This is a genomic window from Arthrobacter sp. M2012083 (genome assembly GCF_000281065.1).
Taxonomy (GTDB): domain Bacteria; phylum Actinomycetota; class Actinomycetes; order Actinomycetales; family Micrococcaceae; genus Arthrobacter.
Map to the genome: position 1 here is coordinate 1 of NZ_AKKK01000030.1, position 55612 is coordinate 55612.

A 55612-nucleotide genomic window follows, 5' to 3' on the forward strand; every position below is an offset into this window, starting at 1 on the left:
GAAGCGCCCCGCCATGACCGTTACCACGGCCGTGGCGGGTGCTCCCGCACCTGCAGCGCCGACTGGACGAGATGTCCGCCCGCGCTCCGGACCGGTCCTGGTGGCTGGCGCCGGGGTTGTCATCCTGGCTCTGTTTTCGATGATCCACCTCACGCAAGGAACGGCCGACGTCGGCCCTTTCCAGTTGCTGGGGCTGCTCACCGGAGACGCAACGGACCAGGAAACCGCAGTGTTGGTTGCCTCGCGGGTACCGCGACTGTTGGCCGGCTTGTTGGTCGGCGTGGCGTTGGGGGTGGCCGGCGCAGCTTTGCAGTCGGCCACCCGCAACGTCCTTGCTTCCCCTGACACGCTGGCTGTGAACGCCGGCGCGCATTTCGCGATCGTGGCGGTGGCTGCATTCGGCCTGACGCTTCCGGCACTCCTGTCCGGTGGCATCGCCTTCCTCGGCGGCCTCGCAGCGGCGGTGCTTGTTCTGGCGCTGTCAGGCGGTGGTGCCAATGGCAACGGAGGCCCCATCCGCTTGGTGCTCGCCGGCACGGCGTTGGCGTTGGGCCTGCATTCGGCCACCAGCGCGCTTCTTCTTTTGTTTAGCCAGGAAACAACGGGTCTGTATGCATGGGGCCAGGGAAGTCTCGCCCAGTCCAGCACCGACGAGCTGATCCAGTTCACACCCATCGTTCTCGTGGCTATCACCGCACTCTTCCTTCTCGCTCGTCGGATGGACCTGCTCGGGTTGGGTGACGACGCCTCCAGGCTGGCGGGTGCGGACCCCCGCCTGGCCCGGGTGGGCGCCGTCGTGCTTGCCGTTGTCCTGTCAGCAGCGGCGGTGACGATCGCCGGCCCGATCGGATTTGTTGGACTCTGTGCTCCTGCAATCGTTCGTCTTCTGGCGTCACGTCTTCGCGGCCTTGGCCGGCATAGGGCGCTGCTGCCCATCTCCGGCCTGGCCGGTGCAGTGGTGGTCATCGGAGCGGATGTCCTTGTCCGTGGTCTTTTCGGTGCCCAAGCCGGCGTTGAAGTCCCCACCGGCGCGGTCACTACGGTTTTCGGTGCCGTTTTCCTGGTGATCCTGGCCATGCGGATGTCCGATGCCGGGTTGAGTGTTGCAGGTGATGCCCTGGCAAGGCTTCGCACGCGCAGGTTCTTCCTCACTGTATTGATCGGGCTCATTGTCCTGCTCACTGGCTTGCTGGTGGCGGGTGCGCTACTGGGAGACGCGAAGCTCCTGCTCGGGGATCTCATGAATTGGATCACTGGACAGTCGGGAAACCGTGTCAGCGCCGTCCTTGGTACCCGTTTGCCTCGTGTCCTGGCGGCGGTCCTCGCAGGAGCGGCCCTTGCCCTCGCAGGTGCACTTATCCAAGCGGTATCCCGCAATTCCCTGGCCGAACCCGGCATTCTGGGCGTTTCCGGCGGTGGTGGCCTCGCGGCAATCATCGTCATCACCACTGTCCCGACGGCGGGCTCGTGGGTGGTCACCGGTTCCGCGCTTGGGGGAGCGGCCCTTTCTGCCCTGCTGGTCTTCGGATTGGCCTTCCGCGGCGGGCTTCAACAGAACAAGCTGGTGCTGATCGGCATCGGCATCTCCGCCGGGCTGGCGGCCGCTATCACCGTCCTTCTGGTGACGACAGACCCGTTCAACCAGACCAAGGCCCTTACCTGGCTGTCAGGCTCTACCTATGGACGCAACTTTGCCTCCGTCCTGCCACCGCTGCTGGCCTTGGTGCTTGCACTGCCTGTACTGGCGGGTATGAGGCGCGATCTCGACCTGATTGCCGTGGACGACGATTCTCCGCGCGTGCTGGGTATTGGGCTATCCGGATCCCGGGTGCTCCTTCTTACGGTGGCTGTGCTTTTAACCGCCGGTGCGGTCTCTTCGGTGGGCGTGATCGCCTTCGTGGGACTTGTGGCGCCGCACGCCGCCCGCACGCTTGTAGGCGCACGACACTCAAGGGTCCTGCCCGTTGCCGCATTGATCGGCGCGTGCACCGTGGTGCTCGCCGATGTCATGGGCCGCACGCTCATAGCGCCGGCCCAGATACCTGCCGGAATCATGACGGCGCTGGTCGGCGCCCCCTACTTTGTCTATCTGCTCTGGCGTTCACGGGTGGACCGCACTGTGTAACCTGTCCGATATGTCGTCCGCCGACGAGCGGCTTCTACACATAGGATCGACTCATGGCCGGTTCCCTGGATGTCCTTGGCCCCATCCTGGAAATGATGACGTGGGTGGGGTTTGTCCCCGGCGTGCCGCTGCTTTTGTGGGCGTGGGTCATTGCCAAGCGCCGATGCGTTTGGACCACCGCCGAGGGAGAACAGTTTGCCGCAGGCGGATTTCTGGGGGTGCGCTGGGTAGATCGGTCGAACGAGGAACAAAAGGTCCTGCTTGACATCCCTGCCCGTGACGGGAGCGTTGATTCAGGCGCTGTGCTTGTCCACTACGACCTCTGCCACCCGTCCCGATGCTCGCTGCATCCGCCGCGCCACGACAACACTGTTCTGATTCTCGGCTGGATCCTCACTGGTGTTGGGATACTGAGCACCCTCGGCGGGTTCGTCCTTCTCCTCCTCTAGCGCGAACCCCTTGAACGTCTGATTGCTCCAGGGCTAGCATTTCCGCGCACGGTCATCGCGCACCGTAAACCTAGGAGACTGCTATGAGTGAGACGACCGCAACCCTGATGGTGGACCTGATCATTTCCCTGGACGGCTATGCTTCTGCCGACGGTTGGCCTGGTTGGTGGGGATTGGAAGGTCCGGAGTACCTGGCCTGGTTGGCTGAAGAAGGAAAAAAAGACTTCACCACTCTGATGGGCGCGAAGACGTACCGGGTGATGTCCAGCATGTCGGAGGAAGCATCCGAAGACAGTTCAGGGTTCTCAGAGGAAGAGGGCGCCAGCCTGAGTGGACTGGCTGCCATGCCAAAGATTATCTTCTCTTCCACTCTGAAGGAGCCCTTGGCGTGGCCCAACTCGGAACTCATTTCGGGTGACGCTGTGGAAGCCGTCCGGGAACTCAAGCGGACCCGAACCGGCACGTTGAGCACTCTGGGCAGCTTGAGTCTTTGCCGTTCCCTGCTGACGGCCGGTCTGGTGGACAGGTATCGCTTGGTGATCTTTCCCGTAATCACCGGGAAGACCGGTAGTGAGCGAATTTATGACGGCTACCCGGATGTCGCCCTGGAATTGGTGGACAGCCGGACATTCGATGGCCGCTCGCAGCTACTGGAGTACATACCCACTGTCATCGAGGGCCCGCCACCAGCCAGGCGGGAGTGAATTCATCAGCGGGTACCCTACCTAACGTTCAGTGCTTGATCTTCACTGACGTAGTCGAAGAGTGGAGCGAGGCAATCAGCGTAATGGGTCATGGCTTCGGCGAAAGTAAGCAACTTTGGTCCATCGACGGCGTCGGCTGCCGAACCCTTCTCGACTGCCAGGTCCACGTGGCAGAGAAGTGGCTCGCGGCTGATGCCCTTGGCGGTCAAGGTGGCAATTCCCCAAGGATGGCTTGGGTCGCTCACTGAGATGCCCGCTGTATCGAAAGTGTCCCTCAGGACATAGTGGGTGACCGTTCGCCAGGACTGGATAAAGGGCTGGTGCAGTTGCTCAATCAGGTCGTCGTCGCGGCTGTTGTAGGCGTCCGAGAGAGCGGCGGAAAGAGCATCCCATTCCCGGGCATCGCGGACCATAAGATGCGCGGCCCGAAGGCGGGCAATGGTTTCATTCAACGTCATGGTAGTCCCCAAACTTCCCGTCGTTTTGCCTGGCCCGAATGGGCAGGCCTGACCGCCGTCGGCATGTCACTATCAAACAGAACGGATGAAGCCGCAGCATGATTCCCCGAATAGCGGTCCTCTTGTTTGGCGCCGGCATTCCTTGGGCGCCTAGCAAATCAGTAGCCTTACTAATAGGGTGGTTGTGGGGAAAGCCCCCGGACGCGATGAGAAGTGAGGCCCGCATGACTGAAGAGCAACCCATCAGTAAAGTCACGGACATCATCAACGATTCCAAGATCGGAATGCTGACCACCGTCAATGAAGAAGGTGCGCTGGTCAGCCGGCCGCTGGCTGTCCAGGAAGTCAAGGACGACGGCGACATGTGGTTCTTTACGGGACTGGGGACCTCACAGGTTGCCCATGTGAGACAGGATCCGCGAGTCAATGTTTCCTTCGGCAAGAACACCGAGTGGGTGTCTGTAGCCGGGACTGCCCACGTGGTCACGGACCGGCAGAAGATCCACGAGATGTGGAACCAGGTTGTAGAGGCGTGGTTCCCTGACGGTCCGGACACCCCGGAAGTTTGCCTGATCCACGTAGATTCCGACTCGGCAGAGTATTGGACGAGCCCGGGCGGAACGGCCGCAACGGTACTTCAATGGGTCAAGTCCAAGGTCACCCACTCCCGCTTCAGCGTGGGCGAAAGCGGCACAGTGGAACTATGAACCACCATGGTTGACGCCGAGCGGTTCCGGGTCCTTTTAGAGGAGGAGCGGGGTCGCAAACTCGAACTGCTCAAGGCGCTGCGAAACGACATCAGCTCGGTGAGCCTCGCCCGGCAAGACTCCAATGTGGACGACGAACACGATCCCGAGGGCAGCACCATAGCCTTCGAGCTCTCCCAAGCATCCGCCCTTATGGGCCAGAGCCGGGTTGGTTTGGAACAGATCGACGAGGCATTGGCGAGGATAGCGGCGGGCACCTACGGACGATGTGCGGTTTGCGGCGTGGCCATTCCCGAAGGCAGGCTGGAGGCCAGGCCGTGGACGCCGTTCTGCGTCAACCATGCTTCAGGAAGAAGCTGAGTCAGCTGGACATTCCCGGCGAAACCGGCACGAACTCAATGCCCTGCTGGACCTTCTTCCTGGGGCCCCGGTTGAATCCTTTGGCGTCCAGATGATTGCCGGCGCGGTAGGCTGCCAGCGCTTCGTCATAGATTTCGTTGAGCCGCCGCCCGGTGAAGACTTCCGAGGTTCCGTCGGCGAAAACCACGCTCACCGACACGCTTCCCGGGAAGTGCCTGTTCATTCGGATAAAGCCTTGCGCGTCCTGCTGCAGGGAAATCAAGAAGTCCGCCCTTTCGACGATTGATACCTACAGTCTCCCAGCAGTGGCCGAAACACGGTGACACGGCCGGCTCGGCGCAGGAACCCTGGTGATGGCCGCCCGCCGCCCTTGCCATGACAGGTCTCCGCTCGCTGAGGCGATGTATCCGTCCGAGCTGGCTGCCACGCCCCCGAACACCTTACTCATGGCAAGGATTCCGTGTCCGGGGACGTTTCAGTTGTGCTGGCCCGATCGGCTGCTGCGCCCTGCTTCCGGCTGGCCAGCAGGAACGGCAGCGCGATGAGCTCGATGAATCCTGCCATAGCCAGGGATGCCGGATAGCCGTAGAGGTCGGCTCCCCGGCCCAGGACGGGCTGGATGACTACTCCGCCGCTGGAACCCATCAGCGAATCGAAGCTCAGGACCGTGGCGCGCTGCTTCGAAGGGATCATGTCGTTGACATAGGCCTGCCGGACGGGTGTGGCGGCAGAACCGACCACCGCCCAGAGTGCGAGCAATATCAACGCCACCCAGAAGATACGGGTGAATCCGAGGACCAGTAGGATGACGCCACCCACCGCCGCTCCAACGATGAGCACGGAGGTCCGCTTGTGGAACAGCCGCCGGGCGTGCGGCGCGAGCCAGCCCCCCAGGATCTGCGAACCCGCAACGATCGCGGCGGCCAAGCCCGCGATCGAGTAGGCCCTGGGATCGCCAAAGAGGTCAAGCAGGTACGGCTGCAGTGCGTAGAAGACGTAAATCCCGACGCCGGCGCTGAAGGGGGCGGCCAGCATGACGTACCGCACTGGCGGGTTTTTCAAGCCGTTCTCGATCGACGCGGACAGCACGGCCTTGGTCGCGCGGAGGGGATGTGTCGAACGCTCAGGCGTGAAGCCGACGTCGTGCATGAGTCCAAAGGCCACAGCAAACATGGCCAGCAGAACCAGCACCCGAAGGAGGAAGGGCACGCCAAGATTGGTGGCCTGGGCAATCACCCCTCCTGCTACTGAGCCCACGAGCATCGCAACACCCTGCACCATCTGGCCTCGGCCAAGCACAGATTCCAGCCCGCCTTCGTAGCCCGAGAAACGCAGGGCATCCACGAGCCATGCTTCAACAGCACCGGAGAAGAACGTAAAGCCGAGGCCCAGGAGAACCGAGACCACAGCCCACATCCAGAACGGCGCGGAGATCTGCCACATCACGAAGTACAGATAAGTGGACACGGCCAGCGTCACCGTTCCCAGCAGGAATGACGCCCGCCGGCCCCATCCGTCGGCGATCACTCCCGTAGGGACCTCAAACAGCACCATGCCCACGGTGAAGAAGGCGTTGGCGGCAAACGCCTCCAGGTTACTTAAACCGGCATCCAGCAGGAACAGGGTATTGATTCCCCAGATGAAGGAGGCCGCAACGGTATTGCCCAGCGTCAATGTCAGATAAACGCGTTGGATCTTTCGGGCGGCGTCATTCATGGTGTCGCCGCCCTCGCCGGTGCGAGGAGGGGCCACCAGCTAATTCTCGTCCCGTTGCCCGTTATCCACCAGAGCCCGGAGGATGGCGACCTACGGCTCATGAGCCGTGGTACGTCCTGGGGGTACCGTCCAGCGTTCTATGCCTGGTTGCTCACCAGGCCCGGCTTCTTCGCCGTGACTTCAGTACGTCCCGCTGACAGCAGCGGCGCAAAGAAGTCGCCGAGTTCAGCCGTCGCTGTCAGCGGCAGCACAGTGGCGACGTATTGGTCCGGGCGGACCACTACAACCACGCCATCGCGACTGAGGCCGCGGAGCTCGAAGATGTCGTTGTTGGGGTCTGCTCCGAAGACCTTCTCAAGGTAGGTGAGCTTGAACGGCCCAACGGTTGGTTTGAACGCCGCCGGTACCGCATTGATATCAATGTTCGTGTGGTCCTGCTGGTAGATCACCTTCACGTCGAACCAGGCATCGCGGTCAGCGTCCGACGGCGTCGCGGCCAGCGGCGAGTCCGGCGAGTTCGCGATCCACTCGGCGAAGTCCGCCACAGGTCCCTGGGATCCAGCCTGCGCCGCGTCAGCGAAGACATAGATGCGCCAGCGGCCGTCCGCTTTGGCGTGGTGGCCGAGGTGCATGGGGTTGGTGTCGCAGACCCGCTGGACCGGGGCGGACTTGAAGCGCTTGCCCACAGGGAAGCCGGTGGCGAGGTCCTGGTGCTGCGCTTCGGCGATGACCAGGGATGGGGTGTATTGGGTCATGAAGCCGGCGGGGAACTCGGCAGTGCTGGTGTAGAAAGTCTCCAGTTCTGCGGGGTCTTCGAACTCTTCGGGCTTCTTGGCCATCAGCGTGGACCACTGCTTGTCGAAGTCGATGAGGTTCTTCGCCACTACCTGCCGTTCGGCCGAGTAGGTGTCCAGCAGGGACTCAGGGCTGCGGCCCTCGAGGACGTGGCCGAGTTTCCAGCCGATGTTGAAGCCGTCCTGCATGGAGACGTTCATTCCCTGCCCGGCTTTGGCGCTGTGGGTGTGGCAGGCGTCGCCGGTGATGAAAACCCGCGGGGTGCGCTTGCCGCGCTCCTCCGGCAGAACGTCGTCGAACCTGTCCGTGAGCCGGTGGCCTACCTCGTACACGCTGTGCCAGGCCACGTTGCGCACGTCCAGCGTGTAGGGGTGAAGGATGTCGTTGGCTTTCTGGATGATCTGTTCGATGGTGGTTTTGCGCACGGCGCCTTTGTCATTGGGGTTAACCTCGCCCAGGTCCACGTACATGCGGAACAGGTGGCCGCCTTCGCGGGGGATCAGCAGGATACTGCCACCGGCGCCGGACTGGATGGCGCACTTGGTGCGGATGTCAGGGAAGTCGGTGACGGCAAGGACGTCCATGACGCCCCAAGCGTGGTTGGCTTGGTCGCCGGCGAGGTGACATCCGATGGACTCACGGACCTTGCTGCGCGCTCCGTCTGCGCCCACCACATATTTGGCACGGATAACCCGTTCCCGGCCTTCGTTGGGCCCGGATGTGTGGCCAAGGGTCACCTCCACCGGGTAGTCGCCCTCGCCTGTGACGTTGAGGCTGTGGAACTCGTAGCCGTAGTCCGGTGTCATGCGTGTGGGGGAGTTGGCCATGAATTCTGCGAAGTAGTCCAGGACCCGGGCCTGATTAACGATCAGGTGTGGGAACTCACTGATCCCAGCGGGATCATCCACGGCGCGTGCGGCCCGGACGATTCGCGAATGATCGGCCGGATCCGGCTTCCAAAACGCCATCTCGGTAATCCGGTACGCCTCGGCCGTGATGCGCTCCGCAAATCCAAAGGCTTGGAAAGTCTCGACGCTGCGGGCCTGGATGCCATCGGCCTGGCCTATGGCCAAACGCCCGGGGCGGCGCTCAATGATGCGTGTGGTGACGTCCGGGAACTGGGAAAGCTGTGCCGCGGTCAACATACCCGCGGGGCCAGTGCCCACGATGAGGACATCCACTTCGTCGGGAAGCTCGGCCGGGCGGTTGATTCCGACGCCAGCGGCCGGTTCGACTCGGGGGTCACCGGATACGTAACCGTGGTGGTGGAACTGCACGGGCTTTCCTCACTTCTTTGTGGGCTATTTTATAAGTTGTTCGATAATAGAACACAGTGTTCAATTATCGCTCATGCAATCGTAATGCAGCTCACAGTGGTGTTCAAGTCCCTGAAGAGTCTTATGACGGAACCTTGTGTAGCCTCCGGCGGATTGAACCAAGGGCATGTCAGGATCAGGTATGCCGAGACTTATGCTTTTGGACACTGCCTCCTTGTATTTCCGCGCCTTCTACGGTGTGCCCGATTCCATTCGTCGGGCCGACGGAACGCCTGTGAACGCGGTGCGGGGACTGATGGATATGATCGCCCGCCTCACCACCGACTACGACGCGACGCATTTGGTGGCCTGCTGGGACAACGATTGGCGCCCGCAATGGCGTGTTGACCTGATTCCCAGCTATAAGTCGCACAGGGTCGCAGAGATCGTTCCGAATGGCCCGGACGTAGAGGTTGTCCCGGACCCACTTGAGGCGCAGATTCCCATGATCCGCCGAGTGTTGGACCTCGCCGGGATCGCTGTGGTGGGAGTTGACGAGCATGAGGCTGATGACGTCATCGGGACCTATGCGAGCCAAGCGACCTTTCCCACGGACGTGGTAACTGGTGACCGCGACCTCTTCCAGCTCGTGGATGACGACCGTGGGATCCGCGTCATTTACACGGCCCGCGGCATGAAGAACCTGGAAGTCCTCACCGACGTCGTTGTGGTGGGCAAGTACCGTGTCCTTCCCCAGCAATACGCCGACTACGCAACACTCCGGGGCGATGCCTCCGACGGGCTGCCCGGAGTCGCCGGCATCGGCGAAAAGACTGCGGCATCGTTGCTTGGCACCTACGGTTCATTGGGAGGGCTTCTTGAGGCGGCGGAAGCCCCCGACGGCGGGTTGTCGGCCTCCGTCCGGGCCAAGCTGTCGGCGGCGGCTGACTATCTCAAGGTGGCGCCCGCCGTCGTGAATGTCGTGCGCGACTTGAAGGTGCCGACGCTGGAAGAAGCAGGCGCTGAACTGCGCCCCGTCACAGGAGAGGCTCGCACTGAACTTGAGCAACTGGCCCATGACTGGAATCTGGGTGGATCGGTTAAGAGGTTGCTGGACGCGCTGGACCGCGGCCGCTGAGGACGCGCATCTCAGAAACCGGTTCACTTTCACAGCCCAATGACAGGTTCGAAACAGCGAGGGCTGGGGTGGGTCTCTCATCGTGTTAAGAGGACGGAAACACCGACCGTCCCTCACACACCAGCCGTACTAACGGCTCATTGAGGAGAGGCATATGTCGAAAATCAAGAGAATCACCTTGAGCATGGCAGCCGGAGCTCTGGCACTAGGCGCAGGACTTGGTGCAACCAGCATCGCGACGGCGGCCACCACACCGTCGCCGAGCGCTACGTCGACCCCTGGCTCCACGTCGTCCGGGGATGCAATTACCCCGTCAGATCGTGGCGGAAAGCCTGGCGGACACGGACACGAACGGGGACAAATAGCAGCTGAATTGGCCACCAAGCTCGGTGTCGACGAGGCCAAGGTCACCGAAGCCTTGAAGGCGTTCCGTGAGGCAAACAAACCCTCTACGCCGCCCGCCGAAGGAACGAAGCCGGACCGTACGGCGCAGGACGCTGCTCTGGCAAAGTCGCTCGCGGAAGCCTTGGGCGTCGACGAAGCCAAGGTCACCGCTGCGCTGGAAGAAATCCGAGCCGCGGGCCAAGCGGAACGTTCCGCCGCCCTGAAGGCCAAGCTGGACAAGGCCGTCACGGATGGCAAGCTCACACAAGCCGAAGCTGATGCCGTGACCAAAGCTGTTGAAGCCGGGGTCATCGGAGGAGGCGGGCGCTAAGACCACTGCGCGAAAGCCGTCCGCATAGGGATCCCCCGGACGTATCCGGGGGATCCTTATGCGGCGCCCCGGGAAGCCCTTATCGCGGCCGGAACTGGTCCATGACCGGGCACTCGAAAGGTTCACCCGCGAAGAGTCCGACGTCATCCAAGTACTTCACAACCGCAATGTAAGACGCCACCAAACTGGTTTCGGTATAAGGAATGCCCAGTTCGCCGCAGCACTCCTTCACGATGCCGGAGGCGCGGTGCAGGTAGGGGCGAGGCATGTCCGGGAAGAGATGGTGTTCAATCTGCCGGTTTAGCCCGCCCATCAGCGTGTCCATGAACCGGCCGCCGGAGATGTTTCGGGCAGTGAGCACCTGACGGTTGAGGAAGTCTGTTCTGGATGAGCTGGGCAGTACCGGCATGCCCTTGTGGTTAGGAGCAAAAGACGCACCCATATAGAAACCGAAAACGCCCAGCTGCACTCCGAGGAAAGCGAACGCCATACCTAACGGCAGGAATGAGAAAACCAGGAACGGAACCACGAGGAGTCGAAGCATGATGACAGGGATCTCCACCCAGCGGTGATCCACTTGTCTCTGGTGCAGCAGATACTTCAGGGAATCAATGTGCAGGCTGATACCCAGGAAGAACAATAAGGGAAACAACAACCAGCCTTGCTTCCTTGTGACATGAACCATCACGCCCCGGCGCGAGCTTGCCGCTTCAGGGTGAAACGCGATTGCGCCGGTATGGATGTCAGGGTCCTTGTCGATGACATTGGGAAAGTTGTGGTGGCGGGTGTGCTTCTGCGCCCACATTGAATAGCTGATACCCACCAGTCCCGTACCAACGAGCCGCGCGGACCACTCATTCATGCCCTTGGACTTGAACACCTGCCGATGCGCGGCTTCATGGGCCAGGAAGGCGAACTGGGTGAGGACCACGCCCATTCCCGCCGCTATAAGTAGCTGGAACCACGTGTCCCGCAGTAAAAGGAACCCGCCCCAAGTCCCCGCCCAGGCCACCATCAGGATCACAAAGACCGTGATGTAAAACCCTCTGCGGCGCTTCAGCAATCCGGCATTGCGCACGGACTTCAGCAGTGTGGAGTAAGTATGCACCGTCCGGGCGGCACCCCGGTCCGGGTGAATTCCATCGGACGAACGTTCCGGTGCCATGATGCCTCGAACCACTTACCGGCGGACTCAACAGAATCGTTTCCCACCGTCCCTTCAGAGTACGCCGGGGGCGCAATAAAGAGCCAGGAATTTGTTTTCGACGAGATTGCTGAACTGGCAGGCAAGCCGAACTGACGGGTCACCCTCCGAGCGACGATGCTCGTGGGCTGACCGCTCGTGGATGTGGGCTCAGCTGAGGCATCCGCACGACGACTGCGCACCTTTATGTTCTCTGGGGTGTGTGGTGGTGGTTGCGTCGGGGTGTTTGTTGGGGGTCGAGGTGGGGTGGGGGGATGAACCAGGGGACACCGGTTGTGATGTCGATGCGCCATTGTTCTTTGTGGATGAGGTGGTGGTGGTGGCTGCAGAGGAGGGTGCCGTTGTTGGTTGATGTGGTGCCGCCGTTTGACCAGTAGGTGGTGTGGTGGGCTTCGCACCAGGGTGCGGGGATGGTGCAGTCGGGGAAGGCGCAGCCGCCGTCGCGGGCGGTGATGGCTTTGCGGATGTGGGGTGGGAAGATCCGGGTGGTGCGGCCGATGTCCAGGACGCGGGAGTCGGTTCCGAGGAGGACGGGGATGATGTCGGCGTCGCAGGCGATTTTGCGGATGGTGTTCGGGTGGATCGGGCCGGTGAAGGTTGCGGTGCCGGTGCTGAGCCGGTTTGGGGCCGGTCCGGTGTTGTGGTGTTTGGTGTGGTTGTTGAGTTGTTTGAAGAGGTCGCGTTCGTCGATGGTGACGGTGAGTTGGGGGCGGAGTCCGCCGTTGGAGGGCAGTTTCCCGGTGGTCATCGCGAGGGCGCAGGCGCCGACGAGGCCGTTGAGGAGTTTCTGGGCCCGGCTGCGGCGGTCCAGGTCAGGGCCGGGGATATTCTCGTCACGGTTGCTGCCGCTGCTGGCTCCGGCGGCGCCTGTGTTGGACTCCGGTTTTGTGCCTTCCTCCGGGCTGTTGCCGGTGCTGGGGTCGGTTGCGATGCCGGGCTCGTGGTTGCCGGTGAGCCTGGGGTTGGTGGCGGTGTTCATGGCGGTGGTGAGGGTTTCGTATTGTTCGGCGGTGGCGAAGATTTCGATGTGGTGGAGTCCGTGGCGGCGTCGGCGGCGCAGGAACGCGCCTTGGAGTTGGCGGAGAACTTCTTCGGAGGGTTCGGTGCCGTCCTGGTCGATCATGTCGGTCCAGCGTTTGGTCATTTTGGTGACGAAGTCCGGGTCGGATTCGACTGCGGTGGCGGTCAGGGCGTGTTCCATCCGGGTGATGGTGTCCTCATCGGTGAGTTGCCGGACTTGGTCCAGGGCGGTGCTGATGATGCTCGCGGACCGGGACGGCAGGTCCCCGGAGGCCAGGGCGTCGGCCAGCACTTCGCGCCGGGCGGGGATCTGTTGCCCGGCTATTCCCGTCTGGGGGAGGACCTCGGGGGCGAGGGCGAGCCTGCGCCGGGCCTCGCCGATGCTGATCCGCAACCGGGCCCGAAGGAACTCCGCGGCGTTCCGGTAGCCATCATCCACGAAACCAGCATTGGCTGCGGCGGCCCCGGTTACTGGCCCCGGACCGGTCACTGGCCCTGGACCGGTCACAGTGCTTGCGCCGCTCACGGAAGCACTTGCGCTTGCGGAGCGCGCCTCAGCGGTGCAGGCTGATGCCACACCGGATCCTGGCCCCACACCGGATTCTGGCCTCACACCGGATCCTGGCCCCGGTTCAGTCCACCCGGTCCGCCACTCCGGCACTGACCCCGAAGATCCCGAAGATCCCGACGACCCCGAAGATCCTGAAGATCCCGACGACCCCTGCGGCGCTTGCCGTGCTTCCTTCCGGGTCCGTTCCACCGCCTGCGCCGCGACGACCTGCAAGTACTCCAAGGACCGCGAGATCTCCTCGACCCTGCCCGCAAAATCAGCAGCCTCAACAAAACCAAACAACCGCGCCTCACCGGCCGCGGATTCGCGAAGGGATCTCAAGGTTTCGCCCACATGTGCAAGCGGCCCGCCTACTTCACCGGCTGTGCTGAACTCCGGTAAGCCGCTCAATGACTCAAATCCGGGAAGCAGCCCAGCGCTTGGAGAGTCACCCGCGAGTGTGTCGGCCGCCGTCGCATCCCCTGAAGTGGCCGTCCGGACTGGGACACCCGTGGACCTCAGGGACCGCTGACGCAGCAGGGCATCGGCACGGGGCGAACGCGCCCGCCTCGCCAACATCTGCCCGATTGCTCCCATAAACCAACCCTGTCACGGGCCTCTGACATTATTAGCCCCTCCTCACGATGACCCTCGCATCCTGGGGCAAGGAAGCCGGCAGTCCGGCTGTAGTCAACGGAAATGCTGGCAGCGGATGCCTACAGCGTCGGCAGCAAAGATGCAGCTTCAGGTCGATGCACTCCGCGGGGTGTGGCATCCCGGTGCTTCGGCACTGCCCGAAACCTCAGGAAGCGACTCATGGCGTGGTTCGGTTGAATAGGATTGACGTGTTGTTTGCGCCCCTCCCACCCCGGTCAAACCTTTATCAGCACACGATCAACTCCGGATGATACCCATGGTGCCTCTTGACGTTGATGACTCAGTCACTTGTTGTGGATGGTCCGGAGGTTCCCGGAATCTTCAGGAATTGTGAGGGTGGTTGCGGCCCAGCTTGCCAGCAGCTGCAGGGCATCCGCCGTACCGGTGCCGGGTTCCGCGTTGTAGACCGTCAAGGTCAAACCGGCGTCGGCCGAAAGCTCAAGGGCTTCGTACAAAAGGTGCAGATCGCCAACCATCCGATGCCGGAAGTGCTTTTTCCCGGTGTAATGCTGGCGCACGTTATGGGATGCCCAACGAACCCGGAATTCCTCGCTGCGCGTGGACAGCTCACCCACAAGATCGCTAAGGCCCCGGTCGTAAGGATCGCGGCCCGCCTCGGTCCGCATAATGGCTACCGTGTCGTTTGCTGCCCGTTCCCAATCCGTATAGAAATCCCGGCTGCGCGGATCGAGGAAAAGGAAGCGGGCATGGTTGGGTGGCCCGGCCGGACTATCGTAAATATCTGAGTACAAAGCACGGCCCAGGGCGTTTGTTGCGAGCAGATCCAACCGACCGTTGCGGATGAAAGCGGGCGAGCCGCTGATGGCATCCAGCGTGAGCTGAACGCCTGGCCGGATGGCTTGCTTCCGCACCGGCCGGCGTCGTGACCTGCCGCCGTCACTCGCTGCGCGGGCGAGGTCGTACAGGTGTGCACGTTCGGCGTCGTCGAGTTGCAGGGCGTTCGCCAAGGATTCCAGGACGCTTTCCGAGACACCCGCGAGATTTCCCCGCTCCAGCCGGGTGTAGTACTCCACACTGACTCCGGCCAGCATGGCCACTTCGCCGCGGCGGAGGCCCGGTACACGGCGATTGCCGCCATAGGCGGCCAGTCCCGCTTGCTCGGGCGTGATCTTAGCCCGTCGAGTAGAGAGGAAATCGCGCGTCTCTGTCCGGTTGTCCATACTTCAACGGTAGGACCTTTGGCCCGCTAAGGGAGTCCCTGTCATTACCCCTTACAGCAGTAACTCCTTCCATTCAGGGAAAGAAGGTTAGATGGAAACATCCAACAACGTTCACTACGCAGGAGAAACATGCCTACCGCTAACGCTTACGCTGCCCCCTCGGCCACGGGCGACCTGACCCTGACCACCATCGAACGTCGCGACGTCGGTCCGAACGACGTCCACATTGACATCAAGTTCGCAGGCATCTGCCACTCGGACATCCATACTGTTCGCGGTGACTGGGGCCCGCAGCAGTACCCCTTGGCACCTGGCCATGAAATCGCCGGAATCGTCACTGAGGTTGGCTCGGAGGTCACCAAGCACAAGGTGGGCGACCGTGTAGGCGTCGGCTGCATGGTGAACTCCTGCAAGGAGTGCAAGAACTGCCTTGCAGGCGAGGAACAGTACTGCCTTCAGGGAAACGTGGGCACCTACGGCGCCGTTGACCGCGACGGCACCATCACGCAGGGCGGCTACTCCAGCAACGTAGTGGTGAATGAGGACTTCGTCGTCACCATCCCGGAGGGTTTGGACCTCGACGTCGCCGCACCGCTGCTGTGCGCCGGGATCACCACCTACTCGCCCTTGCACCACTGGGGCGCCGGTCCCGGTAAGAAGGTTGCCGTGGTCGGCCTTGGCGGACTCGGCCACATGGCTGTCAAGATTGCCGACGCCATGGGCGCCGAGGTAACAGTGCTCTCGCAGTCGCTGAAGAAGATGGAAGACGGGCTCAACTTGGGCGCGGACCACTATTACGCCACCAGCGATCCCGCCACGTTCGAACAGCTCGCTGGCACCTTCGACCTCATCATCAACACAGTCAGCGCTTCCATCGACATCAGCGCCTACTTGCAGCTGCTCACGCTCGATGGCACGTTGGTCAACGTTGGCGCGCCCGCCGAGCCGCTGCCGGTCAACGTGTTCTCTCTGATTACGGGGCGTCGTCGCTTCGCCGGTTCCGCGATTGGCGGTATTCGCGAGACTCAGGAAATGCTGAACTTCTGCGCTGAGCACGGCCTCGGCGCCGAGATCGAGGTCATTCCGGCCAGCAAGATCAACGATGCTTACGAACGCGTTCTTGCCTCCGATGTCCGCTACCGCTTTGTCATCGACGCCTCCACCATCGGCTAGACACGCAGCACTCCAACAGCGGCAGAATGAGAAAGGCCACGCCCCGTTGAGGGCGTGGCCTTTTCACTGCCATGCAACAGGGACAATGGTTTGGTGACTTTCAGACTGGACACCATCGGTGCGGGACTGGTCTTTGCGGAATCCCTGGCCACGCTTGCTTTGGGTTTAAAAGACCAGGGCGATGGCGGCACTGTAGTCGGCGGAACGGCAGTTGTGCAGGCGCCGCCAGGCACAGGCAAGACCACGCTTGTTCCACCGCTGCTCGCTAATCTCCTGTCCGAACAGAAGCAGGGTCAGCCACGCGTCGTCGTCACCCAACCCCGGCGTGTAGCCGCCCGCTCAGCTGCACGCCGCCTTGCCACGCTGGACGGAAGCAGCCTGGGCGGCAGGGTGGGCTATACCGTCCGCGGTGAGAGCAAAGCCAGCCAGGACACAGTGGTCGAATTCGTCACGCCAGGCATTCTCCTTCGGCGTCTCCTGGCTGACCCCGGCCTAGAGGACGTCCATGCAGTGGTCCTGGATGAGGTCCACGAGCGCGGACTTGAAACGGATCTCCTGGTCGGCATGCTCGCGGAGGTTCGTGAGTTGCGCGGTGACCTCACGCTGGTGGCCATGTCGGCAACCCTCGATGCCCCGCGTTTCGCGCAGCTTCTTGGGACAGGGCTCGACGGCGGTGGGCCGGCTCCCGTTGTCGACTGTCCTTCCGCGCTGTACCCGCTGGAGATCCAGTGGGCTCCGGCCCGGGAGCATCGACTGGATACGCAAGGCGTATCCCGAAGTTTCCTCGATCATGTGGCACACACGGCGGCGACTTCCCACGCAGCGGCCCTGAGCCGGAACCCCGAGGTGGACGCACTGGTTTTCCTCCCGGGAGCCCGGGAAGTTTCCGACGTCGCCACTCGTCTTCGCGGGCAGCTGCCACAAGGTGTGGAGGTGCTCGAGCTGCACGGCCAGATCGGTCCGCAAGCGCAGGACCGCGCGGTATCCGGCCGTGAACCCGGCGAGCCGCCCCGGATCATTGTGTCTACGTCGTTGGCTGAATCGTCCCTCACTGTCCCCGGCGTACGGTTGGTCATCGATTCCGGCCTCTCGAGGGAACCACGCCGGGACGCTGGCCGCGGAATGTCCGGCCTCGTGACCGTTTCCTGTTCGCGCGCGTCCGCAGATCAACGCGCCGGTCGCGCAGCGAGACAAGGACCGGGCACGGTGGTTCGCTGCTACGACCAGCAAGCCTATGCTGCAGCTCCAGCACATCAGACTCCGGAAATCGCCGTTGCAGACCTCACCAGCGCTGCCTTGGTCCTTGCCTGCTGGGGCGCACCCGGCGGTTCCGGTTTGCAGTTGCCGGACGCACCGCCAGCTGCGGCCATGAACGATGCCGTGGAGGTACTCCGGGAACTGGGTGCTGTCACACGCGACGGAACAGCCACCGCCGCGGGCAAGACCCTGGCGCGCATCCCGGCCGACCCCCGGCTTGCCCGCGCCTTGCTGGACGGATCGGCCGTTGTGGGCCAACGCGCAGCGGCTGAAACAGTGGCACTCGTCGCCGGCGATCAAAGAGCGCCCGGCGCCGACCTTACGAAGCTGCTTACTGCGTTGCGTTCGGGAGCAGACCCGGGAGCCCGACGTTACAAGGAAGACGTCAGGCGGATGGAGTCACTGATACAGAAGGAGACACGGGTACGGCAGGAGGTTGCCGCCGTCGTGGCTCCCAAGCCGCTTGCCGATGTCACAGCGAGGGAAGCGCCCGGCTTTGTGGTGGCGCTGGCTTTCCCGGACCGCGTGGCCAGGCGTGTACCCGGACATGGATCCACCACGTACTTACTCTCGTCAGGGACGCGAGCCGGGCTCCCCGCTGGCAGTTCACTGTCCGGGCAGGACTGGCTTGCAGTTGCCGAGGTGTCCCGCGCCCAGGGGCGTGATGCCGCCGGTACGGGCGCGGTCATCCGTTCTGCCGCGCCCTTGTCGCTTGACTTGGCGGAAGCTGCCGCGCCGGATCTCCTCACGGAGACAGTGCAGGCGAAGTTTGACCAAGGCCGGGTAATGGCCAGGCTCGAGCGTCGTATGGGCGCGATCGTGTTGTCCTCGACGCCCATCCGTCCCAGCGCCGAGTCCGGGCGTCGCGCCGTGTCCGAGGCGCTGGAGAAGGCAGGTTTGTCCATGATCGGCTGGTCCACCGCAGCTGATGGCCTGCGGCGGCGCCTTGCGTTGCTGCACCGCGAGCTCGGAAGTCCCTGGCCCGACGTACGCGAAGCCGCCCTGCTGTCCACGCTGGAGGACTGGCTGGGCCCGGAGCTGGAAGCTATTGCCGCCGGGGCCTCGGTGAGTTCCATCAACCTCGCTGACCCTTTGAGGCGCCTGCTGCCTTGGCCGGAGGCTGCCCGGCTCGAAGACCTCGTGCCGGAGCGCCTGGCAGTGCCGAGTGGTTCGCGTGTCCGGATCGACTACCCCGAAGTTTCGGACAGCAGCGGTAGTGGTCACGACGACGGCCGCCCGGTTGTGGCGGTCAAGCTTCAGGAATGCTTCGGTTGGGACCGCACGCCTCGGCTCGTGGAGGGTAGGGTCCCCGTGCTGTTTCACTTGTTATCCCCAGCAGGAAGGCCGCTGGCCGTCACGGACGATCTCGCCTCTTTTTGGTCCGGTCCCTACTCCCAGGTTCGGGCCGAGATGCGTGGGCGTTACCCCAGGCATCCCTGGCCCGAAGACCCGTGGACAGCACCTGCCACGGCCAGGACGAAGAACAGGATGTAGCCTCTCGTTCCCGAGGGGGCCGGCTAAGCGTGCCGCTCCAACATGAACTGGATTTCCCCGTCCACGAACGTTCCGAGGACCCTGCTCGCGGCAAATTCGTCCGGACCGGTTGCCAGGGGATCGAGTTCGAACGCCGTGAAATCGGCGCGCTTGCCCACGGTGATGGAGCCCGACACGTCCCACTGACCTGCAGCTTTCGCTGCGTGGGAGGTGTACCCCTCCAAGGCTTGGCGCGCTGTGAGGGCCTGGGACGGTGCGATGGGTTCCTGCTCCGGATGGCCCGAACGACGGCGCAACTGGGCGTCCGCGATGATTGGAAGCGGTTCGTAGGGTGCGATCGGCCAGTCGGAGCCGATACCCAAAGCCACTCCGGCGTCGCGAAGATCGCGGCAGCGCCATGCTCGCTCCGCGCGCTGCGCGCCGAGTCGGGTAGACCAGTTGTCGCTGTGATCGGCAAGTGAGTAGTGGGTGCAATGGGTCGGCTGCATGCTGGCCACCACGCCTGCACCCTTGAAACGTGCCACCAGATCATCGGGCACTGTTTCGATGTGTTCAATCCTGTGGACGGTACGGCGCAGGACGTCAGCAGGAACGTCGGTTCGCAGCGATTCCAGGGCCTCCAACACATGGTCTACACCGGCATCGCCGATAGCGTGCGTAGCAGTGGGGATACCGCGGGAGGCGAAGTACCGGATGGCGGCGGAATATTCTTCGGGCCGCGGCCAGAACGGCGCAGTGGATTGGCCATGCACATCAGGTTCGTAGAGCCAGGCTGTTCCGTTGTCCACGGTGCCATCGACGAAGAGTTTGATGGCTTCAATGGACCAGCGCCGGCCACCTGTGCCGATGCTGCGGGCCATTTCTTTCCATTCGGCTTCACCACTGCCCGGCATGCACCACGGCGCGGCCCGAAGGCGCAGCGGGAGTTCGCCGTCTGCCTCCAATGCCTGGAAGAGTGCGGTGGATTCCTTACTGTGGTCCATGATGTGGCCGCCCGTCAGGCCCGAGCGGGCGAAATCCCCAAGGAGCCCGGCAAGCCGTGTTTTGCGTTGGGCGAAGGACTCTTGCGGGATGTGGCGCTGCACCAATTCCATGGCCGCAGCCTCGAGGAGGAGCCCGGTGGGAACGCCGTCTGCGTCGCAGACCACCTCGGAGGCTTGGTCGAATTCGAACCGGCCATGAATTCCGGCCAGTTCCAAGGCGCGGCTGTTCGCCAATGCCGAATGCCCATCAAACAACCGGATGAACGCAGGCTGGTCCCCGGAGACTCCGTCAAGCACACTCCGATGCAGCGGTACTGTTCCGAAAGCGTTCGGGTTCAATCCCCATCCACGCAACCAGCCGCCGTCGTGCGCTGCTTCTGTCCCCAGAAGTGTGAGGACTTCATCCAGCGACGTAGCGGCCGCGAGGTCGGCACCGATTGTCAGATCCAAACCGAACACCGGGTGGATATGGCAGTCCACCAATCCGGGCGTGAGCGTCGCGTTACCGAGGTCCAGCACCCGTGTGTCGGTCTGTTGCCAGTCCCTGGCCTCCTGGCGGCTGCCGACGGCGGCGATCAATCCGCCGCTGACGGCGACGGCCTGGACAGGCTGGCCGTGGTGTTGCCCATCCATCGTGTGAACGGTGTCGGCAAGGACGATGAGGTCAGGAGTCATGGGTTTCAAAGCTTCCAATTCGGGAGAAGACGGCGGGACGGGTGGTGCGCAGCCTGCGGGCGATCAGCAATCCCGCAAGGAATACAACGGGCGTGACCAGCAGCAGGATGGTATTGGTTGGCGCATCCGCAAAGGTGAGGAGTTCGATGTTGATGGCGATCAGTGCCACCACGCCGAACAGCAGGATGGCTGAGGCCACGCTCAGGGGAATGAGTAGACGGCTGGTGGCTGCGGCGGGGTTGCGCCGCAGGTACATGAACGCAGCTACCGACACGAGGCCTTGAAGGGCCACGATCCCAAAGATGCCCGGCGTGTTGACCCAGATCAGCAATTGCTTGTAAGGGTCCGCGCCGGCGACGGCGCAAATGATGATCACGACGGCGGCCAGGATGGTCTGGATCTGCCCGGCGCGATGCGGGGACTTGTACTTGGGGTGGGTCCTGCCAAGGAATGCGGGGAGCACGCCGTCTTTGGCGAGCATGTACACGTAGCGGTTGATGGCGTTGTGGAAGGCCAGTTGGGAGGCATAAACGCTGGTCACGATCAGCACGTACATGACTACTTCCGCCCAAGGGCCCACGTACTGGTTAATGGTGGCAAAGAACATTCCATCGGCCAGTTCGCCGGCGGCAACAACCACGTTTCCATCGCCGTAGGCCTGGATGACAGTCCACACAATGAACGCGTAGAACACGGACATGAAGCCCACTGCAATGTAGGTTGCCCGGGGAACGGACTTGTCAGGATTTCGTGCCTCGCGGCGGTACAGCACGGTGGACTCGAAGCCCATAAAGGCTGCGAAGCAGACAGCCAGGATGGCCAGGACACCCGGAGTGAAAGCATGCTCGGGGGAGAACGAGGCGAAACTGATGCCTTCAGCGCCGCCACGTGCAAGGATTCCGAAGCCCATGATGGCCAGGATCGCAGTCTCGGCGATGAGCAGGACGCCAAGGACCTTCGCACCAACATCGATGCCCCGGTATCCCAGGAACCAGACGGCCGCGATGGCAACCAAAGCGACGGCAGGCCACGGCACGTCCCAGCCAAAGAGTGCGAGGAGCATGGCTTGGGTTTGGACGGCGAACAGTCCGTAGACGCCGATTTGCAGGCAGTTGTAGGAAACGATCGCCAGGATGGCTGACGCGAGGCCCACGGTTCTGCCCATGGCCAAAGTGATGTACGTGTAAAAGCCGCCGGCGGCTTTGACGTGTTTGGTCATGGCCATGAAGGAGACGGCGAAGATCAGCAGGACCGCGCCGGCAATGGCGTAGCCCATGGGGGCGCCTATGCCCCCGACGCCGATGGCTACAGGTGCCACGCCGGCCATCACCGTGAGGGGAGCTGCTGCGGAGATCACCAGGAAGGCGATACCGCCGGTGCCAATGGCGTTGCGCTTGAGCCCATTTCCGGCGTCTGCTGCCGGAGGTCGGGTTTCGAGGTCAGACATGGGGATCCTCTGGGGTTTATGGGGAAGGGAGTTTTCAGGAGAAGCCGAACATAAAGCGAAAGGCTTTCGTTTATCGTAGGTCCTTGTGACCCCGCGCACAATACCTCGACGCAAACTTCTGGCTAGAGTCGTAACAACAACCTTGAATGGAGACACCCGTATGGCACGCCCGCTGGTCCCGCTGATATCGATTGATGCGCTCGTCACCGCCGCCCTGGAACTGGTGGACGAGGCAGGGGACTTCAGCCTGCCAAAACTGGCCAAGCGCATCGGCGTGAGCCAGTCCTCCATCTACAACCACGTCAGCGGGCGGGAGGAGATCCTCGAGCTCATGCGTGGCCGGATCATTTCCGAGAGCCCCTATGTCCTGGAGGACGAACGGGATTGGGAGGCCTCACTTCGAGCCATCGTCCGGAGTTATCGCGACGCCTTCGCACGGCACCCAAAACTCGCGCCCCTGCTGGTACTCCAAACTGTTCAGGACGCCCAAGTCATGGCACTCTACGAGAACCTGGCAGTGGCGCTCGAAGCAGCAGGATTCCAAGGCCGGGATGTGATGTCAGCGATTTCCACCATTGACAGCTTCGCCCTGGGCTTCGCTTTGGACCTGGCAGCACCCGACGTCGTCTGGGCGCCACCTGCGCAGGGGTACCCCGCCCTCACCAGCGCCTTGGCACACGCCGGACCCACTGATGAGCGAGGCGAAGCAGCCTTCGAGTTCGGCCTCGAGATCCTCATAGCCGGACTGCATTCCCGTCTTCAGTCGACGGTGCTGTGAATCCGGCAGCTCCGGGATTCTGGAAGATCCCTTGAATCTCGCGCAAGATTGGTGGGACGCGGTGGTCCGCGGCTTCACCGACACGCACACCACCGCGGTGCCACTATCTGCCCTGCTGGGCATCCTCGCGTGCGCCGTCGTCCTGAGCATCCCTCGTGCAACCTGGAGGTGGTTCGGCCTCTACGTCACTTTCGTCCATGAGCTGGGGCATGCCTACGCCGCACTTATGACGGGACGCTTTGTCCATGGGCTCCGAATCGGCCTCGACCATTCGGGGCGTCTTGTCAGTAGTGGCCGGAGCGCTTTCGGGGCAGCGTGGTCCGGGTTCTGGGGCTACCCCGCGCCGGCCGTGGTTGGCTTGTGCCTGATCGCCGCTTTTGCCTCTGGCCGGTCCGGCGCGGCCATGTCCATCGGGGCGCTGATCCTGCTGGTTTCTCTCATCTTCCTGAGGAACCTCACCGGCATTCTGGTGGCAGTGTTGAGCGCTGGCATCGCGCAGCTCCTGATCCTGTTCGCGACGCCCACGGTAGTGAACTATGTAGTCCTGGCGCTCGGTGTCGCCCTATCCGTAGGCGGGGTCAGGGATCTGTTCAAACTGGCCGGCGTGCACACCCGACGCCGCGACCGCTTGGCTGCCTCTGATGCCTTCATTCTTGGCCGCACCACCGGCGTGCCGGCATTCGTCTGGTTGACCGGATTCACGGTGGTGATCACTGGATGCGCCGTAGCATCGGTGTGGCTGCTGTGGGGGATACTCACCGTTTAGTGCCGTCGTTGACCGGCGCTCCGGGGTCCGACGCCGATACTCCGGGTTTCGTCGCCGCCAGGCCTTGCCCTGTGGTTGCTTCAGGGTGTCCAATCCTCTTTAACGTTCGAACTGGATGTGTTCGGACACCGTGCCGGGAGACAACACCAGGAGGTGCCCATGTCCGCGAAGGGCACGCGCGAAACAGCAAAAGGAACCGGGCCTGGCGCAACCGACGCCAGGCGCGGTGACAACGGAGCTGCCTTGACCGCCGGCGATCCGGCGAAAATCCGGAACGTGGCACTCGTCGGGCATTCGGGCGCAGGCAAATCGATGCTGGTGGAGGCCTTGCTGGCCGCAACAGGTGCCATCACCCGGATGGGCTCCATCAGTGAGGGCACCACTGTCAGTGACTCGGACCCCTCCGCGATCCACCAGCAACGCTCGGTCACGTTGTCCGTAGCACCGATTCTTGTGGGGGATATCAAGGTCAACCTGATCGACACCCCCGGCTACACCGACTTCACCGGCGAACTGCGCGCTGGTTTGAGGGCCGCAGATGCGGCCCTTTTCGTTGTGTCCGCTGTTGACGGAATTGACGGTGCCACCGTTGCGTTGTGGGGCGAGTGCGAGAAGGTCCGGATGCCTCGCGCGGTGGTAGTCAGCAAACTGGACCATCCCCGCGCTGACTTCAGAGCCGCCGTCGCGCGTTGCCAGGAAGCGTTCGGTGAGGCAGTCCTGCCGTTGTATCTCCCAGCCGTGGGAAATGCCGGACTCATCGGCGTGCTCCACGGCACTGAGAATGAGGACCTGGAACCGGCTTCGGATGTCGAAGCAGCCAGGGGACCCTTGATCGAAGGCATCATCGCTGAAAGCGAAGATGAAACCCTCATGGACCGGTATCTTGGCGGTGAAGAACTGCCTCTTGCAGACCTCATCAACGACCTTGAAACGGCAGTGGCACGGGGCAGCTTTTTCCCAGTGATGCCGACGTCGGCCGAAACGGGCCTGGGCCTGCCGGAACTCATGGCACTGTTGACCGATGCCTTGCCATCGCCGTTGGAACGCATCACCCCGGCGGTGATGAAACTGGACGGGTCTTCACTGAAGCCGTTGCCTTGTGACCCCGCCGGGCGACTCGCCGCAGAAGTAGTGCGAACCACCGTGGATCCATTCCTCGGCCGCGTCTGCTTGGTGCGGGTCTTTTCAGGCACCCTGCGGGAAGACTCTTCGATCCATATCGGCGGCAGGGGCTTGGCGGACCGGGGGCATGAAGACCACGACGCCGATGAGCGCGTCACCCATCTCTACTCGCCTGTGGGTTCGAGCCTTAAAGCCATTCCGAAGTGCGTTGCCGGTGACATCTGCGCCATCAGCAAGCTGGCAAGCGCGGAGACAGGCGACACAGTCTCGGACCGGGGGGCGCCGATACTCATCGAGACCTGGAACATGCCCGAGCCTTTGATGCCCGTAGCTATTGAAGGGGCATCGCGCAGTGATGAGGACGCACTTGCCAAGAGCATCGGAAAGGTTGCAGCAGCCGATCCAACGCTTCGTTTGGAACGCAACCAGGACACGCACCAGCTCATCCTGTGGTGCATGGGGGAGGCCCACGCCGAGGTTGTCCTGGACAGGCTGCGGAACCAGGGCGTCAAACTACAGACCGTGGATGTCATCACGCCCCTCAGGGAAACCTTTGCCACCAAGGCAACCGGGCATGGGCGGCATGTCAAGCAATCCGGTGGCCACGGACAGTTCGCCATCTGTGATATTGAGGTGGAGCCACTGGCCCGCGGTGAGGGTTTTGAGTTCACTGACAAAATCGTGGGCGGGGCAATCCCCGGGACGTTTGTCACATCCGTCGAGAAGGGCGTCCGCTCACAAATGTTGAAGGGTGTATCCGCCGGATTCCCGGTGGTGGACATCAAGGTAACGCTGGTAGGTGGAAAAACCCACAGTGTGGACTCCTCCGACGCAGCCTTCCAGGCGGCCGGCGCGTTGGCCCTGAGGGAAGCTGCGGCCACGGCCAAGATCCAGTTGCTGGAACCGGTCTCGTCCGTTGTCATCAGCGTTCCCGACGACTACGTGGGCGCCGTGATGAGCGATCTGTCCGGACGCAGGGGTCGTGTAACCGGCACCACCGCCGCTGACGGTGAAGGAACGGAAATCAGTGCCGAAGTGCCGGACCAGGAGCTGCTGCGCTACGCCATAGAACTCCGTGCCCTCACTGCAGGCACGGGCCGTTTTCGCAGGTCGTTCCTTCGCCACGAACCTCTGCCGAAGCAGGCCTAGTCGTTTGCCCGCAGGAAAGCAGCAACCGCCGGGGCAAGCGACGCCCCAACCTCGGCCGCCCCACGTTTCAGGCCCTTCACCGCGAACGAATGGTCACCGCCCTCACTCCACTGGAGTGTCGCCGTCGGGCCTATCCTCGCCACTACCGCCTCCAGCAGTTCCGGCGTAGCGAACGTATCGCGCGTGCCTTGGAGGAAGAGCATGGGCACAGTGACGCCGTAGAGGTGTTCATCCCGCAGTTTCTCCGGCTTGCCAGGTGCGTGGAGCGGATAGCCGAGGAACACCAAGCCCCTTGCGGGCATGCCCTCGGCCACTGCCATGGAAGCCATACGTCCACCGAAGGATTTACCCGCTGCCCAAAGGGGTTCACCTTGGCCTAGCTCAGCGGCTTTGTCCATGACTGCCCGCCAAGTGGCGATAGCCAGCGGAGGGCGGTCCGGAAAACGCCTGCCAGCTTCGCGATAGGGAAAGTTGAAGCGCAACGAGGCTACGCCTTCGCCTGCCATCGCATCAGCGAAGCCCTCCAGGAACGGGTGTTCCATTCCGGCTCCCGCCCCGTGTGCTACAACAAGGGTGGCGAAGGGCTGCGGGGGCCGGATGTGGAGGGCTGACACTTCGGTTTCACCGACGGCAATGGTCACGGATGTTTCAGTGTTTGGCATGCTTCCATCATTGCCCACCACACCAAAACACATCGGGTGCTGACGCGCAGGGCCTAAACGCGGTAGCTTGTGGCCATGGCGAGCGAAGCAAGCACCGTTACTGTCCCTGGTCCTGACGGCCCCCGCGAGGTGAGGATTTCAAGTCCAAGCCGGGTGATGTGGCCTGAAGCTGGACTGACCAAGCTGGACCTTGCCAACTACCTCATCGACGTCGGTGAGGCTTTCGTGACGGCAAACGGGAACCGACCGATCAGCCTCCAGCGCTACTCGGGCAGCATTGAAGGTGAAATGTTCTTCTCCAAGAATCCGCCCAAGGGCGCCCCGGAGTACGTCCGTTCCGTGCCTGTAACCTACCCCAGCGCGCGTTCACACCCGCAGTTGGTCATCGACGAGCCGGCGGCTGCGGTCTGGGCAGCCCAAATGAATACCGTGGTGTTCCACCCTTGGGCGTCCCGGGCCAATGATCCCGATAATCCCGACCAACTCAGGATCGATCTGGATCCCCAACCAGGCACAGACTTCGACGACGCCATCCCGGCCGCCCTGGAACTGCGCTCCGTACTGGAAGAAGCCGGACTCACGGCGTTTATCAAAACCTCCGGCAACCGTGGACTCCATGTATATGCACCTATCCATCCCAAGCATGAATTCCTGGATGTCCGCCATGCAGTGATCGCTGCTGGACGCGAGTTGGAGCGGCGCATGCCGGAGAAAGTCACTACGGCTTGGTGGAAAGAAGAACGCGGGACCAGGATTTTCGTGGACTTCAACCAAGCCAACAGGGATCGGACTATCGCCGGGGCCTACAGTCCCCGTGCGGTACCTACGGCACAGGTGTCCTGCCCGTTGACCTGGGACGAACTGGAGAACAGCGATCCTTCGAAGTACACCATCAAGACAGTCCCGGAGCGTTTGGCTAAAGTAGGCGACCCTTGGAAGTCCATGCACGACCACCCGGGCGACATCGACGTCCTGCTGAAGTGGTGGGAGCGCGACGTCAAGAACGGTCAGGGCGAAATGCCTTTCCCGCCGGAATTCCCCAAGATGCCGGGCGAACCCATGCGCGTGCAGCCGAGCCGGGCACGCACGCCGGAGGAGTAGGCCGGAGAAACTGCAGCGGGAGTGTGTGTGCCGCGACGTCCAGCGAGGGGGATCCAGACTACCGCATTCGCATGCGGCCGGTTTCTTGGCGGCATGGTGCTCAGCGGGTTGGTGCTCAGTGGCTGCACGGAAACCCCGGCACCGCTTCCGCTCCCGCCCACCACCGCCGTACCGCCACCACCAACAATTCCTCAACCTTCGTCGACGGCACCTCCTGCCGGCCCCACGCTCACCACGTCGCCGGTGCCCGCGGAGAGCGCCGCTACCACCCCTGCGTTCCAGGAGCTCCGCGCCACTCTTGAGCTCTTCTCGCGGGAGAAGTTGGACGAAGGGGCGTCGGCTGTCCTCATCAAAGCAAAGGTCGGCCGGCAGGAGTGGACGCTGGCAGAAGGAGTCCGGACCAGGGAGGAACAAGCTGCTGTACAGCCGGGTGACCATTTTCCTGTGGGTGACCAGTTCCGGACATTATTGGCAGTCTCCGTCATGAAGCTCGTGGAAGAGGGTCGGCTGGGGTTGGACGACTCCGTCACGGCGTACCTTCCCGGCTCCCTTACGGCAGGTAGTCCGGTGACGATCCGCCAGCTTCTTGGCGACTCCGCTGACGTGCCTGCCGCTGACCTGGCCGCCGGCGCGCCGCCCGATGCGGATGCCTTGTTGGGCCGGGTGGTGGAGCAGCTTCGAGGTGCGCCGCTGGGGGCTGTCTTGCGAACGGACGTCCTGGCGCCTTTGAACCTTCAAGCCACGGAGTTCCTGACTGAGAACTCCACGGTCCCCGATGATGTAGTCCACGGTTACGTCCACTTGGAGGGAGAAACGGTGGATGTTACCGACACTGGGCTCCCGGGCGGGATCGCCAACGGAGGGCTGGTGTCCACTGTGGAGGACATCTCCATCTTCCAAGCCGCCTTGCTCAAGGGGCAGTTGCTGTCCCCGGAGGGCCTTATCGCCATGAAGGGCACAGTCTTTGCCGACTATGGCCTCGGCCTGGACCACTGGGATGACCGCTGCACCAACGGCTTCTACTATGGCCACGCCGGAGACATCCCCGGGTACGGAAGCATTGCCATCAGCAGCGCCGACGGCAACCGCCAGCTGTCCATTTTCCTGGCCTACCCGCCGCAGCCTGTGTCGCCCCAACCTTCAGCCTTGGCACTGGAAATGACTGGCGTCGCACAAGTCGCCCTGAATTCCGGGTGCCGCTTCCAATTCAGGTGAGTGGCAGCAACAGTCCGGCGATTATTCGAAGCGTGAGGGATCGCCCGTTCCGTAGCGGACGACCTCGGCCACGCCGCTGGAAAAGTCAATCACGGTGGTTGGCTCTGAGCCGGTGTCGCCAGCGTCGATGACGCCGTCAACTTGGTTGTCAAGGCGCTCCTTGATTTCCCAACCCTGGGTCAACGGTTCTTCCTCATCCGGCAGCAAGAGCGTGCTGGATAGCAGGGGCTCGCCCAGCTCGGCCAAGAGCGCCTGGACCACCCGATGATCCGGGATGCGCACTCCCACGGTTTTCTTCTTGGGATGCAGGAGCCTCTTGGGAACTTCGCGTGTGGCCGGGAGGATGAACGTGTAGCTGCCTGGGGTGACAGCCTTGATGCTCCTGAAGATGTCATTGTCCAGCATCACGAACTGCCCCATCTGGGCGAAGTCCTTGCACACAAGGGTGAAGTGGTGCTTGTTGTCGAGTTGCCTGATGGTCCTGATGCGGTCCAATGCTTCCCTGTTGCCTATCTGTGCGCCGAGCGCGTAACAGGAGTCAGTAGGGTAGGCGATCAAGCCGCCGCCTTGAAGCATGTTCACCACCTGGCCGATGGCGCGTGGTTGGGGGTCCTCAGGGTGCACGTCAAAGAATCTGGCCATGGAAAGAGCCTACGACAAAGCTAGGACAGGACGTCCTTGTTGGAGAATTTTGCGTAGGCCAGCGCGCCGCAAACCGCTATGTACCCCGCTTGGAGGAGTGCGTTTTCCCCAAACGATGTCCAAGAGATCGGCTGCCGCAGCAGATCCGCAAAGCCGAGCCAGTAGTGGCTGAACAACCACGGATGCAGCCACTCCAGCTGGGGGAGGTTGTCGAGCACCTGCGAGACAACAGAGAGCACTATGGTGGCAGCCATGGCGCCCACCGGCACGTCCGTGAAGGTGGAGATCAGGAGCCCAATAGCGGAGAGCCCCAGCAGGGACACCGTGATGTAGGCGGCGATCAGCAATGATCTCAACGCCGACTCGCCCACACTGACGGTGTCACCTGACAGCAGAGTCACCGGGCCAACAGGGAAAAGTACGACGCCGGCCAGGGCGCCGGACGCTGCGACGGTTGCGGTAGCGGCGAAGCAGAAAGCGACGGCCCCCGCATACTTCACCAGCAGCAGACGTATCCGCCCGGCGGGGGCGAGGAGCAGGTACCGCAAGGTTCCCAGGTTCGCCTCCCCGGCGATGGTATCCCCGGCCACCACGCCGACAGTAAGTGGCAGGAACAAGGGAACACAGACCACCAAGGCAGTGACCGCGACGAACAGGCCGTTCTGCGTGATGCGGTCAAGGAACAATGGACCGCGGCCGGGAGCGGCGGGCCGCGACGACAATTTGACGGCCACAGCGATCAAAACAGGGACGGCCGCGAGAGCGATCAGCATGGCCCACGTCCGGAGCCGCCTGAACAGCACGGACAATTCAGAGCCCAGGAGCGCCCATCCTATGCCAGGACGCTCGGCAGTCTCCCGGGGAGGATCAGTCTCTTGGGAAGGACCAGCAGTTTCAGCCGACAACGTCGAACCCCTCCCCGGTCAGGGACACGAAACGCTCTTCCAAGCTCGCGTTCTCCACCGTGAAACCACGGACCCGGACACCGTCAGCAACCAAAGCAGCCACGATCGCCTCCGGTTCGCGTCCATTGATCCCGGTGCCCAACACTGCGGTGGTACCCCACGGACTGCCGGTTCCCGGCGCTTCGCCGGGGACCAGGCCAAGGCGCCTCAGCACTCGGGACGCCAATTCGACGTCGGGCGTTTGCACCACCACATGTGCCTGACCGGCCGCACCCAGCTCCTCCAAGGGGCCCTGTGCCACGAGGCGGCCGGCGCTCATCACGCCTACGTGCGTACACATCTGTTCCACCTCGGCAAGCAAGTGGCTGGACACGAGCACTGTGGTCCCGCCCGCGGCAAGGGAGCGAACAAGGTTGCGGACTTCACGGGTTCCTTGGGGGTCCAGGCCATTGGTTGGTTCGTCCAGAACCAGAAGCTCCCGTGGCCTGAGCATAGCGTTCGCCAAACCGAGGCGCTGCTTCATACCCAAAGAGTAAGCGCGGACCTTCTTTCCTGCGGCGTGGCCCAGTCCCACCCGTTCCAAGGCATCGCTGACACGTTGCCGCCTGGTTGACGACGACCCATGACGGTCGGCCGCATCCAGGCGCATCAAGTTTCCCGTCCCCGAGAGGAAAGGGTAGAAGCCCGGACCTTCCACCAAAGCGCCGACGTCCGGCAGCACGGATGCCAAAGCCTGAGGCATCTCCTTGCCGAGGACACGGATGTCACCGCTGCTTGCCGAAGCCAGGCCCAGCAGCACCCGGATGGTGGTGGTTTTCCCCGATCCATTCGGTCCCAAAAAGCCGAACACCGAGCCGCAGGGTACTTCAAGGTCAATACCGTCCACCGCCGACCGGTGACCGAACCGCTTGACCAGTCCGCGCGTTTCTATGGCGAGCCCAGGCGAACCGACGGGAGTCGCGCGCTCAGGTGCACTAACAGACGCTGCAGTCGGAGGTTTGTTCACTGGGCGGCAGCGGCTGACTGAAGCCGTTCCAAAGGCACCATGCCCGCAAAGACGCGACCGTCGTCGAGAATCAACACGTTCAGCAGCGAGGTCGTCAAGGCCCGGCCCCCGCCAACAGGCTGCAGGGCTTGGGATAGCTGGGGATTGGACGTGAGCTCCGCCGGAGCGGAACCGGCGGGCAGGGAGATCACGGAATCCCAACCCTTGCCAGTGACGGATGCGCCGGGACCGCGTACGTCAGGTGCCGGACGTACGTGATCGGGTACCGGTGCAGATGGCAAAGCCATGGAAGGCACTGGCTTCACAGGCAGTACTTTCTCCGTGACGGTGGCACCCGGCGGCGGGGTGAAATTGAACAACCCGGCATCCGGCGTGGAAAGGTCCAACTGGGTATATGCGAGTGAATAGGCTGGTTCGGCCTGTCCATTGGCCCGCACGTCAACGGCCAAAGGCAGACCGGTTTCGGAGTCGACGTTGATGGTCACCGAATCAACCAGGGTTTCGGCACTGCGTGGGTTAAGGACCAACGAGTAAGCGCTGCGGCCCGCTACTGTTGAAGACCCAGCAGCTGTCACTTCCGTGCTGGCATCCACGGCTGCAAGGAAACGGCCGGCTATAGCCTCCGGCGTTGGCATGTCCGGCGCAGTCATCTCCGGCGGGAGCATGGGTGGCTCGTGCTTGTCCGGCACGGTCGGTTTTACGGGTGCGGTCAGATGCGTAGCGCTGTTGTCCCTCGAGTTGTAGAACCAGGCATCTCCGCCATTAATGACCACGTCACGTTCGGCCATCCGGTCCAGAACTTGCAACCGTGCCCTCAGTGGCCCATCCACATAGAGCCGGGCCGTGTGGGACCCTGTCAGGAACTCCAGGGCAGAGACGGCGCCCGGGGCGATGCCCGGACCAGACGTGGGAACTTCCGGCAACCCCAGCTCGGCGGTTTGCTGCACAGTGCCGGACAACGCCCGCACCTCGGTGCGCGCAATCATGGCCAGGATTTCTTCAGCGGTCTTCGGCGGAAGGGAGACGCTGGCGCCGGCTTGGACCGAGCCAAACAGAACGGCAATCGCCAAGGCAAGAGGAATCAACAGAGCCGGCAGCCACCGCTGCCTGGTCCGCGCCAATGCTACCAACCACCGATCGTGAGAGGCATGAATCCAGACTACTCCGGTTGGCTGCGCCGATCACCTGCCCGATTACTCGTGGAACAGCCGACTTAGTCCTCAACCAGCTGCCGGGCCAGTTCCACTGCACCGTGGACCGGGGGCTGGGCAAGGATCCGGATCAAGGTCGGATCTTCCAAGGACATTTTTCGCGCCACGGCCGCGGCGAGCTGGCTCTGATTCACTAACAGGGCGCCGGCCATGACCAACGGCAGGTCCAATCCGAGCTCGCCCATGACTTGTCTGGCAAGCGTAGCCAGCGAGTGCGCGGCCTCTGCCTGGATACGCAACGCCGCGGGATCGCCCTCCGCTGCCAGGTCCAGGACAAGCGGGGCCAAGCCGGCCCAATGGTCGGGTTCGGGCTTGGCGTAGAAGGAGTCCATGAGCTGCAAGGCATCCACGCAGGCCGTAGCCGCCATGAGTGCTCTGACCAGGGTGCCGGGTTCCAGCCCCGCGTAGTACTCGCGGAGCGCCTCCCTGACGGCGTCGCGCACCACCGAGTAGCCGCCGCCTTCATCGCCCAACAGGTACCCGTAACCTCCGCTACGGGCTTCCCGTCCGTCACGGTTCCGGCCCCACGCCACAGACCCGGTTCCCGCAACCACCACGGCTCCGGCTTCGAGGCCTGCTGCCGCCAGGACAATTCGGGTGTCATGCACCACGTCGATCTTGGCGCCGGGGAAGTGCTCCGTGAGTAAGGCGGAGAGGACTGCGCGGCTTGCCGGGGTGTCTGCTCCGGCTGCTCCGGCACAGACGGCTTCGATGCCGCCGCCTACGCTAGCGGCAATCCGGCGCAGCACGGCATCGGCGCCTTGGTGCCCGACGGAGGACAGATTGGCGCTGGCTTCGGTGATTTCGACGCCGGAGCCACCCCGGGTGTCAACGTCGCCGTGTGGCGTATCGGACCTGACAGCGTGCGTCTTTGAGCCGCCGATATGGAGGCCTAGAACAGCGGGACTCACAGGATCTCCGCCGACTCGGGGGTGTTCCACTGCGGTATTTCCTCCAACTGACGTCCCTTCGTTTCGGGTGCGAACTTTCGGATAAGTGACGGTCTTCAGAAGCAGTTCCAGGGCGGGTTTAGACCAACTCGATCAACATTGGCATAGACCAATGGTGTTGTCCATAAGTAGGATGTCCAATATGTCCAGCGAAGTCGAGCATGTAACGCCCAAATACTACCTCCTGAAAACCGAGGTACTCGGGCTGATGGCCGGGCTCCAACCGGGCACGCTGATTCCCACCGAGCGCGCCCTAGCCGAAAAGTACTCAACGTCCCGGACCACGGTCAGGCAGGCCATCAGCGAGCTAGTGGCGGAGGGGAAGTTGGGGCGCATCCAAGGCCACGGCACGTTCGTGGCGCCACCTAAGGTGACGCACGTCCGGCAGTTGACCTCCTTTTCCGATGACGCGCGGACCCAGGGCCTGCGACCGGATTCCACACTGATTGCGCTCAACGTCCTTCGTTCTGATGCAGAGGCCGCCGCCCATCTGGAACTTGAGCCAGGCGACCCTGTGACCCGGCTGGAGCGCATCCGATTGATTGAGGGGGAGCCGTTGGCTCATGAGATCGCCTGGCTTCCGGGGAAGCTGCCGCGGTTCAAGTCCAACCTGGCCAAGGCGGGCTCGCTTTATGCCGTCCTAGCGGACGTCTATGGGGTCAAGGTGGCCGACGTTGAGGACACTGTGGAGACAGCCCTCGCAGGGCCGGAGGATGTCAGGCTGCTGGGAATCGAAATGGGAGCACCATTGCTGGTGGTCCACCGCTTGGCCCGTGATGCGGCCGGCGCGCCGGTGGAATGGACCCGCAGTGTATTTCGCGGCGACAGGTTCCGGTTTGTGTCGCGAGTGAAGTCAGGGAGCTAACCCGCCATCAGGAAACCGAAGCCCGGGCAGTCTCCCGCAATATACCTCGCACAAACTCCGCACTTGGTTCCGCATAGGCTGCAACGATCCTGCCGAACAAGGCAGTGCCCTCTGCTCCGGGCCAGTCCGCAGGCAGGTAGGCCGACGGTAGGCCGGGGTCAAGGTAGGGGATGATCCGCCATCGGTCGATGCACTGGACATAGGTAGCAAACGCCTCGGGGGAGGGCTCCATGGCTTGACCGTCAGGCCGCGGAAGCTCGCCCTTGCCGGTCCCGTTGCCGTTGGCGTGATGAAGAATGAAGTCCCTATGCAGCTCGGAGACTGCCTCCAGGTCCCACCATTTGGCCGCAGCATCCCGAAGGCTTCCGCCCACCAGTGGTGTAGCCGTGACGAAGATTGTGGCCATGGCCCGGAGGTCAAGGTCGGCAAGAATTTCCTCCACTTCCATCCGAAGTGAATCAGGGCAAATCCACAGTCCGGCGGCCACCGTACCGCAGCCGATCCAGTGCAGCCTGCGCCGCAGCTGATGCCGCTTCTCGCGCTCCGTCTCGGGGATGGAGAAGGAGATCAGGCACCAGGGATCCGACGCTGACATGCTGCGCGGGTTGTAAATCCGCCGATCCCCGCGGGCCAACATGGTTGCAGCGCCTTCGGTGAGGGTGAACCCGGGGACACCGTCACGGGTCTCCTGCAACACCACATCCTTTTTGCGGAGACGGCCTAGAGCCGTCCGTGTTACTGTCCCGGACGTGCCCAGGGCTTCCATGAGGGTCACTATGTCCCTGGCCGACATCCACCCGCCGGCATCACGCAGGTACAGGCCGATGACGGTGCGCAGAAGCGACGTCGTACTCCCGGGGCGGGAGTCCATGTCGTCGAGGACGGCACTCATGTCCGGCTCAGAGAAGTTCCGAGAGGACGTCGTGGATGGCTGCGACTCCCAGCTCAACCTCGGCGTAGCTTGTGCTCAACGGTGACAGCCCAATGCGTAGGCCATGAGGGGGGCGGAAGTCGGGGATGACACCCTTTTCCCACAGCCTTTTGGTGACATCGGCGAAGAGCGGGTGGTCCACCGTGATGTGCGAGCCACGTTCGGCGGGATTGCGGGGACTCACGATTTCCGCGCCAAGTGGTACCAGGAGTTCCTCGGAAAGCGAGATCGCGTATTCGGTCAGCTTGATCGACTTGTCACGGACGGCGTCCATTCCCACGGTGGCGATCAATTCCACCATGTCCTTAAGGGGCTGCATGGCCAACACCGGAGGCGTTCCCGTGATGAACCTGCGCATGCCCTGCGCAGGCTTGTAGGACTCCGTCATCCCGAACGGGTTGTCCGCACCCATCCAACCCCAGATGGGCTGCTGCAGCCGATCCTGCTGTGACGCATTAACGTAGGCGAAGGCCGGGGAGCCGGGTCCGCCGTTGAGGTACTTGTAGGTGCATCCGACGGCGAGGTCAACGCCCCATTCGTCCAGGTTCAGAGGAACGGAGCCAACGGAGTGGCATAGGTCCCACAGCATCAGGGCGCCGGCTTGGTGTACCTTGGCGGTGATTCCCTTGGCATCGGCCAGGAATCCGGAGCGGTAGGCCACATGGCTGAGTACAACCACGGCGGTCCGCTCGCCAAGCAGCCCGTCCAGGTCCTCCGCCCGCACACCGCTGGCAGGGTTCGCGTCGATCCATTTGATGCTCGCCCCGCGCTCCTTGGCAATGCCCTCGATGATGAACCGGTCCGTTGGGAAGTTGTCGCGGTCGATGATGATTTCGTCGCGGCCTGGCTGAGCGTCGACCGCAGCACGGATCATCTTGTAGAGCATCACCGAGGTGGAGTCACCCACTGTGGTCTGTCCCGGAGCGGCCCCCAAGGCCACTTCGCCGATGCGGTCGCCGACGACGGTGGGCTCGTCCATCCATTGCTCATCCCAGCCACGGATGAGGCGGCTGCCCCAGGCGTCCTGAACGAAAGAAGCCAGATTCGCGGAAGTGACCTTGAGCGGGCGTCCGAGTGAGTTGCCGTCCAGATATGAGGCGAGCAGCTCGGCGTCGGGCGCGTAAAAAGCCTCACGCTGGGCGGCGAGGGGATCAGCGGCGTCCAGCTCGGCCGATGTCGGCTTTTGGGTCTGCTGTGCTGTGGTCATTGTTCCTCCTGCGGAAGTCTTGGGCGGCAGTTGCCGGGGCGGCGTTGCTAGTTGCCGATTTCGGTTCGGACGGCGTACAGCTCGGGGAAGAACGTAAGGTCCAAGGCGCGCTTGAGGAAGTCCACGCCTGAGGATCCGCCGGTGCCCACCTTGAAGCCGATGGTGCGTTGGACCGTTCGAAGGTGGCGGAAACGCCACGCTTGGAAGTTGTCCTCAATGTCCACCAGGTCCTCGCAGGCTTCATAGAGGCCCCAGGGGGTATCGTCCGATTCGTAGATCTTCTGGAAGACGGGGACGAGATCTTTGCGGAACGTCCACGGTTCGCTCGTGTCCCGGTCGAGAATGTCGGCAGGGATGTCGTAACCGGCGCGCGCGAGAACCCTGAGGAAGGCGTCGTACAATGTGGGTTCCGCAAGGAGCTTGCCGAGCAGAGCGTGAGCCTCAGGTTCACTTTCGAAGACGCGCAGCATCCCACGATTCTTGTTGCCGAGCAGGAATTCAACGCCACGGTATTGGTAGGACTGGAAGCCGGACGAGCTCCCCAGGAAACCGCGGAACTGCGCGTACTCACGGGGTGTGAGCGTTCCAAGCACGGACCATTGCTCGGTCATGGTGCGTTGGATGGCCTTTACCCGGGCGATGCATTTGAGCGCCTTGCCGAGGTTGTCGGCATCGAAAAGCCGGCGGGCTTCCAGTAATTCGTGCAGGACCAGCTTCAGCCACAGCTCACTGGTCTGGTGCTGGATGATGAACAACAACTCATCGTGGTGTTCGGGTTCGCTGAGGGGGTGCTGCGAGCTGAGCAGGCGGTCAAGGTCCAGATATCCGCCGTACGACATTGCATGCCGGAAATCCGTACGGACAGTGTCCTCTATATCCCGGACGCTTTGGGCGGAGTGGACTGTGGGCTTTTCCATACACCGAGATTATCACTTCCATGACGAACGTCAAGAGATTGATTTCCACTCATTTCGTGTTGTCCCGTAGGCTGATGCCCAACCATTGGGGAAGGGGGAGTGGCCATGAACTCCAGCCAAGGCGCCATCGTGCCGGTGTCCGTTTATCTGGATGTCGACGGCGTGGTGAACCCCTTCAGCCCCAGTGGAACCACTGACTGGGGTGGCGAATGGACCATCGCAGATGCAGGAATTCTCGATGTCGCTTATGCGCCTGAAGTTGTTGCCGAACTCAACGACTTGGCGGAGCACCCCGCAGCCCGATTCGTGTGGCTTACTACGTGGGAACGCCTGGCCCCCGAGTTTTTGTGCCCTGCCATCGGCTTGAATGGGCAGGACTGGCCAGTGCTGTCCAGCCAAGGCTGGGACGAAGGTGCCGAATGGTGGAAATTGACGGCGCTCCAAAAGGATCTGGCCACCGCCGGTAGCGAGCGGTTCATCTGGCTTGACGACCAACTCAGCCAGGAGTCCGATGCCCGATCCTGGGCCGAATACAGGCAGGATCGTGTGCTCTGCATCTCACCGGATCCGCGGAAGGGTCTGTCCCGCGGCGACCTCGCGGCCGTACGGGCGTATTTGGGCTGAACCGGAGCATCCGCACGTTTGTCCGCTCACCGGATGGCACGTAGGATTCTTAAGGTTTCAAGCCCGCCAGAGTGAATCCCGCAAGCCGAGTCAGTTGAACAATTGCTGAACTATGCTGTGGATGGCAGGTATGGGGAAGTGAAACTGCTGAACGTCGACGACTCTGCAGATTGGGCAACAGGTGGATATCACCTTCATGGTCGCGCTGGTAATAGCGTTGGCCCTTTTCTTTGACTTCACCAACGGGTTTCACGACACTGCCAATGCGATGGCTACGCCTATCGCTACGGGGGCGATCAAGCCCAAGACGGCCGTCGCCCTGGCCGCCGTGCTCAACCTTGTAGGCGCGTTCCTCTCCACGGAAGTGGCAAAGACCATTTCCGGTGGACTGATCCGGGAAGGGTCGGAGGGCATCCACATCACCCCGGACATCATCTTTGCCGGTCTCATGGGGGCTGTTCTCTGGAACATGATTACCTGGCTCAAGGGCCTGCCGTCGAGTTCCTCGCACGCGCTGTTCGGCGGCCTCATCGGCGCAGCAGTTGTGGGCATCGGCTTCCATTCCATCAACTTCGAGACCGTGCTTCAGAAGGTGATCCTGCCCGCTATCTTCGCGCCACTCATCGCAGGCCTCGTGGCGTACATCTGTACCCGCCTCGCGTATGCGTTGACTTCGCGGCATGATCCCGAAACCGGCGACAAGCTCACGCAGAAACGTGGCGGCTTCCGCACCGGACAGATTTTCACGTCAAGCTTGGTGGCCTTGGCGCACGGTACCAATGACGCCCAGAAGACCATGGGCATCATCACTTTGGTCCTCATCGCAGGAGGCACGCAGGCACCGGGCAGCGGTCCCCAGTTCTGGGTCATCGCCGCCTGCGCTTTCGCCATCGCGATCGGTACCTACGCTGGTGGCTGGCGCATCATCCGCACTATGGGCTCGGGCCTCACCGAAGTGAAGCCGGCTCAGGGTTTCTCCGCTGAAACCAGCACCGCCTCGGCCATCCTGGCCTCATCTCACCTGGGCTTTGCCCTCTCCACTACACAGGTTGCCTCGGGCTCGGTCATCGGCTCAGGCCTCGGCCGCAAGGGTACATCCGTCCGCTGGGGCACCGCAGGAAAGATCGCCCTGGGATGGTTGTTTACCCTCCCGGCCTCGGCCATCGTCGGTGCGCTGACAGCTCTCCTGGTGAGCATCGGCGTCGTTGGCGTGGTCATTGCAGCAGTGGTCGGAACGGCCGCTGTCCTGTTCATGTTCGTGGTATCGCGTAGGTCGCATGTCGGCCACCACAACGCCGTCGAGGTTGAAGAAGCCGGCCACGCCGTGCGGTTCCGTAAGAAGAAGAAGTCACGAAAGACCACCACCAGCGAGGATGTGCAGCGATGAAATGGTTGGAATTGCTGCAGGTGGCCGGAGTCACCCTCGTGGCCGCCGTTACTTTGGTCGTGCTCTATTCGTTGGGTGTTCGCCTCACGGCCATCGCCGGTGACGCCAGGCAGAAATCGCCCGCTTTGGTGCGTTCGCTTGCCTTTGTTTGCTTTGGTTTCTGCGCACTGGCAGTCCTGTTCGGCATCTATTTGATCGTGCCCTACTTCGCAAAGTAGCTGCCTTTCTAGCCGTCAGGTCCGTTCGGGAGAATAATCGGCAGTGTAGTTATGCACATAGCTGCGTTGTTCTGATCCGGCAGATGTGAGGTTGTGATGACGTGCCGAAACCGGGAGCATCTCATCGGACTGGCGCTGGTTCCGGTCCTGATGTTGGGTCTTTCGGCCTGCCTGCCTCCTGAGCAAGACGGTCTCCCTCCCGGCTCGAACTCGGCCTCACCATCGGTGGCCACTCCGTCGCAAGCCGGCACGGCTCAAGCCGACACGACACAAACGGCCCAGCCAGAGGGCACCCCGTCGTCGGACACACCTGCGGAAACCACTCCGTTACAGACCAGCTCTGCGGACGCTAAGACCGCGACACCGGAACCCACCGCGGTCGACCCCGCCGACGGTTCCAGAGCCACCGGGCAACCGCAGGAGACACCGGGACCCCAGGCGCCTTCCCGGGAACCCACAGTGGTGAGTTGGGTGCCCACCGGCCCCATCGGGCAGGATGATCCAGACCCGGGCCAACGGTATCTGCTCCTCCAACAGTTCCAGTGCGACGCGTTGGCCCAAAGCGTGGCAGGCGCAACAGACGCGGCCGTCTGGCTGGCGGGTGCCGCCGTCTGCCGCGCCCTTAAGACCGGAAGCCAGGAGGATTGGCAGCGGGCGTCCGCCGCCGTCGCCACCACGCCAAGGATCCCGCAACGGCACTGCCTTGAGTTCAGGGTGGCTGCCACGTCAGCATCTGTGGTGGCGCAGTACCGAAGCAATCCCGCCGGTATCTTCAAAGCGGAGCCGTCACCCGGAGAAGCGTGCCCCCGGCAATTGCTCGGACTGACAGTGGTTGACGAGGACTTGCGGCCCGTCACCGGGCTGACCCGCGCCTCAGGTCCCGGGACAGGTGGCACCATTGTCCGCTTGGACGGTTACTACGTGCGGGTAGGAGAGATCCTCTTCGACGGTGTCCCCACAGTCCCGGACATCGTGGCAGGGGGAGGGGACTACCAGACGTTGTACTTGCGAATGCCCCCGGCAGACGGTAGGGACACCATCCGGATCTCCATCACGGACACGGTGGATGTCGCCGGAACGGTGACATTCTTCTACGATGATTCCGCCGTTGCCGGCAACACCCCGCATCCGCCGAAGAACGCTGTGACGCCACCGGAATCCAAGCATGACGGGGACGCACCCGCTGTAAAGCCGAGCAAAGAGTCCGCCCAGTAGGGGAACCCCTGTCGACTGACTGTTCCGGGATCATGTCTTAGTCTGAGGCCATGTCGATTTTCCAGTACTACGTAGCTTCAACCATAGACGGCTTCATCGCCTCCCAGGACGACGACCTTGGATGGCTCCTGCAGTTCGACCAGGTGGACGGCGTGAACGAGAGCATCGAGTCCTTCATGGCGGGCGTCGGCTGTATTGCCATGGGAGGCGATACCTATCGCTGGCTCATGGAGCACGAACCCGGCAAATGGCCGTATCCGGACACACCCTGCTGGGTGTTCACCCATCACGAATACTCCGCTCCGGCCGGTTCGGATATCACCTTTGTCAGGGGTGACGTCCGCGAGTTCGCCCCCGACCTGCTCAAGGACGCCGGGGACAAGAACGTCTGGCTGGTGGGCGGAGGCGACCTCGTGGCCCAATTCGCCGATGCCGGCCTGCTTCACGAGATGATCGTCACCATCATTCCGGTGGTGCTGGGCGCAGGAAAGCGGTTGTTGCCGCTTAAGGGCCCGACGGCGCCACTTGAGTTGGTTTCGTCCAAGATCCTTGGTGGGGCCGCCGCCGAACTGCACTACCGGTTGCCGTGATGCTTCAGGTTCAGTGACGGTTGTCCCGGATCATATTGGTGATCCGGGCAGTTGAGAGCCTGCGCCCTTTGTCATCGGTGATAACGATCTCGTGGGTGGCCAAGGTCCCTCCGAGGTGAATGGCAGTGCACGTCCCTGTCACCACGCCGCTGGCAACGGAACGGTGGTGGGTTGCCCCCACCTCGATGCCCACCGCATGGCGACCCTTGCCGGCGTGCAGGGATGCGGCGAACGATCCCAAAGTCTCAGCCAGGACAACATGCGCGCCGCCGTGGAGGATTCCTGCCACCTGCGTGTTTCCTTCCACTGGCATGGTAGCCACCATTCGCTCGGCGCCCATTTCCGTGAACCGGATGCCCAGTTTCACCACCAGCGCGCCAACGCCGTGCGCTGAGAGCCAATCGTGGAACTCTTCGGGAACACCTGCCTCATTGAGCTCGTCGACAAACCGGTTCGGCGTGAAATTGTCCATCATGCCAACTAGGCTGGCACCTGTGAGTGAAACAACCAAACCGGACCAAGTTCCAACGGCCCAAGCTGCTGCCATCGCGACAGCACCCACCCCCTCTGCCACAGCAAACACCAGCGCTACGGGGGAGGGCCGGCCAAGGCTGCTGGTCCTGGACGGCCATTCCATGGCCTTTCGGGCTTTCTATGCCCTTCCTGCGGAGAACTTCTCCACCGCCAGGGGGCAATACACCAACGCCGTGCATGGGTTTACGTCCATGCTGATCAACTTGATCAAGGACCAGAAGCCCACCCACGTCGCTGTGGCCTTCGATGTCTCGGATGACACGACATTCCGCAAGGCGGAGTACAGCGAATACAAGGGCGGTCGCAACGCCACGCCAGCCGAGTTTGCCGGCCAGATCGGCCTGATAGCCAAGGTCATGGAAGCCTGGGGCATCAGGACCATTGCCATGCCCGGATATGAAGCCGACGACGTCCTGGCCACGCTGGCCGCTCAAGGTGATGCTGCCGGCTTCGAGGTCCTCCTTGTGTCCGGGGACAGGGACTCGTTCCAGCTGATCAATGACAACGTCTTTGTGCTGTACCCCAAGCAGGGCGTGAGCAATATCCCCAAGCTGGACGCCGCGGCCATCGAAGAGAAGTATTTCGTCAAACCCAGCCTGTACTCGGATCTCGCAGCCCTGGTGGGCGAATCCGCGGACAACCTTCCCGGCGTTCCTGGCGTCGGGCCCAAAACGGCCGCCAAGTGGATCAACCTCTACGGGGGCCTGGAAGGCATCCTCGAAAACCTTGACGCGATCGGTGGCAAAGTTGGCGGCGCCCTCAAAGAGAACCTTGAGAACGTCAAGCGCAACCGCAGGCTCAACCGGTTGCTGACCGATCTGGAGTTGCCCATCACGCTGGAGGACCTGCACGAACCGCGTCCGGATCGCCAGGCCATCGAGGAGCTGTTCGAGGAACTGGAGTTCCGGACGCTCCGGACCCGTCTTTTTGACCTTTATGGTGACGACACCGCCGGAGATGCCCCGGACACCATCGAAGCTCCCGAGTTTTCCGTCCTCACGGATGCTGCAGGACTTGAGTCGTTCTTCGCCGCCGGGTCCGGGGTGCGTTCGTCGCTGGCAGTGCAGTTGGTGCCCGGACGCGTGGGTGACGATGCGAGTGCCTTGGCTGTTGTCAGGAACAACGGAGCCGCCTACATCGAATTGACCGGACTCGACGCCGCCGCTGAGGCCGTCCTGGCCCGCTGGCTCAAGGACCCCGAGGAAGCCAAGGTCCTGCATGAGTTCAAGTCGGCGCTCAAGGCCCTGCACAACCGCGGCCTCGGCCTGGAAGGGGTAGTGGATGACACCTCCATCTCCGGCTACCTGATCCAGCCGGACCGGCGCAGCTACGACCTCGCGGAGCTCGCCCAGGTCCACTTGAAGATCTCATTGGCCACGGCTGCTGCCCAGTCCGGCCAGCTGGAGCTTGACCTCTCGGGTGAAACAGATCAAGCTGCGGCAGCAGCCCTCGTCCAGCATGCCGCCGTCGTGCATGCCCTGAGCAAGCACTTCGAAAAGGAGCTTGCAGAGCGCAAGGCCGATGCCCTGCTGACCACCCTTGAGCTCCCGGTGGCGCGTGTGCTGGCCCAGATGGAACTCACCGGCATTTTTGTGTCCACGGACCGCATGGATGAGCAGCTGGCTGACCTCACCAAAGTGATCGGGAACGCCCAGGAGCAAGCTTTTGCGGCGATCGGGCATGAGGTCAACCTCGGTTCACCCAAGCAACTCCAAACGGTGCTCTTCGACGAACTCGGCCTCCCCAAAACCAAGAAAATCAAGTCCGGTTACACCACGGATGCCGCGTCGCTGAAGGGGCTGCTGGAGAAGACGGGCCATGAATTCCTGGTTCAGCTCATGGCGCACCGGGAGTCCTCCAAGCTTGCCCAGATGGTGGAGACGCTCAAGAAGTCCGTGGCGGACGACGCACGCATCCACACCACGTACGCCCAGAACATCGCAGCCACGGGCCGCATTTCCTCCAACAACCCCAACTTGCAGAACATCCCGGTTCGCAGCGAGGAAGGGCGCCGTGTCCGCGGCATCTTCGTAGTCAGTGAAGGCTACGAGTGCCTGTTGTCTGCCGACTACTCGCAGATCGAGATGCGGATCATGGCTCACCTTTCGGGCGACGAAGCGCTGATCCAGGCATACCGTGACGGCGAGGACCTGCACCGCTTCGTCGGATCCCGGATCTTCAACGTGGCGCCGGCCGAAGTAACCAATGCCATGCGCTCCAAGGTGAAGGCGATGTCCTACGGCCTGGCGTACGGCCTGACGTCCTTCGGGTTGTCCAAGCAGTTGGAAATCTCGGTGGATGAGGCGCGGACGCTTATGAAGGACTACTTCGACCGCTTCGGCGGGGTTCGTGACTACCTGCGCGGAGTAGTGGACCAGGCCAGGACAGACGGTTACACCGCCACCATCGAGGGTCGTCGCCGCTACCTGCCGGACCTGACCAGCACCAATAGGCAGGCGCGCGAGGCGGCCGAACGCATCGCGCTGAACTCGCCCATCCAGGGTTCAGCGGCAGACCTCATCAAGCGCGCCATGCTGGGTGTCTCGGCGGAGCTCGCCAGCCAGGGCCTCAAGTCGCGGATGCTGCTGCAGGTCCACGACGAACTTGTCCTGGAAGTTGCGCCGGGAGAACGCGAAGCCGTGGAGAAGTTGGTCATCGACCAGATGGGTTCGGCCGCTGATTTGTCCGTCCCGCTGGATGTCCAGATTGGTGTCGGTTCCAGCTGGTACGAGGCCGGACACTAGCCGGGCAAGGATTCCAAGTAACGCCGGAGGGCGCGCCGCCGTGATGGTGGCGCGCCCTCCGGCGTCTGGCTAGGCTCGAAGGCGTGGCCGATCCCAATGAAAAGATGTCCGGAAAGTACACCGTCCAACGTTTCCCAGCCGTAGCCGATCCTGATGACGCCGGCTATAGCCGCTGCACCACCTGGGTGCAGGCCGTCTCCCACGGATTCCATCAACAGCGGCGCGATGATGAATATCTGGCCAAAACCCTGGTGGCCTACCAAAAAGACAAGCGTGAACTGACAGGCGTCTATGTCAATGGCACCGTGCCGGTGCATTCACTTGGCACCGACGTTCCGGTGGCAACCTACGCGACTATGCGCAAGGACCTGAACATAGGTTTTGGCCGCCAACTTGAATCCAACCTCGTCACCGCCGTGACAGTCCGCGGCACCCACCGGCGAAATGGGATCCTTCGCGGGATGATCACCGCCGACTTGGAAGCAGCCAAGGATGACGGCCTGGCCATGGCCGCCCTGACGGCGTCCGAGGCTTCCATTTATGGACGTTTCGGTTTCGGTGTGGCCACCTTTGAGCGAAGCATCAAGGTCGATACCGGACCACGCTTCCGCCTCAGGGGCCAGCCGCTGGGCACCGTGGAAGTCGCCGATCCCGCCGTGTTGTTGGACGTAGCCCCGCAGGTCTTTGAACGCGTCCAGCGGCTCTCGCCTGGTTCCATCGACAGGCAGGAGTACTACCGGCTGCTCGCTTCCGGTTCCATTGGCCATGACGGCAAGCCGGACACCTCTGTCCGCTGCGCCCTTCACTACGACCTGTCCGGGTCACTGGACGGCTACGTTTCCTACCGCTTCAAAGGTTGGGACCACAAGCCGTACACCATGGAGATTGTGGACCTCGTCGCGGCAAGCAACGCAGCCTACCTGGACCTGTGGCGTTTCCTGGGCAGCATCGACCTCATTGACGAAGTGACGTGGGCAGAAGCGCCTGTGGACGACCCTCTGGCGTGGGCCTTGGACGATCCGCGGTGCATTGAGGCCTCTGAGATCCGCGACATGCTGTGGCTCAGGATCCTCGATACTCCTGCTGCCCTGCGCGCCCGCTGCTTCCCGGTTGCCGGCAGGCTGGTGCTGGAGGTTTCGGATTCTTTGGATCTGGCGGGCGGCACCTGGGTTCTGGAGTCCGACGGCGGTGCTGCCGCCGTCGTCAACGAAGCGTCCGGCGAGGCGCCGGACCTTATCCTTGACGTCACCGACCTCGCATCCATCTACCTTGGGGCCGTGTCGCCGGTAACATTGGCCGCTGCCGGCCGAGTCAGCGAGAAAGCAGCAGGGGCTGCCTTCCTGGCCCAGCAACTGTTTGCTGTAGAACGGTCCGCCCATTGCCTGACGCACTTCTAGCAACCTAGCCTTCCGCAGCGTACGTCTTGACAACCGCATAGCCACAATCACATAGCCACAATCAGATAGGGACATCCATGGGGGATTCCAAGCGGCGGCCATTGGCCGGCCGGCGATCAGTGCTGCTTGGAATGGCGGGCCTGGCGTCAGCTGCCCTGACGGCGTGTGCCGACAGGGGCGGCGGGACGCACCCCTCTCGGTCAAACACAAACCCGTCCGCTCCAAAAACCCCGCCTACGGGTCCGGCCATAGCGCCACCTTCCGTAGCCACCAGGTCCAGTGAGCAGGCCGCAGCAGCCCTTGCGCCGGTGGTTCCACCCAAGTCGACGCCTGACAAGCAACAGATCGTGGGAGAGTTCGCTGGGAGGCGCCCCAAGGAATGGGGGCTGCATGTGACGGGAGTCGTGAACGATTCACGGTCGCATCACGTGTCGCTGACGTTCGACGCCTGCGGCGGCCCCGGGGGCACGGGGTGCGACCACGCACTGCTGAACACTCTTCGCCGGCTCAACGTCCCTGCAACCCTGTTCATCAACAGCCGATGGATCCATGCCAACCCCTCGCTTTCGGCTGAACTGGCGGTCGACCCGCTCTTCGAGCTCGCCAATCACGGCACCGGCCACCTCCCGTTGTCGGTGAACGGCAGGGCAGCGTATGGAATCCACGGGACCGCCACCGTAGCCGCTGCCTACGACGAACTTATGGGTAACCAGGCGATCCTGCAGGAGATCAGCGGAAAAGTCCCACAGTTTTTCCGTCCTGGTACTGCGTTCTACGACGACGTCGCAGTTGAGGTGACCCGGAGGCTCGGTCTGCTGCCGGTCAATTTCACAGTCAACGGCGACGGCGGCGCAACGTTTTCGGCAGCCACCGTTGCCGCCGAAGTGGGACGGGTAGTGCCCGGAGACATCGTCATTTCACACTTCAACAGGCCGGCCGCAGGCACTGCCAGCGGCTATGCGCGCGCCCTGCCGCAGCTACTGGACCACGGAGTCACGTTTGCGCGCCTGGGAGACGTCCTGTCGCCGTGACACTCCTTTTGACCCTGCTTTGCCAATGCGACTAGAATAAACGGGCGTGTACTACGTGCATGCATCCATTTGTACTAATCCACAAATCAGGATGACCCGGTATTTTGCCGTGTTCTGCCGTCCGGACCCGGGCGGCAGCGGTTTGCCTGACCGACTAACTATCCACAACGGAGCCCCTACTACATGACCATCACCTCCACCGAGAAGCCCGGTACCCCCGTAGTCGCCATTAACGACATCGGTACCGCTGAGGACTTCCTCGCAGCTGTCGACGCCACCATCAAGTACTTCAACGACGGAGACCTCGTCGAAGGTACCGTCGTCAAGGTCGACCGCGACGAAGTTCTGCTCGACATCGGTTACAAGACCGAAGGTGTCATCCCTTCCCGCGAGCTTTCCATCAAGCACGATGTTGATCCCGGTGACGTCGTCGCCGTTGGCGATCAGGTCGAAGCTTTGGTTCTCACCAAGGAAGACAAAGAAGGCCGTCTGATCCTCTCCAAGAAGCGTGCTCAGTACGAGCGCGCCTGGGGCGACATCGAGAAGGTCAAGGAAGAAGACGGTGTCGTTACCGGTACCGTCATCGAGGTTGTCAAGGGTGGCCTCATCCTGGACATCGGCCTGCGCGGCTTCCTGCCCGCATCGCTCGTGGAGATGCGTCGTGTCCGCGACCTCGCTCCGTACATCGGTCAGCAGATCGAAGCCAAGATCATCGAGCTGGACAAGAACCGCAACAACGTTGTGCTGTCCCGCCGTGCATGGCTCGAGCAGACCCAGTCCGAGGTTCGCTCCACGTTCCTCAACAAGCTGGAAAAGGGCCAGGTTCGTCCGGGCGTTGTTTCCTCCATCGTCAACTTCGGTGCATTCGTGGACCTGGGCGGCGTAGACGGCCTCGTCCACGTTTCCGAGCTGTCCTGGAAGCACATCGACCACCCGTCCGAGGTTGTCGAGGTTGGCCAGGAAGTCACCGTCGAGGTCCTCGAAGTGGATCTGGACCGCGAGCGTGTCTCCCTGTCGCTCAAGGCTACGCAGGAAGATCCGTGGCAGACCTTCGCCCGCACCCACGCCCTCGGCCAGGTTGTTCCGGGTAAGGTCACCAAGCTGGTTCCGTTCGGTGCGTTCGTTCGCGTCGAAGACGGCATCGAAGGCCTCGTGCACATCTCCGAGCTGGCTGTCCGCCACGTGGAGCTCGCAGAGCAGGTTGTCTCCGTTGGCGACGAACTGTTCGTCAAGGTCATCGACATCGACCTCGAGCGTCGCCGCATCTCCCTCTCCCTCAAGCAGGCTAACGAGGGCGTTGACGCTGACAGCACCGAGTTCGATCCCGCTCTGTACGGCATGGCCGCTGAGTACGACGAAGAGGGCAACTACAAGTACCCTGAGGGCTTCGACCCCGAGTCGAACGAATGGCTCGAAGGTTACGAGACCCAGCGCGCCGCTTGGGAGCAGCAGTACGCTGACGCCCAGACCCGCTGGGAAGCCCACAAGAAGCAGGTTGCCCAGCACGCTGCCGACGACGCTGCTGCTGCAACGTCCGGTGAGAGCGACTCCGGCACCACGAGCTACTCCTCGGAGCCTGCTGCTGCCGAGTCCAACGCTGGTACCCTGGCGTCTGACGAAGCACTCGCCGCACTGCGTGAGAAGCTGACCGGCAACTAATTCCGCCTCCCTCACGGGATGTGCTGAATAGCCAGGAAAGGACCCCTGCCTTCGGGCAGGGGTCCTTTTGCTTTAATCCGGAAAGCCGCCCATGTTCAGCGGGGGACGTCAACCCATTCGGTTCCCTGTGGCTTGAGCTCCACGTTGCCGGCTGTCAGCGAAGCCAGCCGTGAGCGGGCCGCCTCGATGGCTGCTGCATCATCCGGCAAAGCCACTCGAAGTACGGTGTGCCTGGGTTCGTATCCGGTCTCCGCCATGACGTAGCCGGCGCTGCGAAGTTCGTTCTCCACACGGCCGGCCTCGGCGTGGGGGACGTCGATGGCGCACAAACGTAGTCTTTGCCGCCGGACCAACGAGGCGAGATCCAACGCAGTAGAAACAGATTCCGAATACGCCCGGACCAGGCCACCCGCACCCAGGAGGACACCGCCGAAATAGCGCACGACGACGGCACTTACGTCGCTGAGGTTCGTCAGCCCCGGCGCGGTCTCACGTTTGATCAGGGCCTCCAGCATGGGAATGCCTGCCGTGCCCGAGGGTTCACCGTCGTCGCTGGACCGTTGAATCATCCGATCAGGACCTAAGACGAAAGCTGAGCAATGGTGACGGGCGTCGTGGAATTCACGCCGCAAGTCACTAACCAGTGAGCGGGCGGTTTCCTCGTCGGGTGAGCGCCGAAGAACGGTAATGAAACGGGACCGCCGGATCTCCAGTTCGTGGCGGAAATCCCCACCCACCGCCAGTGTCGTGTACGTTGTCGCGCGGCTGTCATCCTCATTTTCCACCGCTTCAGTCTAGTGTTGGAGGGTGCTGAAGATCGGGCTGACGGGCGGCATCGCCTCGGGGAAATCACTGGTGGCATCCAGGTTGCAGGAATTGGGTGCGATCCTTGTGGACGCAGATCTCATTGCGCGGGAAGTGGTGGAGCCTGGAACTCCGGGACTGGCCCGCGTCGTGGAGGCCTTTGGCCATGGGATTCTTGACGAGCAGGGCCGGCTTGATCGACCCAAACTGGGCTCCATCGTGTTCCACGATCCCGCCCAGCGCCGAGTGCTGAATGGCATCGTCCATCCGTTGGTCCGCGAGGCTGCTGCGGCGATTGTGTCAGGTGCAGGCCCTGGTGACATCGTGGTCCAGGACATTCCGCTCCTCGTCGAAACCGGGCAGGGCAGCAACTTCCACTTGGTAGTGGTGGTGGATGCTCCCGACGACGTGCGCATTCAGCGCATGGTGGAGGTCCGCGGGATGTCCAGGGATGACGCACTGGCCCGAATGTCGTCACAGGCCACGCGTGCGGAACGAAATGCCGCTGCCGACATTGTCCTGGACAACTCCGGAAGCCGGCAAGAGCTGCTCGCCGCCGTGGATACTCTGTGGGAGGGCCGCCTGGTGCCCTTCGCGGAGAACCTCAGCCGGGGCACCAGGGCATCCCGTAAAGAGGGCCCTGTCATGAGCGGGTCGAAGGGGGAGTGGAAGGACGAAGCCGAACGGCTCGCGGAGCGCATTCTCGTTGCCGCTCCCCACGACATCCTTGCAGTGGACCATATCGGCTCGACGTCGGTACCGGGACTGGTGGCAAAGGACGTGATCGACCTCCAACTCTCTGTGGCTGATCTGGGGACAGCGGACCGCATCGCGCCTCTCCTCGCTGCTGCCGGTTTCCCCTCGGTGCCGCAGGCAATTGAGGACACCCCGAAACCCTCTCACCCCGTTCCTGCGCATTGGCAGAAAAGACTCCATGCCAACGCTGATCCAGGTCGGCCCGTGAATCTGCACGTCCGGGTGGCAGGCTCACCCGGATGGCGCTATGCGCTGCTTTTCCGTGACTGGTTGCGGGCAGAACCACCAGCCGTGGCGCTGTATCAGGCACACAAACAGGAATTGGCGGCCGCGCATGCGGCGGATCACGGCACAGGGGACTACTCAGAGGCAAAGGAGCCGTGGTTCACCGAGGTCGCCTGGCCGCTCATGAACGCCTGGGCCGAGCGCACAGGCTGGATGCCGCCGTCGTATAAGTCTTCAGCTGAAGGCAAACGCGGACAGTAGCTGTCCTGGGGCGGGGGTAGATTGGTTTTATGAGCCTTGCCCAGGAAATCAACCGTGTCGTCGCGCCTTTCGAAGTGATCAGTGAGTTCAAACCCGCCGGTGATCAGCCGACTGCCATCGCAGAACTCACCGAACGAATCAACAACGGCGAAAAGGACGTTGTCCTCCTCGGCGCCACTGGTACGGGTAAGAGCGCCACCACGGCATGGCTCATCGAGCAGGTCCAGCGACCCACCCTGGTCATGGTCCAGAACAAGACCCTCGCGGCCCAGCTGGCCAATGAATTCCGGGAGCTGCTGCCCAACAATGCGGTGGAGTACTTCGTCTCCTACTACGACTACTACCAGCCCGAGGCATACGTAGCGCAGACGGATACCTTCATTGAGAAAGACTCCTCCATCAATGAGGAAGTGGAAAGGCTTCGGCACTCTGCCACCAACGCCTTGCTGACCCGCCGGGACGTCATCGTAGTGGCCACAGTGTCCTGCATCTACGGCTTGGGTACGCCTGAAGAGTACATCGCCGGCATGGTCACGCTCCGCAAGGGCGCAGAAATGAACCGCGACCACCTCCTCCGGAAGTTCGTTTCCATGCAGTACGCACGCAATGACATGGACTTCCATCGGGGCACCTTCCGTGTCCGTGGCGATACCGTGGAGATCATCCCTATGTACGAGGAACTCGCCATACGGATCGAATTCTTCGGTGATGAAATCGAGAACATCCAGACACTCCATCCCCTCACCGGTGAGGTTCTCCGGGACGAGGAAGAGATGTATGTGTTCCCGGCATCGCACTATGTGGCGGGTCCTGAGCGTATGGCGCGAGCGATCAAGCGGATCGAGGACGAACTTGCTGATCGCTTACAGGTCCTCGAAGGCCAGAACAAGCTTGTGGAAGCCCAGAGACTCCGGATGCGCACAACGTACGACCTCGAAATGATGCAGCAGATGGGTTTCTGCAACGGTATTGAGAACTACTCCGTCCATATCGATGGCCGCGAGCCCGGAACGGCACCACACTGCCTGATCGACTACTTCCCGGATGACTTCCTTCTCGTGGTTGATGAATCCCATGTCACCATTCCGCAGATCGGTGCCATGTACGAGGGCGATATGTCCCGTAAGCGCAATCTCGTGGACTTCGGCTTCCGCCTGCCGTCGGCCATGGACAACCGGCCCCTGAAATGGGATGAATTCCTGGAACGCATCGGCCAGACCGTGTACCTGTCCGCCACCCCGGGTAAGTACGAGCTTGGCAAAGCCGACGGCTACGTTCAGCAGATCATTCGCCCCACCGGCCTCATCGACCCCGAGGTTGTAGTCAAGCCCACCAAGGGTCAGATCGATGACCTGCTCGGTGAAATCAGGACCCGCACGGAAAAGAACGAACGCGTCCTGGTCACCACGTTGACCAAGCGCATGGCAGAGGACCTCACGGACTACCTGGTGGGGCATGGCGTCAAGGTGGAATATCTTCACTCCGACGTCGACACCCTGCGTCGAGTGGAACTGCTCCGCGAGCTCCGGATGGGCGTCTTCGACGTTCTGGTGGGCATCAACCTGCTCCGCGAAGGCTTGGACCTTCCCGAGGTTTCCCTCGTCAGCATCCTGGATGCCGACAAGGAAGGTTTCCTGCGTTCCTCTACCTCCCTGATCCAGACCATCGGACGTGCCGCCCGTAACGTCTCGGGTCAGGTACATATGTACGCGGACCGGATCACGGACTCCATGGCCCACGCTATTGAGGAGACTAACCGGCGCCGTGCCATCCAAGTCCAATACAACACGGATCACGGCATAGACCCCCAGCCGTTGCGCAAGAAAATTGCCGACATCACCGATCAGCTGGCCAAGGAAGACGCAGACACCCAGGAGCTGCTCAACAACAACCGCTTGGCCAAGGGTGGGAAGCGCAGCAAATCGGCTGCCAAGGGTGCCGCCACGGTCCGGCAGGATGGTCTTGCCGCAGCTCCCGCTGAAGACCTCGTGGGACTCATCGAGCAACTGACGGAACAGATGCACGGGGCAGCTGCTGAACTGCAATTCGAAGTCGCGGCCCGCATCCGTGATGAAGTCAAGGAGTTGAAGCGCGAATTACGCCAGATGCAGTCCGCCGGGCACGCCTAGGGTAAGGTTGAGGTCACGTAGGGGAGTATCCCAAGCGCTACGTCCGTCAGCACGCAAGGCACAGATGCCTCGCCGGACCTAGCGGGCCGCCAAAATCTGCATTCACCGCACCCTGGCAGGCCGGAGAGACTTACACCGCTTTCCCGTACCCTGCGAAAGGCACCTTTAATGCAGCTTCCCGTCTGGTTCGAGATCGGCTCCTTTGTCGTTCTCGGAATCATCCTGCTGATCGACCTCCTGTTGGTCGTTAAGCGTCCCCATGAACCTTCCATGAAAGAAGCCGGCCTGTGGGTCAGCTTTTACGTAGGACTTGCCCTGCTGTTTGCAGTTGCAATGTTTATCTTTGCGGGCCCCGAATATGGCGGCCAATTCGTCGCAGGCTGGGTCACTGAGTACAGCCTGAGCATCGACAACCTCTTTGTGTTCATCATCATCATGGCCCGCTTCTCGGTGCCCCGTAAGTACCAGCAGGAAGTGCTGATGGTGGGCATCATCATCGCCCTGATCCTTCGCGGTATCTTCATCGCCCTGGGCGCAGTGGTCATCGAGCAGTTCAGCTGGGTGTTCTACATCTTTGGCGCATTCCTGCTGTGGACAGCCTGGAAGCAGGCCAAGGATTCCGGCGAGGACGAAGAAGACACTGAGAACCCGCTCATTGCCCGGATCCGCAAGGTTCTCCCGATGTCCGAGAAATTTGACGGCAACAAGATCCGCACCATGGTGGACGGCAAGAAGGTCTTCACCCCCATGCTGATCGTCTTTATCACGATCGGCCTGACCGACCTCCTGTTCGCTGTGGACTCCATCCCCGCGATCTTTGGCCTGACCCAAAGCGCTTTCATCGTCTTCACTGCCAACATCTTCGCCTTGATGGGCTTGCGCCAGCTGTACTTCCTCCTCGGCGGTCTCATGACACGCCTGGTGTACCTGAAGCATGCCCTGTCCGTCATTCTGGCCTTCATCGGGGTCAAGCTTGTCCTGCACGCCATGCACGTGAACGAACTTCCGTTCATCAACGGTGGACACCACATCGAGTGGGCTCCTGAGATCCCCACGTATGTGTCGCTGGCGGTCATTGTCGGTACCATCCTCGTTGCTGTTGTTGCCAGCCTGATGAGCCCTCAAGCACGGCAGGCCAAGCTGGATGCCCGACTCGAGGCAGATGTCAAAAAGAGCATGAGCGAGGCAGAGTAAGTACCTCCAAAGGTTGTAGTCTCGTGAAGTGACTACCACTTCAACTACGGCGCTGGACCCACAACGGGTTCAGCGCCGTACTGTTTTCCTGCTCAGTTCCGCACAGCTGCTCAGCGGCGTTGGCAATGGTGCGACCCTTTCAATCGGATCCCTGCTGGCCGTGGACCTATCAGGTTCCGAAGCCTGGGCTGGCTCGATCACCACCGTCCTGACACTGGCTGCAGCAATCGCAGCCCTGCCGCTGGCAAGGTTGGCTGAGTCACGCGGCCGGCGCGTAGGGCTCGTCACCGGCCTGGCAGCTGCGATGGCGGGTGCCTTGCTCATCATTACCGCAGTCATGAGCGAGTCGTTCGTGCTGCTTTTGCTTGGCGCAGCTTTTCTGGGCCTTGGCACAGCGGCGAACCTGCAGGCTCGTTTCGCCGCTGTCGACCTCGCCGAACCCGAGCACCGCGGACGATCATTGTCCACGGTGGTCTGGGCCATCACCATCGGGGCCGTGGCAGGGCCCAACCTGATTCAGCCGGGAGCCACCGTAGGTGCGGCACTTGGCCTGCCGCCCATCGCGGGCCCCTTTGTGTTCTCCGCCGTCGGATTGTTCCTGGCCGCGGGGCTTCTGTTTGCGGGACTACGGCCGGACCCTCTGCTGCTGTCCCGCCGCTTGGCCCGTCAGGCTGACGTCAACGGCGAGCCGGGAGCTCAGCCTGTCCGGGGAACCATCAGGTCCGGTCTTCGAGCCGTCCGATCATCACCACAGGCGATACTGGCCCTGGCAGCCGTCGTAGCTGCCCACGCCGTCATGGTGGCGGTCATGTCCATGACCCCGCTGCATCTTCAACAGCTCGTGGGCGGATCCCATGAGGGACACCATGGAACCACCGGCAGCACGGATGCACTGGTGGTTATCGGGCTCACGATTTCGCTGCACATCGCTGGAATGTTCGCTTTATCGCCACTCTGGGGTTGGCTAACGGACAAGGCCGGCCGCTTTCAGACCATTGCCATGGGCCATGGACTTCTTCTTGTGGCGGTGTTCGTCGCTGGATTCGGCCAGCAGGAGCCCGTGTTGGTGACCGTGGGGTTGATACTCCTGGGCCTGGGCTGGTCGGCGGCAACAATTGCAGGGTCAACGCTGTTGGCCGAGAGTGTCGTGCCTGACCAACGGGTCACGGTTCAAGGTGTCTCGGACACGCTGATGGGTGCCGCCGGAGCGCTCGGAGGCGCAACCTCCGGCCTGCTTCTTGCGTGGATCGGCTATCAAGGGCTCAACATCGCTTCCAGCCTTCTCGCCGCAGGCGTGCTGGCTCTGACGGCCATTACGGCAAAACGGCAGGGGGGGGGGGCCCCCCGCCGCGG

48 protein-coding genes are annotated in these 55612 nt (G+C 62.4%); 28 read left to right on the plus strand and 20 right to left on the minus strand.

Annotated features, from left to right (window positions below; translation table 11 throughout):
* The 3 genes from A477_RS0114380 to A477_RS0114390 all read left to right on the plus strand — a co-directional run.
* The coding region (locus A477_RS0114380; protein ID WP_017199663.1) for an iron ABC transporter permease at window positions 1–2125 on the plus strand (2125 nt) is incomplete at its 5' end.
* Between the two features lie 53 nt (window positions 2126–2178).
* Entirely contained in the window at window positions 2179–2574 is a 396-nt protein-coding gene (locus A477_RS0114385) for a hypothetical protein (RefSeq protein ID WP_017199664.1), read from the plus strand.
* An 83-nt stretch (window positions 2575–2657) separates the two neighbouring features.
* Window positions 2658–3278 (plus strand): dihydrofolate reductase family protein, encoded by a 621-nt coding sequence (locus A477_RS0114390; protein ID WP_017199665.1) that lies wholly within the window; start codon window positions 2658–2660, stop codon window positions 3276–3278.
* Between the two features lie 17 nt (window positions 3279–3295).
* Here the strand turns inward: A477_RS0114390 and A477_RS0114395 are convergent, their stop codons facing one another.
* Window positions 3296–3736, minus strand: coding sequence for a hypothetical protein (locus A477_RS0114395; RefSeq protein WP_017199666.1), 441 nt, complete (start codon window positions 3734–3736; stop codon window positions 3296–3298).
* Window positions 3737–3960: 224 nt separating this feature from the next.
* On the opposite strand from A477_RS0114395, the gene A477_RS0114400 reads away from it, so the two are divergent.
* Both A477_RS0114400 and A477_RS0114405 read left to right on the plus strand, forming a co-directional pair.
* Entirely contained in the window at window positions 3961–4443 is a 483-nt protein-coding gene (locus A477_RS0114400) for a pyridoxamine 5'-phosphate oxidase family protein (protein WP_017199667.1), read from the plus strand.
* Window positions 4444–4449: 6 nt separating this feature from the next.
* On the plus strand, window positions 4450–4803 hold the full coding sequence (locus tag A477_RS0114405) for a TraR/DksA family transcriptional regulator (RefSeq protein WP_017199668.1): 354 nt from the start codon (window positions 4450–4452) through the stop codon (window positions 4801–4803).
* A 1-nt stretch (window position 4804) separates the two neighbouring features.
* Here A477_RS0114405 and A477_RS0114410 read toward each other — a convergent pair whose 3' ends face one another.
* The 3 genes from A477_RS0114410 to A477_RS0114420 form a co-directional block, all read right to left on the minus strand.
* On the minus strand, window positions 4805–5065 hold the full coding sequence (locus A477_RS0114410; protein WP_017199669.1) for a hypothetical protein: 261 nt from the start codon (window positions 5063–5065) through the stop codon (window positions 4805–4807).
* Between the two features lie 182 nt (window positions 5066–5247).
* Window positions 5248–6519, minus strand: a complete 1272-nt coding sequence (locus A477_RS0114415; protein WP_192812013.1) for an MFS transporter — start codon at window positions 6517–6519, stop codon at window positions 5248–5250.
* Between the two features lie 137 nt (window positions 6520–6656).
* A complete protein-coding gene (locus tag A477_RS0114420) occupies window positions 6657–8591 on the minus strand; it encodes an FAD-binding monooxygenase (protein WP_017199671.1) in 1935 nt (644 codons plus the stop codon).
* A 166-nt stretch (window positions 8592–8757) separates the two neighbouring features.
* Here A477_RS0114420 and A477_RS0114425 point away from each other — a divergent pair, with 166 nt between their 5' ends.
* Window positions 8758–9708, plus strand: coding sequence for a 5'-3' exonuclease H3TH domain-containing protein (locus A477_RS0114425; RefSeq protein WP_017199672.1), 951 nt, complete (start codon window positions 8758–8760; stop codon window positions 9706–9708).
* Between the two features lie 154 nt (window positions 9709–9862).
* Window positions 9863–10423: a Clp protease N-terminal domain-containing protein gene (locus tag A477_RS0114430; protein WP_017199673.1), complete on the plus strand. Its 561-nt coding sequence runs from the start codon at window positions 9863–9865 to the stop codon at window positions 10421–10423.
* A 79-nt stretch (window positions 10424–10502) separates the two neighbouring features.
* Here A477_RS0114430 and A477_RS0114435 read toward each other — a convergent pair whose 3' ends face one another.
* The 3 genes from A477_RS0114435 to A477_RS0114450 form a co-directional block, all read right to left on the minus strand.
* Window positions 10503–11588, minus strand: a complete 1086-nt coding sequence (locus tag A477_RS0114435) for a fatty acid desaturase family protein (protein WP_026005641.1) — start codon at window positions 11586–11588, stop codon at window positions 10503–10505.
* Between the two features lie 223 nt (window positions 11589–11811).
* The gene (locus A477_RS0114440) at window positions 11812–13794 is read right to left on the minus strand and encodes an HNH endonuclease signature motif containing protein (protein ID WP_026005642.1); all 1983 of its coding nucleotides are present in this window, start codon (window positions 13792–13794) and stop codon (window positions 11812–11814) included.
* 344 nt (window positions 13795–14138) lie between these two features.
* Window positions 14139–15035, minus strand: coding sequence for a helix-turn-helix transcriptional regulator (locus A477_RS0114450; RefSeq protein ID WP_017199678.1), 897 nt, complete (start codon window positions 15033–15035; stop codon window positions 14139–14141).
* Window positions 15036–15164: 129 nt separating this feature from the next.
* Between A477_RS0114450 and A477_RS0114455 the strand changes: the two genes are divergently transcribed.
* Together A477_RS0114455 and hrpB are read left to right on the plus strand one after the other, a co-directional pair.
* Window positions 15165–16208, plus strand: a complete 1044-nt coding sequence (locus A477_RS0114455; RefSeq protein ID WP_017199679.1) for an NAD(P)-dependent alcohol dehydrogenase — start codon at window positions 15165–15167, stop codon at window positions 16206–16208.
* A gap of 93 nt (window positions 16209–16301) precedes the next feature.
* Window positions 16302–18959, plus strand: coding sequence for an ATP-dependent helicase HrpB (gene hrpB / locus A477_RS0114460; protein WP_049941414.1), 2658 nt, complete (start codon window positions 16302–16304; stop codon window positions 18957–18959).
* A gap of 23 nt (window positions 18960–18982) precedes the next feature.
* Here the strand turns inward: hrpB and A477_RS0114465 are convergent, their stop codons facing one another.
* Both A477_RS0114465 and A477_RS0114470 read right to left on the minus strand, forming a co-directional pair.
* Window positions 18983–20617, minus strand: a complete 1635-nt coding sequence (locus tag A477_RS0114465; protein WP_017199680.1) for an amidohydrolase — start codon at window positions 20615–20617, stop codon at window positions 18983–18985.
* The gene (locus A477_RS0114470) at window positions 20607–22064 is read right to left on the minus strand and encodes an APC family permease (protein WP_017199681.1); all 1458 of its coding nucleotides are present in this window, start codon (window positions 22062–22064) and stop codon (window positions 20607–20609) included. Before A477_RS0114470 ends, A477_RS0114465 begins: the two co-directional genes overlap by 11 nt.
* A gap of 160 nt (window positions 22065–22224) precedes the next feature.
* Between A477_RS0114470 and A477_RS0114475 the strand changes: the two genes are divergently transcribed.
* The 3 genes from A477_RS0114475 to A477_RS0114485 all read left to right on the plus strand — a co-directional run bounded on the left by A477_RS0114475 (window position 22225) and on the right by A477_RS0114485 (window position 25879).
* Window positions 22225–22842, plus strand: coding sequence for a TetR/AcrR family transcriptional regulator C-terminal domain-containing protein (locus tag A477_RS0114475; RefSeq protein ID WP_017199682.1), 618 nt, complete (start codon window positions 22225–22227; stop codon window positions 22840–22842).
* A gap of 31 nt (window positions 22843–22873) precedes the next feature.
* Window positions 22874–23608 carry a M50 family metallopeptidase gene (locus A477_RS0114480; protein ID WP_017199683.1) on the plus strand — a complete coding sequence of 245 codons (735 nt, stop codon included), beginning with the start codon at window positions 22874–22876 and terminating at the stop codon, window positions 23606–23608.
* Between the two features lie 159 nt (window positions 23609–23767).
* Complete coding sequence (locus A477_RS0114485; protein ID WP_026005645.1) at window positions 23768–25879, plus strand: elongation factor G-like protein EF-G2; 2112 nt, start codon at window positions 23768–23770, stop codon at window positions 25877–25879.
* Here A477_RS0114485 and A477_RS0114490 read toward each other — a convergent pair.
* Window positions 25876–26541, minus strand: a complete 666-nt coding sequence (locus tag A477_RS0114490) for an alpha/beta hydrolase family protein (protein ID WP_026005646.1) — start codon at window positions 26539–26541, stop codon at window positions 25876–25878. The genes A477_RS0114485 and A477_RS0114490 overlap by 4 nt on opposite strands.
* Window positions 26542–26616: 75 nt before the next feature.
* Here A477_RS0114490 and ligD point away from each other — a divergent pair, with 75 nt between their 5' ends.
* Together ligD and A477_RS0114500 are read left to right on the plus strand one after the other, a co-directional pair.
* Window positions 26617–27642 (plus strand): non-homologous end-joining DNA ligase, encoded by a 1026-nt coding sequence (gene ligD, locus A477_RS0114495; protein WP_044568902.1) that lies wholly within the window; start codon window positions 26617–26619, stop codon window positions 27640–27642.
* A gap of 93 nt (window positions 27643–27735) precedes the next feature.
* Window positions 27736–28857, plus strand: coding sequence for a serine hydrolase domain-containing protein (locus A477_RS0114500; RefSeq protein WP_017199685.1), 1122 nt, complete (start codon window positions 27736–27738; stop codon window positions 28855–28857).
* A gap of 21 nt (window positions 28858–28878) precedes the next feature.
* On the opposite strand, the gene A477_RS0114505 is transcribed toward A477_RS0114500, so the two are convergent.
* The 5 genes from A477_RS0114505 to A477_RS0114525 all read right to left on the minus strand — a co-directional run bounded on the left by A477_RS0114505 (window position 28879) and on the right by A477_RS0114525 (window position 33562).
* Window positions 28879–29499, minus strand: coding sequence for an L-threonylcarbamoyladenylate synthase (locus A477_RS0114505; RefSeq protein ID WP_017199686.1), 621 nt, complete (start codon window positions 29497–29499; stop codon window positions 28879–28881).
* Window positions 29500–29519: 20 nt separating this feature from the next.
* Window positions 29520–30404, minus strand: coding sequence for an ABC transporter permease (locus A477_RS0114510; RefSeq protein ID WP_017199687.1), 885 nt, complete (start codon window positions 30402–30404; stop codon window positions 29520–29522).
* A complete protein-coding gene (locus tag A477_RS0114515) occupies window positions 30394–31410 on the minus strand; it encodes an ABC transporter ATP-binding protein (protein WP_017199688.1) in 1017 nt (338 codons plus the stop codon). Before A477_RS0114515 ends, A477_RS0114510 begins: the two co-directional genes overlap by 11 nt.
* Window positions 31407–32531: a LolA family protein gene (locus A477_RS0114520; protein ID WP_017199689.1), complete on the minus strand. Its 1125-nt coding sequence runs from the start codon at window positions 32529–32531 to the stop codon at window positions 31407–31409. The genes A477_RS0114515 and A477_RS0114520 overlap by 4 nt, the downstream gene beginning before the upstream one ends.
* 92 nt (window positions 32532–32623) lie before the next feature.
* Window positions 32624–33562 (minus strand): N-acetylglucosamine kinase, encoded by a 939-nt coding sequence (locus A477_RS0114525; RefSeq protein ID WP_017199690.1) that lies wholly within the window; start codon window positions 33560–33562, stop codon window positions 32624–32626.
* 142 nt (window positions 33563–33704) lie between these two features.
* Here A477_RS0114525 and A477_RS0114530 point away from each other — a divergent pair, with 142 nt between their 5' ends.
* The gene (locus A477_RS0114530; RefSeq protein WP_017199691.1) at window positions 33705–34436 is read left to right on the plus strand and encodes a GntR family transcriptional regulator; all 732 of its coding nucleotides are present in this window, start codon (window positions 33705–33707) and stop codon (window positions 34434–34436) included.
* Window positions 34437–34443: 7 nt separating this feature from the next.
* Here the strand turns inward: A477_RS0114530 and A477_RS0114535 are convergent, their stop codons facing one another.
* Genes A477_RS0114535 through kynA form a run of 3 tightly spaced genes read right to left on the minus strand, consistent with a single transcriptional unit; the run spans window position 34444 to window position 37491 of the window.
* A complete protein-coding gene (locus tag A477_RS0114535) occupies window positions 34444–35328 on the minus strand; it encodes a PaaX family transcriptional regulator (RefSeq protein WP_017199692.1) in 885 nt (294 codons plus the stop codon).
* Window positions 35329–35335: 7 nt separating this feature from the next.
* Window positions 35336–36574 (minus strand): kynureninase, encoded by a 1239-nt coding sequence (locus tag A477_RS0114540; protein WP_017199693.1) that lies wholly within the window; start codon window positions 36572–36574, stop codon window positions 35336–35338.
* A 47-nt stretch (window positions 36575–36621) separates the two neighbouring features.
* Complete coding sequence (gene kynA / locus A477_RS0114545; RefSeq protein ID WP_017199694.1) at window positions 36622–37491, minus strand: tryptophan 2,3-dioxygenase; 870 nt, start codon at window positions 37489–37491, stop codon at window positions 36622–36624.
* 105 nt (window positions 37492–37596) lie between these two features.
* Here kynA and A477_RS0114550 point away from each other — a divergent pair, with 105 nt between their 5' ends.
* From A477_RS0114550 to A477_RS0114570, 5 genes are all read left to right on the plus strand, one after another.
* The gene (locus A477_RS0114550) at window positions 37597–38115 is read left to right on the plus strand and encodes an HAD domain-containing protein (protein ID WP_017199695.1); all 519 of its coding nucleotides are present in this window, start codon (window positions 37597–37599) and stop codon (window positions 38113–38115) included.
* Window positions 38116–38296: 181 nt separating this feature from the next.
* Window positions 38297–39502 carry an inorganic phosphate transporter gene (locus A477_RS0114555; RefSeq protein ID WP_017199696.1) on the plus strand — a complete coding sequence of 402 codons (1206 nt, stop codon included), beginning with the start codon at window positions 38297–38299 and terminating at the stop codon, window positions 39500–39502.
* A complete protein-coding gene (locus A477_RS0114560) occupies window positions 39499–39720 on the plus strand; it encodes a hypothetical protein (RefSeq protein ID WP_017199697.1) in 222 nt (73 codons plus the stop codon). Before A477_RS0114555 ends, A477_RS0114560 begins: the two co-directional genes overlap by 4 nt.
* A gap of 96 nt (window positions 39721–39816) precedes the next feature.
* Window positions 39817–40935: a hypothetical protein gene (locus A477_RS22355; RefSeq protein WP_049941411.1), complete on the plus strand. Its 1119-nt coding sequence runs from the start codon at window positions 39817–39819 to the stop codon at window positions 40933–40935.
* A 50-nt stretch (window positions 40936–40985) separates the two neighbouring features.
* Window positions 40986–41525, plus strand: coding sequence for a dihydrofolate reductase family protein (locus tag A477_RS0114570; RefSeq protein ID WP_017199698.1), 540 nt, complete (start codon window positions 40986–40988; stop codon window positions 41523–41525).
* A 10-nt stretch (window positions 41526–41535) separates the two neighbouring features.
* Here A477_RS0114570 and A477_RS22360 read toward each other — a convergent pair whose 3' ends face one another.
* On the minus strand, window positions 41536–42000 hold the full coding sequence (locus A477_RS22360) for a hotdog fold thioesterase (protein ID WP_026005651.1): 465 nt from the start codon (window positions 41998–42000) through the stop codon (window positions 41536–41538).
* A gap of 160 nt (window positions 42001–42160) precedes the next feature.
* Here A477_RS22360 and polA point away from each other — a divergent pair, with 160 nt between their 5' ends.
* From polA to rpsA, 4 genes are all read left to right on the plus strand, one after another.
* Window positions 42161–44803: a DNA polymerase I gene (polA, locus tag A477_RS0114580; RefSeq protein WP_017199700.1), complete on the plus strand. Its 2643-nt coding sequence runs from the start codon at window positions 42161–42163 to the stop codon at window positions 44801–44803.
* Between the two features lie 83 nt (window positions 44804–44886).
* Window positions 44887–46200: a GNAT family N-acetyltransferase gene (locus A477_RS0114585; protein ID WP_017199701.1), complete on the plus strand. Its 1314-nt coding sequence runs from the start codon at window positions 44887–44889 to the stop codon at window positions 46198–46200.
* Between the two features lie 77 nt (window positions 46201–46277).
* Entirely contained in the window at window positions 46278–47231 is a 954-nt protein-coding gene (locus tag A477_RS0114590; protein ID WP_026005652.1) for a polysaccharide deacetylase family protein, read from the plus strand.
* 183 nt (window positions 47232–47414) lie between these two features.
* Window positions 47415–48890 carry a 30S ribosomal protein S1 gene (gene rpsA / locus A477_RS0114595; protein ID WP_011774756.1) on the plus strand — a complete coding sequence of 492 codons (1476 nt, stop codon included), beginning with the start codon at window positions 47415–47417 and terminating at the stop codon, window positions 48888–48890.
* 95 nt (window positions 48891–48985) lie between these two features.
* Here the strand turns inward: rpsA and A477_RS0114600 are convergent, their stop codons facing one another.
* The gene (locus A477_RS0114600; RefSeq protein ID WP_017199703.1) at window positions 48986–49675 is read right to left on the minus strand and encodes an IMPACT family protein; all 690 of its coding nucleotides are present in this window, start codon (window positions 49673–49675) and stop codon (window positions 48986–48988) included.
* Window positions 49676–49697: 22 nt separating this feature from the next.
* Here A477_RS0114600 and coaE point away from each other — a divergent pair, with 22 nt between their 5' ends.
* From coaE to A477_RS22365, 4 genes are all read left to right on the plus strand, one after another.
* The gene (gene coaE, locus A477_RS0114605) at window positions 49698–50936 is read left to right on the plus strand and encodes a dephospho-CoA kinase (protein WP_017199704.1); all 1239 of its coding nucleotides are present in this window, start codon (window positions 49698–49700) and stop codon (window positions 50934–50936) included.
* 29 nt (window positions 50937–50965) lie between these two features.
* A complete protein-coding gene (uvrB, locus tag A477_RS0114610; protein ID WP_017199705.1) occupies window positions 50966–53065 on the plus strand; it encodes an excinuclease ABC subunit UvrB in 2100 nt (699 codons plus the stop codon).
* Window positions 53066–53233: 168 nt separating this feature from the next.
* Complete coding sequence (locus A477_RS0114615) at window positions 53234–54259, plus strand: TerC family protein (RefSeq protein ID WP_017199706.1); 1026 nt, start codon at window positions 53234–53236, stop codon at window positions 54257–54259.
* A 28-nt stretch (window positions 54260–54287) separates the two neighbouring features.
* Window positions 54288–55612, plus strand: a 1325-nt coding sequence (locus A477_RS22365; RefSeq protein WP_017199707.1) for an MFS transporter, incomplete at its 3' end; no start/stop codon positions are given.

Excerpts from the sequence above, each read along its gene's own strand:
- rpsA (WP_011774756.1), top strand. The coding sequence starts at position 47,415 with ATGACCATCACCTCCACCGAGAAGCCCGGTACCCCCGTAGTCGCCATT.
- A477_RS0114425 (WP_017199672.1), top strand. The coding sequence starts at position 8,758 with ATGTCAGGATCAGGTATGCCGAGACTTATGCTTTTGGACACTGCCTCC.
- A477_RS0114465 (WP_017199680.1), bottom strand. The coding sequence starts at position 20,617 with ATGACTCCTGACCTCATCGTCCTTGCCGACACCGTTCACACGATGGAT.
- A477_RS0114430 (WP_017199673.1), top strand. The coding sequence starts at position 9,863 with ATGTCGAAAATCAAGAGAATCACCTTGAGCATGGCAGCCGGAGCTCTG.
- A477_RS0114530 (WP_017199691.1), top strand. The coding sequence starts at position 33,705 with ATGTCCAATATGTCCAGCGAAGTCGAGCATGTAACGCCCAAATACTAC.
- A477_RS0114560 (WP_017199697.1), top strand. The coding sequence starts at position 39,499 with ATGAAATGGTTGGAATTGCTGCAGGTGGCCGGAGTCACCCTCGTGGCC.
- A477_RS0114440 (WP_026005642.1), bottom strand. The coding sequence starts at position 13,794 with ATGGGAGCAATCGGGCAGATGTTGGCGAGGCGGGCGCGTTCGCCCCGT.
- A477_RS0114390 (WP_017199665.1), top strand. The coding sequence starts at position 2,658 with ATGAGTGAGACGACCGCAACCCTGATGGTGGACCTGATCATTTCCCTG.
- kynA (WP_017199694.1), bottom strand. The coding sequence starts at position 37,491 with ATGGAAAAGCCCACAGTCCACTCCGCCCAAAGCGTCCGGGATATAGAG.
- A477_RS0114615 (WP_017199706.1), top strand. The coding sequence starts at position 53,234 with ATGCAGCTTCCCGTCTGGTTCGAGATCGGCTCCTTTGTCGTTCTCGGA.
- A477_RS0114590 (WP_026005652.1), top strand. The coding sequence starts at position 46,278 with ATGGGGGATTCCAAGCGGCGGCCATTGGCCGGCCGGCGATCAGTGCTG.
- A477_RS0114500 (WP_017199685.1), top strand. The coding sequence starts at position 27,736 with ATGGTGCTCAGCGGGTTGGTGCTCAGTGGCTGCACGGAAACCCCGGCA.
- A477_RS0114540 (WP_017199693.1), bottom strand. The coding sequence starts at position 36,574 with ATGACCACAGCACAGCAGACCCAAAAGCCGACATCGGCCGAGCTGGAC.
- A477_RS0114400 (WP_017199667.1), top strand. The coding sequence starts at position 3,961 with ATGACTGAAGAGCAACCCATCAGTAAAGTCACGGACATCATCAACGAT.
- A477_RS0114450 (WP_017199678.1), bottom strand. The coding sequence starts at position 15,035 with ATGGACAACCGGACAGAGACGCGCGATTTCCTCTCTACTCGACGGGCT.
- A477_RS0114505 (WP_017199686.1), bottom strand. The coding sequence starts at position 29,499 with ATGGCCAGATTCTTTGACGTGCACCCTGAGGACCCCCAACCACGCGCC.
- A477_RS0114475 (WP_017199682.1), top strand. The coding sequence starts at position 22,225 with ATGGCACGCCCGCTGGTCCCGCTGATATCGATTGATGCGCTCGTCACC.
- A477_RS0114570 (WP_017199698.1), top strand. The coding sequence starts at position 40,986 with ATGTCGATTTTCCAGTACTACGTAGCTTCAACCATAGACGGCTTCATC.
- A477_RS0114485 (WP_026005645.1), top strand. The coding sequence starts at position 23,768 with ATGTCCGCGAAGGGCACGCGCGAAACAGCAAAAGGAACCGGGCCTGGC.
- A477_RS0114455 (WP_017199679.1), top strand. The coding sequence starts at position 15,165 with ATGCCTACCGCTAACGCTTACGCTGCCCCCTCGGCCACGGGCGACCTG.
- A477_RS0114415 (WP_192812013.1), bottom strand. The coding sequence starts at position 6,519 with ATGAATGACGCCGCCCGAAAGATCCAACGCGTTTATCTGACATTGACG.
- A477_RS0114535 (WP_017199692.1), bottom strand. The coding sequence starts at position 35,328 with ATGAGTGCCGTCCTCGACGACATGGACTCCCGCCCCGGGAGTACGACG.
- A477_RS0114405 (WP_017199668.1), top strand. The coding sequence starts at position 4,450 with ATGGTTGACGCCGAGCGGTTCCGGGTCCTTTTAGAGGAGGAGCGGGGT.
- A477_RS0114470 (WP_017199681.1), bottom strand. The coding sequence starts at position 22,064 with ATGTCTGACCTCGAAACCCGACCTCCGGCAGCAGACGCCGGAAATGGG.
- ligD (WP_044568902.1), top strand. The coding sequence starts at position 26,617 with ATGGCGAGCGAAGCAAGCACCGTTACTGTCCCTGGTCCTGACGGCCCC.
- polA (WP_017199700.1), top strand. The coding sequence starts at position 42,161 with ATGGCCTTTCGGGCTTTCTATGCCCTTCCTGCGGAGAACTTCTCCACC.
- A477_RS0114550 (WP_017199695.1), top strand. The coding sequence starts at position 37,597 with ATGAACTCCAGCCAAGGCGCCATCGTGCCGGTGTCCGTTTATCTGGAT.
- uvrB (WP_017199705.1), top strand. The coding sequence starts at position 50,966 with ATGAGCCTTGCCCAGGAAATCAACCGTGTCGTCGCGCCTTTCGAAGTG.
- A477_RS0114490 (WP_026005646.1), bottom strand. The coding sequence starts at position 26,541 with ATGCCAAACACTGAAACATCCGTGACCATTGCCGTCGGTGAAACCGAA.
- A477_RS22355 (WP_049941411.1), top strand. The coding sequence starts at position 39,817 with ATGACGTGCCGAAACCGGGAGCATCTCATCGGACTGGCGCTGGTTCCG.
- A477_RS0114435 (WP_026005641.1), bottom strand. The coding sequence starts at position 11,588 with ATGGCACCGGAACGTTCGTCCGATGGAATTCACCCGGACCGGGGTGCC.
- A477_RS0114385 (WP_017199664.1), top strand. The coding sequence starts at position 2,179 with ATGGCCGGTTCCCTGGATGTCCTTGGCCCCATCCTGGAAATGATGACG.
- A477_RS22360 (WP_026005651.1), bottom strand. The coding sequence starts at position 42,000 with ATGATGGACAATTTCACGCCGAACCGGTTTGTCGACGAGCTCAATGAG.
- A477_RS0114395 (WP_017199666.1), bottom strand. The coding sequence starts at position 3,736 with ATGACGTTGAATGAAACCATTGCCCGCCTTCGGGCCGCGCATCTTATG.